The sequence below is a fragment of the Bacillus cereus group sp. MYBK216-1 genome, assembly GCF_051916495.1.
Lineage (GTDB): Bacteria > Bacillota > Bacilli > Bacillales > Bacillaceae_G > Bacillus_A > Bacillus_A thuringiensis_K.
Genome location: NZ_JBQAGT010000016.1, coordinates 1 through 57671, shown reverse-complemented (window position 1 = coordinate 57671; position 57671 = coordinate 1). Strand labels below are relative to the sequence as shown.

Genomic DNA, 57671 nt, shown 5'->3' with positions numbered 1-57671 from the left:
ATTTACAGATTTAGACGATCGATTTAAAGCTGCTGTAGCAAATGCAAAAACGAAAGAAATTTTAGTTTCCCATGCAGCCTATGGCTACTGGGAACAACGCTATGGTTTAAAACAAATTCCTATTGCTGGGATTTCAGCTTCTGATGAACCATCTCAAAAAAAGCTTGCTGAAATTACAAAAACAGTTAAAGAATACGGTCTAAAATACATTTTATTCGAAACGTTTTCTACTCCAAAAGTAGCATCAGTTATTCAGAAAGAAACTGGTACAAAAATTTTACGCTTAAATCACCTTGCTACTATTTCTGAAGACGATGCGAAGAATAATAAAGATTACTTCACTTTAATGGAAGAAAACGTGAATTCTTTAAAAGAAGCAACACAATCCGCATCAGTTGCAGAGAAGCTTTCTGAAAAGCAAGAGCAAACAACTGAAAGTCATACACATGAAAATGAACACGATCACAGTCATAATCATAGTCATGCTCATGACAAAGCAACAGAAAGAATTTATGAAGGATATTTTGAAGACAACCAAGTGAAGGATCGACCACTCTCCGATTGGAAAGGAGACTGGCAATCGGTATATCCATATTTACAAGATGGAACGCTTGATGAGGTATTTGCATACAAAGCGAAACATAAAGGTAAAATGTCAGCCAAAGAATATAAGGAGTATTATAATGAAGGATATCAAACAGATGTGAACCGTATCGTGATTCAAGGAGATACTGTAACATTCTACAAAAACAAAGAAGAATATTCTGGTAAGTATATCTATGATGGATACAAAATTTTGACATATGATGCAGGGAATAGAGGTGTAAGATACATATTTAAACTAGCAGAAAAAACAGAAGGAGTTCCTCAGTATATTCAATTTAGTGATCATGGTATTTATCCGAATAAAGCTGATCACTACCACTTGTATTGGGGTGACAATCGTGAAGCTTTATTGGATGAAGTCATACACTGGCCTACCTACTACCCATTGGATATGGATGGACATGATATTGCCCACGAGATGATGGAGCATTAAATTAGGAGCCACGATGATTATTTCTTTGACAAATATGTAAGATTCAAAGGTTATCAGTCTAGAATAGCATTGTTTAATACTCAAAAGTTAACTATAAAAAATACTCCTTTATAATAACGAGTGATTTATACATGCTCTTGGTAGATATTTTAGTAAATGTACTAAATCAAATAAATTGAGAAAAAGTAATCCTACACTTCGGTAAACGGGCTTGTAAAGATACGGTTGCAATAGAATTGTTTGTGGAAGTAGGGTGTTCACCTAACGTGAAATCAACTGAACTAAAAGCAGAAGAAATTCATTTAATTACTAATATAAACCATAAAATGAAATTAGCGGTAAATCGTTTATGCGTATAATGCATCTAATCCCTAAAAATTCATATTTTTGGGGAGTTTTCTTTAAATAAATTATATTCTTTCGAATTTACTTATTTTGTTTAACATTAGGTTAAATGGATATTATATAGATCTAAAAAATTTCAGTTTAGAGTTTCTTGTCCCAACTAAGTTCTCGAAATGAAAGTAGGAACTTATTTTATAGTGTACAATGCTAAATTATCTACTGATACATTTCATTTAGTACCCACTTTCCTGTCCATATATCGAGACAAGAAAATGGGTACTTTTTTAAACAAAGACACCAAAGTGGAAACTTTGTAAAAATAGCAAATACTAAATAGATGTGAAGTTAAAATCCAGTTCTATAGTAGTAACAAAAATATTCATGAAGGATTTACTTTCTTATCTCATTAGCAGGACATGAGAGTCTAAACTTCTTTTAATTTTTTCCATTCTTATGTTGATGGGGATAGGAAAGGATTCCACAAACACCGAACAAGCTTGACAACAAGAGATTACAAGTGTAATATTCAGTTGTGGATTACAAATGTAATACGAGGGGTGTAATTTTAAACAATGAATGAATTACCTAAAATTTCAGAAGCTGAGTTAGAAGTTATGAAAGTACTGTGGTCAAAATCTCCACAAACGGCAAATGAGGTGATTGAAGCGTTAGAGGTGAAAATGGATTGGAAACTAAAAACAATTCGAACGCTGATTAATCGATTAGTCCAAAAAGAAGCAGTTGCTTATCATCAATATAAAGGACGTATGTATGCTTATTATCCTTTGGTATCCCAAGATAGTTATTTACAAGTGGAAACGAAATCTTTACTTAAACGTTTCTATGGTGCAGCATTTAAACCTTTACTTGTAAATTTCTTAAAAGAAGAAAAGCTGTCTTCAGAAGATATTAACGAACTTAAACGTATTCTGGATGAGAAAACTGAGGAAAATCAGAGGAAGGATAGATTATAGTGATAGAAAAATTTATAAATATCTATCTACCTGCTTTTTTTGATTGGATGATTGAGACTTCCATTATGGCTAGTATATTAGTGGGCCTAATTTTGTGTATCAAGGTCTTGTTTAGAAATAAGTTAACTCCACGTTGGCAATATATGCTATGGATCATATTAATTATAAGACTTGTATTACCTTGGTCGCCAGATAGTTCCTATAGTATCTATTCTGTTCTTACTTACAAGAATGATGATGTATTTATTTCTAGCCAAAACCCTGTAGCTAGTATTCTTACAAAAGAACGTATGCAAGAATTGAAGAATATAGATAATACAAAGGAGCTCACAAAAGAAGATACTTATACCTCAAGTTCAACACAAACAACTCAGACAAATAAGACACAAACATACAATAATGAAAAGCAGGATGAAAAGACGGTTCCATTCTATACAATCTTTATATACATTTGGCTTACTGGAGTTATCCTTCTATGCTTTGCTACTTTTATAATGAACAGGCGTTTATTACTTTACATAAAAAAACAACCTGTTATTACAGATGAAAAGATTATCCAGATTTTTGAAAAGTGTAAGCACTCTATGTCTATTCAACGGAATATCCCTCTATTTGTATCTGGAAAGGTTTCCAGTCCAACAGTGTTCGGATTTATTCGTCCCAAGTTGTTATTGTCAACTGTACATATGGAAATATTAGATGAACAACAGTTACGATATATTTTTTATCATGAATTAGCTCACATCAAGCGAAGAGATGTTGGTGTGAACTGGCTTATGCATGGCTTACTCATTTTAAATTGGTTTAATCCAATTCTATGGTATGCCTACTCATGTATGCGGGAAGATCAAGAACTAGCATGCGATGCATTAGCTCTTACATGTATAGATTCAGAGGAACAAATTGCGTATGGACATACTATTATTAGTCTATTGGAACACTACTCAAGTTATTATCAAATACCAAGTATAGCAAATTTTAGTAAAAACAAGAGAGCGTTAAAAAGGAGAATTCTAATGATTAAAAAATTCCAAAAAAAATCATATCGTTGGTCTGCGATAGGGGCTGTGGCAGTGATTGCAGTATCATCTGTATCCTTATTAAACGCCCGTGCTGATCAGCCGACTAACCCTGAGAAACAACAATTAGAAGTGAAAAATAATATGAAAGAATTAAAAACACGAACGGATGCTCCTATACAGCGAATTGTAGAAAAAATGATTGGTACAAAAGAACAAGCAGAAGCAGAATTTTTTGTTTCCGAAGGAGACTATAATACTTTACTTACAGAGATTGGAGTGGCGAGGAATCTGTTTACGAAAGAAGAATTTGATCGATTCATTACATTGGAAACAGAAGCACATATTTTAGATAAAAAAGTAAGGCAAGTAGGAAGTCCTGAAAAGTTAGACCCAGAAGAGGAAAAAAAATATGAGAAAAACAGTGAAGAAATTGGACCATTTAGAGAGAAAATTCATTCGCATTTTAGATTAACTAAAAAGGAAGCACAGAAATATGTTGATTTTCCAATTAACACCCCAAGTTATGTGGTAAAAGGGTTTAAATTAACTGGAGAAGGTGTTAATACACCGATGACTACTGGAAAAATGAATCCCGATTTTATTTATGAATATCAAAATGAAAGTAAAGATAATGTATATATTGTGCACCAATCTGCAGTTACTGCTGAGGGAATAGAATTCTCGAATAAAAAAGCGGATTATAATGAAAAGGTAACAAATTATGAATTAGAAGGTACAAAAATAACCTTAGTTGAAAGTCTTGATACAGAGGAAACCTATAAAGTAATGCAAATGATTGTTCCTGCAAAAGGAAAGAATAGCGCTTTTCAAGTCTTTATTATTGCAGGTGATTTAAGTAAAGAAGAAACAGAGAAAGTTATGCTGTCCTTTCTAAAATAAAAATAGAGTCTCAGGATCCCGTTCTTGAGGCTATATTTTTTAGCTTAAACGAAACCTATAAGTGGGAAGAGAAATTAGTATAGTCTATATAATAAAAAAGTAAAATGATATTTAGTTTTGCTAGCTTGATTGAGGTGGATAAAAAATAACAATTTAAAACATAAATTGAATCTAGGTAGGTATATTGTATGGAGAACAGGAGGGAGTATAATTCAAAAAGAAGTAATGGAAGAATACTAGCAAATGGTGATGTATTTTACCGCTATCACCTGGATCTCAAGTAAAACCTCATCATTTAGATATAGTTTTACGTGCCCTTTTATAATAAATGCTATTTCTTCACCTTTATGTGCCACAGGCTCCATAGATGAAGCGGTTTGAGGTAGCTGATTGATTAAAGTCAATTCCAGTGATCCATCTAAATTAGGAGATAATAACTCATACGAAACATTACCGCTTTCAGGGAAAGTTATTTTTATCTTTGGTTAGCTCTTACAACTAATTCTTCTGTATTGGTATTTTCCAAGAAAAAATTTAATAAAAGAATATTTAATGCTACAGAAATTAACTTTAGTGTTTGTAAGGGTGGATTCGTGATCCATTGATCAATCTTACTTAACATGGAAAGCGTTGTATCAGCTATTTCAGCTAAATGTTTACTAGTTAATTCTGCACCTTTTCGAAATGCCATAATTTTTTGAACAACATTAATATTGTTCATATAAATAATCTCCATTAAATGAGTGGAGTATATTAAATTTAAATTAATTTTATTTACTTATACTTAATATAATGTTAATGTATATTTAATTAAAATAAATTAATATTAATTTTCAAACTGTCAACTGATGCGAAACCGTGGAAAAAAATCTACTTAGAAGTAAAGGGATTACTGTTATTGAATATACAACAGACTATAGTAAAGCGATAGAAAAAGAAGAATACAAGCTAATAATGTATTCTTAAGTTTTTAAAGGACGTGAAATGAACATGAAACCAGTTTTAAAATATATAATTATTTCCCTTGTTTTTTCAATAGTAGGGGTGTGTTGGGCGCTGTTTGACATCTTTATGTTAGATGCAGACTGGCTATTGATTTGGATAGGTGTATTAATGGCATATCTATCGTTGTATATTGTGATAGGTCTATATAGTAGAAAAACGTACGATTCAAAATTGGCTAAAGTGCTTCTAAAAACAATAATTACAACCTTTAGTTTTGGAGCATTAGGAATATCATTCGGAGTTGTACACGAGATATTAGGACCATTGAGTCTTACTTTAATGACATGGTATTGGTTTATAATGATATTTTTATATTTAATACCCATAATATTATTATCGATTTTAGTATTGGTAAGTAGTAAAAATCATAATTTCCCTGGGGTATATAGTATACTTATAATTCTAAATATACTTCTTACGTTATGGCCGTTATTATGGCCATTATTTATTAATTTTATGGGATCTGGTATGAATGCAAGTGCAGGATGGTAGCAGCACACAGATTATAAAAAGATTAAATGAAAAAGGTTATGAATTTGAAGCTTATAACCGAATAAAAAAAAGGATGAATAAGTTAAATGAATGGAATAAGAAATTAATATAGGGTTTAAATATTGGTAAGAGTGTGTTTAGCTAAATATATAACAACACGCTCTTTTAACTGGCTATTTTTTATTATTTAAATTTTTAAAAATAATATTGATTAAATGAAAAGAGAGTTTTGCTCTCTTTTTTTGCATTTCAGCAAAACCTTATTAAATGTGAAGTGAAAATTCATTTGGAATTTATATTAGTAACGAAAGATATTCAAGAAGTATCTACTTTCGTGTCTAAAAAGTATCCATTTTCATGTCTCAATAACGGGACATGAAAGTCTAAACTTTTTGAACATAGGACAAGAAACTCTAAACTACTTAGCCAATAATAATACAATAAAAAGAAAGTAAACTTTTACCCAAAAGTTTACTTTCTTTCAATCACTGTGTTTATAACATTTCTTCATATTTCGAATAAATATCCAAAAAGGATACATTCAAAACACTGTTATTTTGTTTGTTATGAACAATTGCTACTTTTACATAAAAAACAGTCGAACAGCTTAAGAATTATATTTACGTGTCCGATTAACTAAAATGATTTATCAAATCAAAAAAGAGAGTGAGGCAGATGAAAATAAAATTCATAGTTGGTAAGTTGAAAGTGTATTTCGAGATTAACAGAGCTACATTTAAATTAATAGACGAGTTAATAATGAGGTCGCGCCAACTAAACGCGAACTTCGTATGCTAAGGAATTTCTAAGTTAAAAACCTGGGTTTTACCGTACGTTAACAAATTTCCATAAACGACATTTAATGTTTGTTATGGGATTTTGTTTTTAGTAATGAGTTTAAGAACTGGTTTTTGGCCGTATTTCTTTCAGATATCATCCTTTATTTATTATATATAGTTTGGAAAAATTACCATTTACACACAATCAGTATTAGTGTATTATTCATCTAGTACACTAATACTGAGGAGGGAAGAAATGGAAATTGATTTTTCTCCTAATATCCCGATTTATATTCAGGTAATGGAATACATAAAAAAGGAAATTGTAACAGGTCGTTTAGCACCGGGTGATAAAATCCCAGCTGTACGTGAACTAGCCAGTGAATTACAAGTGAATCCCAATACGATTCAACGCACATTTCAAGAGCTAGAACGAGAAGGTATTGCTGTGACACGAAGAGGAACAGGGAGATTTGTAACGAGTGAAGGAGAAAAGATTACTGAACTACGCAAAGAAATGGCAACAGAGTTGCTTGATAATTTTATAAATGGAATGGACAATTTAGGATTTACGAAAGAAGAAATTCTTCCAATCCTCCATTCTTCATTAGAAAAGAAAAGGAAGGAAAACGAATGACAGAGTTATTAAAAATTGAAAATCTGTGGAAAAGATATAACTTAAAAACAGTGCTTCAAGATTTAAGTGCAACAATTTCTGAAGGGAAAATTATTGGTCTTGTTGGTGATAATGGTAGCGGAAAAACGACATTATTAAAAATGATTGCTGGTTTGCGTTATCCTTCTAAAGGAACTATCACAATTGAAGGTCAGAAGGTAGGAATAGAAACAAAGAAAACTGTTTCATTTATGCCTGATAGTCCTGTTTTTGACGAGTGGATGACGATAAAAGATGCTGTAGTTTTCTATCGGGATTTTTATAGTGACTTTGATTTTCATCAGGCAATGGACTTAATAGCTGAGTTTAAAATGCCATTAGAAGAGCATATAGTTGCTTTATCAAAAGGTGGAGTGGAAAAATTACAACTTATCTTAACTTTCTCCAGGAAAGCAAAGTTATATATATTAGATGAGCCATTGGGTGGAATTGATCTTGTTTCTAGAAAACATGTACTAGATTTAATTCTTAAATTTTACCGAGAAGATTGTACCATTCTCATTTCAACTCATTTAATAGAAGAAACCGAAAATATATTTGATGAAGTAATCTTTTTAAAAGACGGAACTATTATATTACATGAAAACGTAGAGGAAATTCGTTTTCATCACGGGAAAGCAGTACATGAATTGTTTAGGGAGGTGTTTGAGCAATGAACCCACTTTTTCTCTATTTATATAAGTGCAATAGAAAAAAAATAGCAGTCTTTTATTCTGGTTTTATTATTATTTCTTTACTTCTTTTATTTAGTACGATAGGACTCTCAAGGGTACTACCTCCGTTTATAAAGGATTTAGTATTACTCATATACCTAATAATAATTGGTATAGCTGCATTTTTACTTCTTCTAATAGCGCTGCCTTCTTTCAATAAAATATTAAAAAATTCTATGATTCGTTATACAGCCATCCCAACCCAAAAATATATATATACGAATTTATTATTTTTTACATTAATGTTTATTATTTTATTAGGTATAGGCTTAATTTTTTCATATTATTTTTCACAAAGTCTTTATGATGGAAAAGTAATTGGTTATAATCCGAGTCTTTATGGTGGGGAAGTAACCGGAGAATTTCGACAAGAATATCACAAGTTGTATAGTTACGGAATCTTCCAACACATATTTGCTTTTCTTTTATGGGGAATCGATTTCATGAGTATCCTTATTTCTTGTTATTTTATCATAGCCATTATAAGGCTGTTTCCAGTGAAGTCATGGATGAGTAAAATAATTTTATTCATCATTTTCGTTGCTATCTTTTCAACAATACAAACAATAGTAATGAATGTGTTAAGTAAATTAGAGAAGTATGCAGTTACTATTAAAAGTTCTGGGTTCATGGATAAGAATGATTTTTTTGATACATCATTTTACCCTATTGAAGATTTCACTATTTTGGGTCTATGTTTTACTTGCTTGTTAATAATTGTACTCGTAGCGATTACAGGTCGCATTATCAATAAGAAATTAGAGATATAAAAAATCACTTTATAAGTAAAAGATATTTTGGGAGGAAAGCATGAAAACATCTAATCCAATGTTAAAAAAAGACAAATTCCATGAAAAGAAGACAAGCGCTTCTACGATGACAATAGGTGGAACGATAGGAAAAACATTCATTTTGCTTATCTTACTTCTTGCAGCATCTGTCTATTCCTACGTACAGATGACACAAGAGACAATGAAAATACCCGTGTTAATTGGAATTATAATAGTTACTCTAATTGTCGCTTTTGTGGTTATATTCGTTCCGCGCATATCCCCAATTTGCGCACCGATTTACGCAATATTACAAGGGGTTTTATTAGGAAGTATTTCAGCATATTATACAATGCGCTTTGGTGATTCTATCGCTTTAACTGCCGTATTACTAACAATTTCGATTTTATTTTCCATGTTAGTGTTATACGCAACTCGAATAGTAAAAGTAACTAAAAAGTTTCGTGCGGTTGTAACGGTTGCAACACTTGGAATTTTTATTATGTATTTTATTGTTTTCTTATTGAGCATCTTAGGGGTGACTGTTCCATATATTCATCAAGGTGGGACAATTAGTATTATCATAAGTGCAATTGTAATTGTTGTTGCTGCATTAGATTTATTACTAGATTTTGATTCAATTGAACATGGTACTCATAGTGGAGCACCAAAGTATATGGAATGGTACAGCGCAGTAGGACTTATGATGACATTAGTATGGTTATATCTAGAGATCCTTCGTCTGGTTACTTACATTATGAAAAACAAAGACTAGAAAACATCCTGCATGGTTCAAACATGCAGGATGTTTTTGTATTTCGTAGTATCAATTAGGTCACGTTATGTAGAGAAAGAAAAATTTCATTTAGAGGGTACTTCAAAACTTTAGCTTGATGGATGTGGGTATGGATCCCTTTAATTCGCAAAAATAGGAAATGTACATTTTAATTTTATGATATTTTCCCTTTGTTGTATTCATTGCGAGTGACTAATATTTTAAAAGCGTAGAAAGATCTTATTTCTACGCTTCTTTTAATAAGTAGTAGATTTAGTGTTTTTTTAAATTTGTTATATAAGATTTTACAGCTTGCAATAAGAATTCTTCCTGTCTCATACCAGCTTCCGCTGCCATTTGAACTACTTTTTGCTTAAATTCATGATCTGCATGAAAAGTTAATGGCTCTACATTACTTTTAAAGTAAATACCTTCTACATGTGGAAGAATCGTGCCAGATTTCATATGAGAATGTAAGTACTTAATCTCTTCTTGAAACTGCAATGGATCTACTTGTAATACGAAAGGTTTAATTTCTAATTTGATAGTATCTGCTGAAATACTCAATCTCATATTTGTGATACCTAGCTCCTTATAAAATAAGTTTATTAGATTATAAGTAATGGAATTAAATAATTGAGGTTTTTTAAAGGAAAAAGATAAATACCCTCGTTTTGTAATTACCGCTTTTTTAATGAATGGTTCAAAGGTGTAATCATATTGTTTATAAGTGGATATAGGGAAAATATCCTCGTCTTCTGTAAGAATCTTACCGTCTGCTCCATTGATCTCTATTACCCTAGCTGTTTTTCCGTTATGTTGATGTGTTAATAATTGATATAAGTATATATCTTCATTTTGAATTTTCGTAATGAATGTTTTTCGCTCTTTTGTTTTGGTTTTTTCATAATCAAGCATAAAAATCTCTAGTTCTTCCTCATCGATAAGATATACTTGTTTTCCTCTTTTTTCTATCATTGTGGCGGGTAATTTTCCAGATTTGATGTATGTAAAGATAGTAGATGGTGCAACATTAAGAATTTCAGCTACTTCTTTTGTGCTAAGGCCTTTAACCTTATTTTGATTTTGTAAACGTTCAATATCCTCTAAATAGAAAATCTTACTACCGAATTGCTTCCAGTTATCTTTATATACACATTCTATTAATCCATCTTTTTCTTTTTTTAAAATTGTTTGTACCGTTACTCCTAATAAGTCAGCTGCCTCTTTGGTCGTTACAGTAGGTTTTGTAATGAACAATAAATCTTGTGTCATAAAAGGACACCTCCATAACTATCGTTTGTTAATATTTTAGGTATGTATATATCATATCAGAATCTGATTTATATTTAAAATAAGAAATAGATTTTATTAAATATAGTATTCATTGTTATGGTTTAGAAATATTTTTCATTCAATCTATATGTTAATGAATTGTTATAGTTGTTTTTATTATAAAATCACTATGAATTTTAATTATTTAATTGTTAAAAGATATCTATTTAATAATAAATTATAAAAAAATATAATTATAAGTAGATAGAGAAGAATATAACGTTCTTACAGAAAGAAAATGAATTATCATTTGTATAATTAATAGAAGTAAAATAAAATAATAATTATAGGTAATAAAGAGAATTGTATTCATAATCTTCTATAGGAGTGGTGAATTCGAAATATGAATAAAAAAAATGTAAAAGAAAATTTATTAATTATAAACAATCAAAGTGAGTATATGGATACATATGTAGAGAATATAAAAGATATCGTTCCATATCTATATAACAACAGTTATATAGATATGGTGGAAGATAAGATGGAGGTTGCAGAAAAAGAAGGAAAGGGTAAATATACGTATTTAAGTGACATAGAAGTCATTTATCATTTCGTACATTTACAAAAAGATATGGATGAGAAGAAGAATAGAAAAGAGGATACGAAAAAGAGTTATATCTCAGAAATCTTATCATTTTGTCAGTGCATGGTGCAGCATGCAGAAGAATTTGAATTGAATGGGGAAGAGGTACAGCAAAAGGACTCTTTATTGAAAACATTGCAACCTTGGCATATACGTAAATACAATTCTTGGTTGAAACGGGTAGAGAACGGTAGGAATGGTGAAACGTATGCAGTCGCGACACTTGCAAAGAAAACAGTGCTCATTCGTTCTTTTCTAAAACATCTACATGTATTTTCTTATATTGAAAAGCCTCTTCATGAAGAACTACAGCGCGCAAATGTGAATGAGCAGGATCGGCCAAATCGGGACCTATCCTATGATGAGGTTATGAAAATTTTAGGATTTTATAAAGAAAGAGGACATTTAGTAAACTATACAATTTTACTGGCTCTAGCAAGTACTGGTGCAAGAATTCAAGAATTGTGCACCGCGAGAGTGAAAGATTTACATTATGACGGAAAGTACTGGTTAAAAATCACTGGAAAAGGGGATAAAGTGCGTGAACTTTTTATTTCGGAACATTTATATCAATGTATTTGTGAAATGAGGCTGAGAAGAGGGTGCCAAACGGTATTGGATAAAGGGGATGAGAGTCCGGTATTTATAAATCAAAGAGGAAATACTTATAACTCTAAAACATTATCGAATCAAGTAACAGATATGATAAAAAAGACAAACTTAGAGTTTCTACTGTATCGTGAAAATCCAGTAACGGCGCATACATTCCGTCATGCTTTTGCAATTATGGCAGTAGAACAAGGTAATGCAGATTTATATCATTTAATGCAAACACTTGGCCATGAAAATATTCAAACGACTAAAATATATTTAGAAAAGCATATGAAGCGTAAAAACAACGTTGGATCCACTTTCGCTGATATGCTGGTTTAAATTTTATGTAGTTTATATGGGTATTTAATTATATATTTTTTACATAATTAAATGATGTATCTGTTTGGTTATTTGTTGTGAAGAAAAATATAATTGAGGAAATAAATAAAAATAACGAAATTCATTTTATACAGAAAAAACCAGGATGATTTTAAAAAGTTATCCTGGTTTTTTCTTAAATACACATAATTATTCATATTTCATAAAGTTAATTTGAGCTAATTATAAGTTAGTAGAATTTATATCTATTCCAATCTTGATAGTGTTAATAACATTATATAATTTGTAGAATTAGTTTATAGAGATTATGAAACTATTTTTCATTAGGTGTATCTAATTGATGATCGATTACAGTGCTGGACTTTTTATTCATAAGTATATAGATCCCACCTATGAATGATAAGATTACTGGATAGAAAATCGCCCAACCACTAAATGAATATACAAAAATACATATAACCAAAGATAGGAAGGCCATCCACCAACCTATATCTTGAACTTTTAATAACTTAAGAGCGGCTAGCATTGTAAAAATATACGAGGTAATAAAAATTACACTAGGGCCTTTTAGAAGCATCTCTAAATTTGGTCGTGCTATACCATAAAAAATTAAAATACAACTAAAAATTCCGCCTAAAGCTAGTAAAACTCTAGTTGGAGTTTGGAATTTAGAATGTAATTTAGCAAAGAAGGAAGGGAAATGTCCTTCTCTAGCTTGGGCATAAATCATTCTTGAAAAACCTGCAATGTTAGCATGTACAGCACTAAAAGAAATGAAAATTGCTAAAATAGTGGTTATATATGTACCTATTGGTCCCAATCCTTTTGATATTAGAATACTAAGGGAAGCTATCTGGTTCTTATCACCATATGAGTGAGTCCCTATTGTTACAAAAGATATTGCAATGTACATAATTGAGATGCAAATTGCCCCTAAAAATAGACTAATGGAAATATCTTTAGCAGGTCTTTTAAACTCTTCAGCTAATGGGGTTATCATCTCCCATCCTACAAATGAGAAAAAGATAATTACAGAAGAAGCTCCAACAGAAGACCATCCGTTTGGTACAAAAGGTGTAAAAGAACTTAATTTTACATAGGGGATAGAAACGACAACAGCCACAATTATTAGAAGTGAAATTACACAAATGACAAACACACTCACTTTTGATGATAACTCAATTCCTTTAATATGTAAGAGTAAAGAAGTAATCAAAATTACTGCCGCAATGCCTATAACTCCTGCATTACTTATTGGAAAAACATAGTCAATATATTGGGCACCTGTTAAAGCGATAATAGGTACTCCTATAGGAATAGATCCTAACATAATCCACCCTAGGATGGCACTCGTATTTGCATTAAATGCCATTTGAACATAAGCTGTAATTCCTCCTGCGCTAGGAATCATCTTAGCAAGACGCGCCAGAGTTGCGACAATGGGAAAAGCTAATATAGACATGATAACCCAAGATAAAAGCGAAGCTGGTCCAGCGCTATTTGCAGTAATTGAGGGTAATATAAGAATTCCACAACCCAACACAGCTCCTATGGTTAATGCAGTCCCTTGTACCCAAGTAATTGAACGTTTCAATGATTGTTGTGTCAAGATATTCAGCCTCTCTTTCGTTAATTGATATCAATTATATAAAGTTTTAAAAAAAGATAACATGCTATAATTTATGTATTAATTATAATTTTCTTAAAAAATTTAAGAATTATTAATTGTATTCTTAATTAATCAAGGGGAGATACATTAATGGATCAAACAGATTTAAAGATTCTTTCACATCTTCAGGAAAATGCACGTTTAAGTATGGTTGAAATAGGAAAGCTGGTAGGTTTGAGTTCCCCTTCTGTTACAGAGCGGGTCAGAAGACTAGAGGAACAGGGTGTCATTATAAGTTATCGTACAATTGTTAATCCGAAAGAATTAAAAAAACATATTACCGCGTTTGTTTTAATGGAACCAAGAGATTGCAACAAATATAAAAAATTTGCAATGGAACATCCAGATGTAGTCGAATGCCATCGTATTGCCGGTTTATATAGTTATTTAACAAAGGTAGTGACAGAATCAGTACATACACTCGAAAACTATATTAATTTGTGCTTAGAGTATGGAAAGCCTACAACCTTAATAGTGCTTTCTTCTCCAGTAGAACATAAATCACTTTTTACAGAGAGTGAAAAATCTTAATTACATATGAAAGATTATTCTAAATAAAAAGCGTAAATAAGCATTTACTCTAAAATGCACTAGTAGATAAAAATAAATAGCCGTGAAGTATTCATGAAAGGCATTAATATTAATTGCTATTATGAGGGATATACTGAATATGATATAGAGGATTTATAAATAAAAATGGGCTGAAATAGCCCTTTTTATTTTCATTTTGAAGAGGATTTTTCATATAAAAACAGCATAAAAAGGAGCCTACTAGGAATCCCCTTTTTATTTGGAACGTATCCTTTATGTTAAGGTTCATAAAAAAAAGTTCCTTTTTTCTGATAATTAATATTTATACTAATTATGTGATTAATATACGTAAGGGTTTTATATTTCATTAATGTATTCCTTTTCATCTGCATGAATTATTTATTGCAACAGGTTTCCCGTCCAAAATAAGATATCCAAACTAAGGGCAATATAAGTATTTTTATAATGATTTTCCAATATAATCAATGTGTTTATGAAAGAAACTCTGTGTTATTTTTGCTTTTTTACTAACTAATACAGCTTCAAACAAAGGACACAATTGCTACATACTAAGTGTAATTTATTACCCATTCAAAATTCTGTCTATTCAATCTTTCTAAAAATAAAAAAAGATTAAACTTATAAATATACAAGTTATAATGAGGGCGTCGAGACATAATTCAATACCTTTAGAGAAAATAACAAACCTCGTTTGGGTTTGAAAATTCTAAAGAACTTGCCAGTAATTTTTAAAGATTTGATATATTGATATGATTACTATACGGAGGGTAGTGAATCAGAAGGGAAGTTTATTCAACTCAATAAAGAAAGCGCTATCAAACAAATTTTATTTTAAATTGGTCATTCCAATAAATTAGATTCAACTGTAATTAAAAATAATAAATTATGGGGGTGTTTATATGAACATGAATGTAGCATCTATTAAAGAAAAAAAGATTGTTAAATATAAAAGTTGTTTTGATGTGATTGGGCCCATAATGATAGGTCCTTCAAGTTCACATACTGCAGGTGCTTTGGCTATCGGAACAGTTGCTAATAGATTATTTCAAGGTCTTCCAAAAAAAGTTGTAGTAAAGTATTATGAATCATTTGCTGAAACCCATAAAGGTCATGGAACTGATTTTGCAATTATTGCTGGTATATTAGGCTTTGCTGCCGATGACAGCAAAGTGCCAGATGCTATTAAAATAGCAGAGTCTAAGGGAATTGACATTACCTTTATTGAAAAATCGGGTAATAGTCCTGCCGGTCATCCAAATACGGCAGATGTATATGTAGAGGATGAAAGTCGAAGTATTAGAACGATGGGTATTTCGGTCGGTGGTGGGTTGATTGAAGTCAAACATGTTGAAATTGATGGTTTTAGCTTAGATCTGCAGGGGCCATTGCCAGTTGTTATTGCGATTTCGGAAAGAGCTGACTTTGAATTTGTTTTACGCAGGATCTTTAAACAATATGATGTGGAAATTAACAGCTTTCATAGTTTGGAAGATAAAACAAGATATTTATATGCATTCGCTTTGGATTCGATATTACCTGGTACTGTTCAGAAGGAATTAGGAGATTTAAGCAATATAGCTAACCTTATTATTCTTTAGTTACATTAAGGAGTGAAAAATATGTATATGTCCATAAAAGAGATTGTGGATGCAGCTAATAAAAGCCAAAAGCCAATTTATGAATTAGCAATCGAACAGGAAATCAAACAAACTAAAATTTCTTATGAAGAAGTTTGGAGTAAAATGGAACGAAATTTAACGACTATGCAACATGCAATAAATAAAAGTATTGAAGGCGACGGTGTATTTTCTCCAACTGGGTTAACCGGAGGGGATGCTGTAAAACTTAAAAACTATCGAGAAAATAGGAAAACTCTTTCTGGAGATTTGATGGTGTTAGGGATTCAAAGTGCTATCGGTGTTAATGAAGTAAATGCTGCATTAGGAGCTATTTGTGCAACTCCAACAGCAGGTGCGAGTGGGACGATTCCGGGAGTCCTATTTAGTATTAAAGATACGTTGCAGTTAAATCATGAAGATATGATTCATTTTCTATTCACTTCAGCGTTATTTGGAACGATAGTCGCAAACAACGCTTGTATTTCAGGAGCGTACGGAGGATGTCAAGCTGAAATAGGAAGTGCCTCAGCGATGGCGGCTGCAGCTGCGGTAGAAGCTGCGGGTGGAACCCCACAGCAATCTTCTGAAGCTTTTTCGACCGCATTACAAAATTTACTCGGTTTAGTTTGTGATCCGGTCGCTGGTTTGGTAGAAATTCCTTGTGTAAAGAGAAACGCCATTGGAGCGACAAATGCTTTAGCAGCAGCAGACATCGCATTAGCCGGGGTAAACAATATCATCAATGCTGACGAAGTTATTGAAGCAATGTATAGGGTTGGAAGACAGATGCCTCGTGAGTTAAGAGAGACAGGTTTAGGCGGAATTGCGGCTACACCTACAGGGATTGCCATTAAAAATAAAATCTTTGGGGAGAAATAATCAAATCAATAAACAACTATCGAGAATATTGTGAAATATTTAACAATATGTACTCTATTGTTCGCCTAAGGATGTCTGTATGTTGGGGGAATTATCAATAAAATATACTACTATATAATTAAAATATTTTGTAAGTGGTAACAAACCCTTGGGGTTGCAGCTTCGCTATTGATTAATTTAGAAGAGGGATATTCGTTGTGATGCACTATATAAGCAATTCATTTTTCAAGAACAGTCTATATTCCTATACCTTAAATAGAGAATTAAGAATAGGACACGAGGAGGAATTATTACATGAATGGGAATACTGCAAAAAACATAGAATTTCAAGCTGATAATACTGCAGTAAAAGATGAGAAATATCTAGACCCTAAAAAGTGGCATAAACAGGATACTACCTGGGCATTGAGCCTTTTTGGAACAGCAATTGGAGCAGGGGTACTCTTTTTACCGATTAATGCAGGTTCAGGTGGTTTATTATCATTGCTGTTAATTACCATACTTGCCTATCCTGTTATGTATTATTCACATAGGGCGCTTGCTAAAATGATTTACGCTTCGAACTCTGCCGATGAGGGGATTACAGGTACTATAAGAGAGTATTTTGGAAATAAGGCAAGTATTATTTTTAACATTGTATATTTCGTCTCCATTTATACGATTGTGCTGATGTACTCGGTCGCACTTACAAATACCGCTAGTAGTTTTATCGTGCATCAATTGCACATGCCGGAGCCTCCAAGGGCCATTTTATCACTTGTCTTAGTACTTGGTCTTATCGCTATACTAAATTTTGGTCAAGATATAACTGTAAAGATCATGAGCATGCTAGTGTATCCTTTTATAGCTTCTCTACTTTTTATCGCAATATCTTTGATTCCACAGTGGAATACGTCAATGCTTAGTTTTTCAAGTGTTTCTACTGCCTCAACAGGAACAGGATATTTAGGAACGATATGGATGATACTTCCAATCATCGTATTCTCGTTTAATCATTCACCTATGATTTCATCATTTGTTGTGAAGCAGAGAGCTAGTTATGGAATAGAAGCTACTGATGCCAAGTGTGCTCAAATACAAGAAGTTTGTTATATCATGACATTCGCTGTTGTTATGTTCTTTGTTTGGAGCAGTACTTTAAGTTTGACTCCAAATGATCTTATGGTGGCAAAAGAACAGAACTTGTCAATCCTATCATATCTTGCTAATGAGCTTAATTCGCCAGTAATCACTATTGCAGCTCCTATCATCGCGTTTGTGGCTATTACAAAGTCTTTCCTTGGCCATTATATAGGAGCGTATGAGGTAATGCGTGACATGATTATCAAGTCCGGTAAAAAACGTGGGAAAGATATAGGAGAAAAAACAGTTAAGACAATAATTCTTACTTTTGTCGTATTAACATGCTGGTATGTTGCTTATACAAATCCAAGTATTCTTGGAATCATTGACGCCCTTAGCGGTCCGCTAGTTGCTGCTATCTTATGTATATTACCAATGTATGCGATCCATAAAGTACCAGTACTTGCTAAATACAAAGGGAAAGCGAGCAATGTATTTGTCATTATTATAGGTATCCTTACTGTCTTAGCAAGTATTCAGTCATTATTCTAATCCACTGTTGTTAGTACTGATGCAAAAAACATGGGATATGAAAAAAATAAAAATTCTTATCGGAACTGAACTCTATATTGTTGAACTAAAGAGATCATGGTTTTGGACAAACTCCTCATCTTGGAGAGTTTGTCTTTTTAATTATATGCATAACTTTTATACTAGCTTAAACAGACTAGATTAATAGTAAATGAAAACTTCATACAAACCACACATTAACTCCACTACTAGCACAAACTACAGTTGTATACTTTAAGTATCATTTTTCAACAATAAACATTCGAACATACTAATATTATGTAATATGGAAGTTACACTACATTAGAAGAAAACAAATAAGGGAGAGCGTATACTATGACAAGATTTGCGAATCAGCATGTAGAGAACACGATTTTAGAAGAGGATGTAGAGCTTTTAAAACTTATGGCACACCCAATGCGTTTAAAACTGATCAATGAGCTTTCTAAACATAAAACACTAAATGTAACCCAAATGACCGAAATTTTAAACATTCCACAATCAACAGTTTCCCAACACTTATCTAAAATGAGAGGGAAGGTTCTAAGAGGAAATCGTCAGGGGTTAGAAATTTACTATAGCATCGAAAACCAAAAAGCTGAAGAAATTATGGGATTATTAGGACCAATACAATAAAATATTAAGTTTACCATTTAAAGATTTATTTATATAGAATACTAAGCCCTCCTTGTTGTGGAGGGTTTTTATTTATTAATTTTTTAAGTAATTATTACTTTAATCCAATGACATCAATATCTTAAATATGTCACGATTTAAAAGAAGCGGGAATATCAGCTGTTTTTCATAGCTTATCAAATGGCGAAGTTCCTAAGGGTGGAGTAATCACGGAAGAAGGTATATTAGACAATACCATCTATACAAGCACTATGTGCATGGAGTCTGGCGCATATTATTATCATACCTACGATTGTAGACAAATTAAAACCATTGATTTATTTGATGCAAACTAAATAGAATAGGTAAACTGTATAAAATACAAATTCAGGGTTCTTATGTGGTTTTAATCTGTTTTTAAATGAAAAATCAATAACTCATAAATATTACAACCTTCCAAAAATCAAAAAGGAAGCGTGATTAGCTTGTAGATTAAGTCTGTTTTAAAACTGATGTATACGGGGGACAATCCCATAAACATCAGTTTTAAAACATTAGATACTTTATTTATCAAGTTAATGCGAGTTACATCAGTATAGGAAACGTTGGAAATCTAAATCTTTGTTTATATGTTAATTACTTCAAACGTATCCCTTCGAATGCGTTTATAACCAAGTCATGTACATAGGATTCATCCAACTTTTCACCGGTTACTAGCAAGCGATAAAAAATTGGTCCGTAAATGAGATCGATGCTTAATTCAACATCGAGGTTTTCTTTTAATTCTCCTCTGTTAATTCCCTTCTCCAGAAGTTGCTTTGCTTGCAGTCGACGTGGTTGGAAATATCGAGCACGATATTCCTCTGCTAGTTTCGAATCAAATTGCCCTTCACCAACTAACTCATTGATAATAGTTCCTTCTCGACTGATCAAAAAACTGGCTAAGCTTGTAGCGTGAGTTAAAATATCATTCAATGCTGAACCTGTGTCGGGTACAGGCAATCTGGCAGCAGCAGCAGAAAGAAAACCATCCATTACCACAGCAGCCTTATTTGGCCACCATTTATAAATCGTAGCTTTGCTGACTTTAGCACGGTCTGCAATTTTATCGACTGTGACTGCTTTAAAGCCACTTTCCAATAATAACTCATAGGACGCAGAAAGTATGGCCTTTTGGGTTTCAATATTACGTGGTCGACCTCGTTTACCTTGCACATTAATCATTCCTTTCAAAACATAAACTATACGTTTAGTATACTTAATATGGACAAAAAACAAAATAGCCTATTTACAAAACTGAACGTTTAGTATATATTTTAGTTAATTAATAAACTGAACGTTCAGTTTATTAATTAACTAACTAACTAACTAACTAACTAACTAACATCTTGTAATGGTATGGATATATTTAGATTCCAAAAATCACAAATTAAATTGCTAAAAAACATTTAGAAAAGGGGGATAAAAAAGAGATGAAATGGGATCTTTTAATAGCAGAATGGAAAGTAGTTTAGACTTAATTTATTACAATAAAAAATGGCATCGCAGTAGTAGTTACCAAGGCGATTTAGTAATTTTGAAATAAAAGTATGGGAGGAAATTGTTATGTCTAATTTTAAAAATAAAGCAATTGATAAGGATATTTCATCAGGTTTAATCATTCTTTTAGCAACTGCATGTGGTATTATTGTGGCTAATCTTTATTATGCACAGCCTTTAATTGGGGTAATTAGTAATGAAATTGGACTTTCTAATAGTAGCGCTGGATTAATTGTAACGCTAACTCAAATTGGATATGTTGTTGGCTTACTATTTCTTGTACCTTTGGGGGATATTGTTGAGAATAAAAAATTGATACTTATGTTGTTATTTTTAAGTGCATTTGCACTCATTGCCATGGTTTTTGTAAAAAGCGCAATCTTGTTGTTAATTACTTCATTCTTTATCGGACTGGGGTCAGTCGCAGCGCAAGTGCTCGTACCTCTTGTATCATATCTTTCATCGGAGAATGCACGTGGTCGCGTAGTTGGCAATGTCATGAGTGGTCTGTTATTAGGTATTATGCTTGCGCGACCGATATCTAGTCTAGTAGCCGATATGTGGGGATGGAATGCAATATTTGCTTTATCTGCTACTGTAATTATTGTTTTGGCATTTGTATTATCGAAAGTACTCCCTACCAGGAAACCAAAGGGAAAAACAAATTATATAGCCTTACTTAATTCAATGTGGCAACTGCTACGAACTACTCCAATTTTACGCCGTCGTGCCATTTATCATGCTTGTGTATTTGGGGCTTTCAGCTTATTCTGGACCACTGTTCCATTATTATTATCTAGTCCTGCTTTTCACTTTTCTCAGACTGCTATAGCATTATATGCACTTGTCGGAATTACAGGTGCAATAGCCGCTCCAATAGGTGGTCGTCTAGCTGATCTTGGCTGGACACGACCCGCCACTGGGATAGCTCTCACTGTTGTTATTATTTCTTTATTACTACCACTTTTTATTCAAAGTAGCTCGCCCTTTGGAATAGGTGTTTTAGTATTTGCTGCAATTCTGTTAGACATGGGAGTATCTGCAAACCTTGTGCTTAGCCAACGTTTAATTTTCTCGTTGAGTCCAGAAATTCGTAGTCGATTAAACGGGCTATTTATGGCTATGTTCTTTTTAGGAGGTGCTGTTGGATCCTTTATTGGAGGATGGGCATATGCCTTAGGGGGATGGAATCTAACATTATGGATAGGAATCGCTTTTCCGACCATAGCCTTGCTTTATTTTGCTAGTGAGAAATAGTTCTATAATCAAATTTAAACTGCCTGGAATCGTTTGAATGCTTGTTCATTGGTATGTCTGAGTTTTATAGAATAATTGTGGTTAATTTGAAGTTTTTACATCAGAACCAGATTTTTTGTCTCTATTGCTAAAAGAGCAAAATAGGATCACCTAGAGGTGCCGTAAAAATAGCTAGGAAGCCTTTCGTACGATTAGTAAAATAGTTGTTTTTAAAATTATGAAAGGTACTAAATATATATTTGATATGGCTATAGACTAGGGCTTCGGCTCTAGTTTGTTTTTTGTTTGAAACAAATTACTAATTAATATATATAATGTGCTTATAGGCTTGAAAGCGAGTGGATAGAATGGCATTCAGCAAGGCACAAAACGAAACCACAAAAACTATAAAAAACGCAATCCAGAACAAGCAAAATACCACAATTAAAAAACTATGGCTAGAAGCTTAATTAAGAATCTAGCTACAAAAGAAGAAAAAGAATTAATTGCAAAAAAAGAGGAGAATGGTTGTGTTAGAAAATAAATTAGATATCAAAAATCAGTTGGAATTGAATCGAGTGGAAGAACGACTATCAAAAATGAAAATCAAAAATTTATATGATTCAGGAGAGATAAACCACATAGAAGTTGGTACATTCAAGGGTCTTTCTGACATGCATAAATACCTATTGGAGGATATTTATTTCTTTGCTGGAAAGGTTCGAAAGGTCAACATAGCGAAGGGGAATTTTCGCTTTGCCCCTGTTATGTACTTAAACCATTCATTAGAGCATATTAGCACTATGCCACAAACAACCTTTGATGAAATTGTTGAAAAGTATGTTGAAATGAATATTGCCCACCCCTTTAGAGAAGGAAACGGTAGAGCGACTAGAATATGGCTAGATTTAATCTTTAAAAATGAACTTCATCAGGTGGCCGACTGGAATAAAATTGATAAAGAAGATTATTTATTGGCAATGGAACGCAGCCCAATTATAGATATTGAAATTAAGCATTTACTCCAAAATGCACTAGTAGATGAAATAAATAGTCGTGAAATATTCATGAAAGGAATTAATATTAGTTACTATTATGAGGGATATACCGAATATGATATAGAGAATTTATAAAACAAAAAGGGCTGAGATAGCCCTTTTTGTTTTACACTTTGACAAGTATTTTTTATAAAAAATACTTGTCAAAGTGTAAAATTATAAGAAAGGATGGCGGTTTTGTACGTCTATTTCTGTATCCAATGAATTACAACTATTTGCATAAGAAATACAAAGCTTTTTATCGTTAAATATCTGACGAAATCTTGCCAGAGAGTTTGATTTCTTACGACGAACCCGTAAATTTCAAACAAAAGATATACCCAGTTCATGGGTAAGGATGAAAAAAAGAAAGAAATTCAAGTGATAAAATATGAAATAATACATATTATAATTATTTATTAAGATAAAATGTTATATTTTTGGGTGGAATATATAAATGGAGGAAATGTAATGAACAAGAATTTAAAATTTACTCAAATGATGATCGGGATTAGCACGATGGCATTATCATTTGGAAGTATTCAAACACAGGTATCAGCAGAAGAAACAGCATCCTATAATATCTTACAGATGAAACCAATGGGGACAGAAACTTCAAAAGATGAAATTGTACATGCTACAACAGCGGACGAAACATTGACTTTTGAAGAGCGTTTAAAAGTAGGCGATTTTTCACAACGTCCTACTCTAGTTATGAAACGTGATGAAAGTCAATTAAAGCAAAGCTACACTCTGGCAGAACTGAATAAAATGCCTAATAGCGAACTCATTGATACATTATCAAAAATTTCTTGGAATCAAATTACGGATTTATTTCAATTCAATCAAGATACGAAAGCATTTTATCAGAATAAAGAACGCATGAACGTTATCATTAATGAATTAGGACAACGAGGAAAGACGTTTACGAAAGAAAACTCAAAGGGCATTGAAACATTTGTTGAAGTATTACGTTCTGCTTTTTATGTGGGATATTATAATAATGAATTAAGTTACTTAAAAGAGAGAAGCTTCCATGACAAATGTTTACCAGCATTGAAAGCGATTGCGAAAAATCCAAACTTTACATTAGGTACAGCTGAGCAAGATAGAGTAGTAGCTGCGTATGGAAAATTAATTGGTAATGCCTCTAGTGATACTGAAACAGTACAGTATGCGGTAAATGTTTTAAAACAATATAATGATAATCTTTCAACGTATGTAAGCAATTATGCGAAAGGACAAGCCGTATATGAAATTGTAAAAGGAATTGATTATGATATACAGTCTTATTTGCAGGATACGAATAAGCAACCTAATGAAACAATGTGGTATGGAAAGATTGATAACTTTATAAATGAGGTTAATAGAATTGCTCTCGTGGGGAATATAACAAATGAAAATAGTTGGCTAATTAATAATGGCATTTATTATGCAGGTCGTTTAGGGAAATTTCATAGTAATCCATACAAAGGATTGGAAGTTATTACACAAGCGATGAGCTTGTATCCTCGTCTAAGTGGACCTTATTTTGTAGCAGTAGAACAAATTAAAACAAACTATGGTGGAAAAGATTATAGTGGAAATGCAGTAGATCTACAGAAAGTACGTGAAGAAGGGAAACGACAATACTTACCTAAAACATATACATTTGATGACGGATCAATTGTCTTCAAAACAGGAGATAAAGTAACAGAAGAAAAAATTAAGAGATTATATTGGGCAGCCAAAGAAGTAAAAGCACAATATCACCGTGTAATTGGTAATGATAAAGCACTAGAACCGGGTAACGCTGATGATGTACTAACAATAGTAATTTATAATAATCCAGATGAATATCAATTAAATAGACAATTATATGGATATGAAACAAACAACGGTGGAATTTATATTGAAGAGAAGGGGACCTTCTTTACATATGAGCGTACGCCAAAGCAGAGTATTTATAGTTTAGAAGAGTTATTCCGTCATGAATTTACTCATTATTTACAAGGAAGATATGAGGTTCCTGGTTTATTTGGAAGCGGAGAAATGTATCAAAATGAACGATTAACTTGGTTCCAAGAAGGGAATGCAGAATTTTTTGCAGGATCTACACGTACAGATAATGTTGTTCCGCGTAAAAGTATGATAAGTGGCTTATCATCTGATCCAGCAAGCCGTTATACAGCAAAGCAAACTTTGTTCTCAAAATATGGATCATGGGACTTTTATAAGTATTCCTTTGCACTACAGTCATATTTGTATAATCATCAATTTGAAACATTTGAGAAGCTTCAAGATTTAATCCGTGCAAACGATGTGAAAAATTATGACTCATATCGTGAATCATTGAGCAACAATACACAATTGAATGCAGAATATCAAGCGTATATGCAGCAGTTGATTGATAATCAAGATAAATATAATGTACCGCAAGTAACAAATGATTATTTAATTCAACACGCACCAAAGCCGCTAGCTGAAGTGAAAAACGAAATTGTGGATGTAGCAAATATAAAAGATGCAAAAATTACAAAATATGAGTCGCAATTCTTTAATACATTTACTGTGGAAGGCAAGTACACAGGTGGTACATCAAAAGGTGAGTCTGAAGATTGGAAAACGATGAGTAAACAAGTAAATCGAACTTTGGAGCAGTTATCCCAAAAAGGTTGGAGTGGTTATAAAACAGTTACAGCCTATTTCGTAAACTATCGTGTGAATGCAGCTAACCAGTTTGAATATGATATTGTTTTTCATGGTGTTGCAACAGAGGAAAAGGAAAAAACAAATACTATAGTAAATATGAATGGACCATACAGCGGGATAGTAAATGAAGAAATTCAATTCCATAGCGATGGTACAGAAAGTGAAAACGGAAAAATTATTTCTTATCTATGGAACTTTGGAGATGGTACAACAAGTACAGAAGCCAATCCTACCCATGTATATGGAGAAAAAGGAACATATACTGTGGAACTAACAGTGAAAGATAGTAGAGGAAAAGAAAGTAAAGAAAAAACAAAAGTTACTGTAAAACAAGATCCGCAAACAGGTGGATCTCTTGAAGAGGAGAAGGTACTCCCATTTAATACGCTTGTAAAAGGAAATCTGGTTACTCCTGATCAAACAGATGTTTATACGTTTAATGTTACAGATCCAAAAGAAGTAGATATTTCTGTGGTAAATGAACAAAATATTGGGATGACATGGGTACTTTATCATGAATCAGACATACAAAATTATGTAGCTTGTGGTGAAGATGAAGGAAATACTATAAAGGGGAAATTCGTAGCGAAACCAGGCAAATATTATTTGAATGTTTATAAATTCGATGATAAAAATGGTGAATATTCATTATTTGTAAAATAAATTCATATCCGATATGTATAAATGCTTATCAAAAAACAGTTACTGTAATTCAAAAGGACAGTTAAATGAAATAAGACCGTTCCTAATTATAGGAACGGTTATAAACTTATCATGTGCTGGAGGTCAATCCGAATGGCATGGAATACCTTCTCTAAACAGTATAGACATGAAAATTAACGAGTATACGTAATGATGGCAAACAACAAAACGAAACGGTTACGCTATATAAAAGCGTAACCGTTTCGTTTTGTGACAGTGGCTCATTTATTACATGATATCCTATGGCATGTATTTTGTATTTCATTCTCCTACACACTACTAATTTGTGAAGTATAAGTAAAATTTATGTAAAAAAATAAAATGAAAAATTCTAAAAAAAAGATAAATATTTTCAGATGTTTTTATGCATATTAAAAACTAGGAGGTGAGACACAATGGCAAACAATAATAGTGGAAGCCGTAACGAATTATTAGTTCGTGGTGCTGAAAGTGCAATCGATCAAATGAAATATGAAATCGCACAAGAGTTTGGTGTGCAACTTGGTGCAGACGCAACAGCTCGTTCAAATGGATCTGTTGGTGGTGAAATCACAAAACGTCTAGTAGCAATGGCTGAACAACAACTTGGCGGTGGATTCACTCGCTAATTTTATAGTAAATGGATGAAAAGGAGAGATTATATATCTCTCCTTTTTTATTGGAAAATATCTGGGCAGAGTCTCTTCAGGAGATTTAAGTAAAAGGTCAAACTCCTTTTCTAGATAGCATGAGCTAACCTAATAGTTAGAAATTCATCATTTTGGAACATACTTAATGATAAAAAGCAGTTAGCAAAAGCTAACTGCCATAAGAACATTACATCTATGAATTTAAGGAGTACACATGGTATGCACAAAAGTTTCAAATTTATGTAACTAAAATTAAAATAGAGCAGTTAGTTGTAGCAACTGCTCTATTTAATACAACCTGGGTAAGAAGCAGGTTGTAATGTTTATTATAGATGAAATATTAGTTTTTATTCAGACGTTGAATTATCTTAATTTATTACGACTGTGTCTTGGTCTATAACATCACTATCAAACATGTTTGTTGCACAAACTCCATTAAAAGCATTCACAATGAACCAACATTGGAGGCACTCGGACCATAATACCCTTTCGTATTTTCTTTTGGAGAAACATTATAAAAATCCCCTATATTTATTAAATTATGTATTTTGAACAAGAATTTTAGGTATAACAGATGGCATAGTATTCACCTGCTTCGTAAGTGAGTATTAAAAGTAATATTTTTGAAAAAGATGATTAGGTGTATTTTTAGTAATTACAGTAAAAAGAGCAGCTAGCAAAAGCTAACTACTCGGTAACCAATTTGTTCTAAAACAGGTTAGTTATATTTTGGACAAATTATTAAAAAGTATACAACATAGAAGAAAACATAAAAGAGCAGTAATCTATGTTAACCGCTATAATGAACACCAAAACAAGGGAAGAATATTTATTTTTTAACTCTTAAATAAACTACTATTAAGTAATTACAATATTTAAAAGTAAAAAATGACTTTTGTTAATTACAAAAATCATTTTTTATACCAATTATATTTATTAATTGTTTATTACATTTAATAATATAAATAATTTTATTAAAATAAACGGGGCAAGGAAAATTAACCCAACTGTTGCACATGTTGAAGAGTAAATCCAAAGGGAGAAGTGTAGAAAAAAGAATGACAACAAATTCTCAAAAATCATTATTACGTAGGGGGGAATCTGTAGATAAGATTATAATGTTAACTTGAAATTTTTTTCATCATTAACGTATTATTCTCAAAATGATATAAATCCTCCAAATTAAAGGAGAAATCAAATATGAAATCATCGATAGATAGTATTCAAGAAAGTAAAAGATTAAAAAATCAACAAAAGGATGAGAAAGCAACATGGAAATCAATGTCTATGTTTCTAGTTCCCTTGCTTTTAAGTAACATATTACAATCAGTTGGACAATTATTTGGTATGGTGGTAGTAGGGCGATGGCTTGGTGTGAAGGAATTAGCTGCCATTTCAGCATTTTTCCCATTATTCTTTTTACTTGTTTCGTTTGTAATTGGGATTGGATCAGGTAGTTCGATTTTAATTGGTCAGGCATTTGGTGCCCGTAATGAAGAGCGTTTAAAAGCCATTGTTGGTACGACGTTAACATTTACCTTTATAATAGGAATTATTTTGGCAATAGTGGGAAATGTATTTGCTCTGAACATTATGCGTCTTATGGGTACGCCAGAAAATATAATTGATATGAGTGTGCATTATGCACGTATTTTATTTATTTCTATGCCAGTTTTATTTCTATATTTCTCTTATACAACGTTTATTAGGGGTACAGGAGATTCTAAGACACCGTTTTATTTCTTAATTGTTAGTACATTCTTAAATATAATTCTATTACCTATTCTAATTTTTGGTTGGCTAGGAGCACCCAAACTTGGTGTATATGGAGCTGCTTCTGCTTCTGTTATCTCAACCATTGTAACATTTATTGTTATGCTTATTTACTTAAAGAAGAAGAATCATCCACTGCAATTAGATGAGACCGTACGGAAATATCTTCGTATGGATTGGGAATTGTTAAAACTATTATTACGCCTTGGAATTCCAGCGAGTATTAATATGATTCTTGTTTCATTATCTGAGATTGCGGTAATCGCATTTGTGAATCGTTTCGGTTCTGATGCGACTGCTGCATATGGGGTTGTAAACCAGGTTGCAAGTTATGTTCAGATGCCTGCAGTCAGTCTCGGAATAACAGTATCCATTTTCGCTGCGCAATCCATTGGTGCAAAGCAATTTAATCGATTACAGGAAGTTATTCGTGCTGGAATCGTTATGAACTATATAATTGGTGGTATATTAATTGCTTTTATTTACTTGTTTTCAAGAGAAATCTTATCGTTATTCTTAACGAGCTCGAATACAATCGAAATTGCACATAGTTTGGTGATGATTACACTTTGGAGTTATTTAATTTTCGGCCATGCTCAAATTATTGGTGCGACAATGCGAGCAAGTGGAACTGTATTATGGCCCACTATTATCGGTGTTGTATCGATATGGCTTGTAGAAGTCCCAGTTGCTTATTACCTTTCTTATCATACAAATCTTGGTATAAAAGGAATATGGATTGGATATCCAGCTGCATTTATTGTAAGTTTACTTTTGCAATATGGATATTATAAATTTTCATGGAAAAAGAAACGAATTTCACGACTTGTTAGTTAGGATAGAAGGTGAAAAGATATTCCCTTATAAGTTGTCAATTTTAGGGGGATGGTTACGACATCATCAAGCTAATAAAACCAAGTTACCCTCAAACGGGGTATCTTGGTTTTATATTGTAAATTCAATATCACTCATTTATAAATTTAGTTAGTAACCAGAGTCTTCAGAAGTAAGATTATCTATCATTTTATAATCGTATTTTTGCAATGGTTTTTCAGCAGGCCCTTCAAGTACTTCTCCTGTATACGAGAATCGTGAACCATGGCATGGACAATCCCAAGAACGTTCACCATTGTTCCATTCAACTTCGCATCCGATATGAGTACAAGTTGTATCTACAATATGAAGTTTACCTTCTGCATCTTTGTAAGCTCCTTTTCTATGGCCATCAATATCAATGACGGCTCCTTCATCGTTAGATAAATCATGAATACATTTTTGAGGAATCTCTAACTTTCCTTTAATTAAGTGACCAACAACATTGGCATTTTCGACTAAGAAATTCTTTAAACTAGGATTCATGTGGAAACGAGAGGGAGTATATAATTCCCGATATTTGCTTTTTTCCTTTAATATGATGTCTCGGAATAAAAGAGCAGCTGCAGTCCCATTAGTCATACCCCATTTTCTGTATCCAGTAGCAATTAATATATTTCTCTGATCGGAGGTGATTTCTCCGATATAAGGAATTTTGTCTAGTGTAATTAAATCTTGAGCTGACCAACGGTATGTAATATTTTCAAGCCCAAAAACTTGTTGCCCGAATATTTCCAAGGCTTCATAATGTTTTAGTGTTTCTCCGCCTTGTCCCGTTTTATGACTTTCTCCAGAGATAAGAATAAATTTTTCTCCATTGATTGTTGTAGAACGGAGAGAGCGTGTCGGTTCATCTACACTAATATACATACCTCCTGGATAATCTGTTTTTGTTCTAGCAGCAATTATATAGGAGCGATCTGCATGCATTCTTGTAGAGTAAAGTCCTGCGCCTTCATAAAAAGGGAAATGGGAACAAGAGAGAATATACTTTCCTGTAATTTGAGCTCCTCCACGGGTAAGAACCACAGGTTGCTCGCCAGTTTTTATATTTACTGCTGTGGTATTTTCAAAGATGTATCCACCTTTTTCTGTAATTATATTTGAAAGATGGGCTAAATATTTAAGGGGATGGAATTGTGCTTGATTTCTCATAACAAGTGCATTGTGTATTTTTAAGTTAATAGGAAGTTTGTTTACAAGTTCGCCTTCAATACGAAGATCTTTATAAGCTTCTGCTTCTTTTTCTAACTTAAATGCGTATTCTTCTGTTGTGGAATACAGATAAGCATCTTGTTGAGTGAAATCGCAATCAATGTGATGTTTATTAATTGTGGCTTGAATGAAATTTAAAGCATCTATGTTTGCTTCGTAATACAATCTTGCGGTAGTTTTTCCGGCATATCTTATAAGCTCGTCATAAATCATATCATGTTGAGCAGTAATTTTAGCTGTCGTATGTCCAGTCGTTCCATTTAATAATTTGTCTGCCTCTATAACAGCAACTTTTAGGCCTTCATTTACTAAAAGATAGGCAGAAGTAATGCCAGTAATTCCTCCTCCTACAATAATAACATCGACCTGCATGTCATTTTCTAAGGAAGGGTATTCTGGTAAATGAATACTGCTCGTCCAATAAGATTCGGCGTTATGGGTTAATATTCCACTGTAATTCTCATTATTCGTCACTATAAATCCTCCATCCAATGTTTTATAGTTTTATTATTTCCACTTATTGGAGAGGTAAACTTTGAGCTTAGAAAATAGCAAATTGTGGCTGTGTAGTATATTCAATTAAGACATAATTTTATTTGAACATTGTTTTTACTTTTAAATAAAGTTTATTCAAATGATACTAATAACTTTGATAAATAATCATAGAAAAGAGCGTGTTTTGAAAAAGGTAAATCAAAACACGCTCTTAATATTTTCAGTTGGTTTATTCTTTTATAAAAAGTTTAATCATTTCCTATCTGCATTACTATACTACTAGACTCTTTTCTTGAATATGTCTAATAGTCAATGTGCAGAATTCAAGTGCTTATAAGGAATACTTAGCTAACTGTTCACCCCAAGATGATAATTCAGTTTCAATAAATCCTGCTTTTTTATATACAAATTTAGCTGTAAGGTTTTCAGGATCATATCCAATCATTATTATAGAAATGTTTGCGTTATTATTTCTTCTTATCTCATCAATTACTAGATGTATAGCTTGTTTACCTATACCTTGCCCTTGAAACTTTTCATCAATCATAAGTCTATAAATCCAATAATTATTATCATCAGGATCTATCCCAAACATAGTAAATCCTATCATTTTTTCATCAAAATAAATACCGTTTGCATAGAAATTATCTAGAAATTGAACTTCTGCGATAGAATAAAGGTTGGATGCAATAAATGTTTGTTGTTCTTCTGTAACAGAAAGTGTAATTGCTTCTTCCCAATTACTTTTGTCAATAGCCTTTAAATAAATTTTCTTCAATCTGATACTCTCCTTCCAATATTGAGGAGGAACCACGTAGTTTATGGGCTAGTGATACGTTATCCTCTTATTTTTTTGCTCAATGAAATAGAAATATTTTCTCATTGACAACGCCTCCTTAAAGGTACAAATTAAAACACATTATTATAATCAATATAATTATATTCTTTCCGCTATAAATTATTTTCCTGTTGAAAAAATCCTATTTTTCTATCTAATTTATCCAAGGTATATGATACCAAATATCGGGAGAATCTCTTTGCAAACAATAATATTTCACCTTGAATAAAGAATGACGTTTTTTGTTTTGGAGAAGAATATGATTTTTAACTTGATAGCAGTGTGTCTGTACACTATTGTCATCAACCTATTATTCTATGATTTTTGTTTTTATTTACTTATATTTTCATTGTTACTGAACTCTACTTCAGTAAAAGTTTGTTTATACCCTAGATTGCCTCGTGTGAAAATAAGAATAAGTAAAGCGACAAATCCCAATCCTATCACTACAAACATATCCGTATTCTTTAAAACAGGGTTGGTGGAATGAGTTTGTGCTAAACTAAACGTATTTACACTCGCATGAATTAGCATGACAATAAATAAGTTACCGTGATTGCAGTTATAGACCCAAGTAAGAATAATTGAGATCGGCAAACATAGTAAAATAAAAATTGGTAAATGAATATATAGAAGAGAAAGGTCAGAACCCGGGCCACCCCTTTGTGCAGCCGTTAAGAAATGTGGAAGATGCCAAAAAGTCCACAAAACACTAAGTAGTAATGTAGCTTTTAACGGTCCAAATTTCGATTGTAATCGAGGCAGAGCGAAACCACGCCATCCGATTTCTTCGGGTAGAGGCCCACCGAGAAAGAAAATTGCTACAAAAGAGAAGAGATAGGTTATAAAAAATTCAAAATTAAGGTCACGGAAAGTAGGTATCTCTCCATTTACTATAACCATCCCCAGAAACATTGCAGCTGGGATAACGATGAGAGTAAACAAGTACCAATTCAAACCGACCTTAGTAGTTAGAATACTTTTTCTAACTTTTTTCCATGACTCTTTGCCTTCAAGAGTTCGCAACATGATACACGCTGCTAACATAGGGCCTGCAAATGCATTGGCAAAAAAGAAAATATCAAATGCCTTTGTTTTAGGGAAAATACCCCATTGAGATAAGATAAATGGAATTAATACAATCCATGAGAATAAATATGCCATTACAAAAAATGAAGTTAACGGATAGGATTCCAAATATCCCCTCAGACCTGTTGATGAGTTTTTTGATTTTGTTAAATACTTCAACACAATCACCTCTTTATTTATAAAATACCTTATATGTGCTAATTCTACATATTTTCATACAGAACCTTTTTGACGTAATAGAGTTGAGTTTTTTGTAAGAAAGGAGCGATAAATTACCAAAGAAATATAGAAATTTCTATAACAGTTTCCTTCATTTCCTTGTCTATCTTGAATGCATCTGGGGGAACATCCCATGCCTATCAAATTAAGAACATTGACAAGATGAAATTTGTCTATTAGAACTAAAATATTCTTAATGCAGAGGTAGACTCTTACAAATGTGGTTATTAGTGCTTCACCAACACGATTCGTTGAAGCCTCAATATAGAGGCATACTAGATTACGATGTTTTTCCGTAACAAATGTAGTTAAAAGTTTTTAGGTTTAGAGAGAGTTATAGAGGGTATACATACATTATAAAGAGTTGATTGGAGATAAACTTTATAGTGAATTAGTCTATAAAACTTACATTCTTACTTTAAATAAAAGGGGGGAGTATATATGAGTAAAAGGTTAATGAATAAGAGGATTCTATTTATTTTGTAAACGAGGGGCGTGTGAAAAATGAAAAATATGAAACGTAAGCTAGGAACCTTTGCGCTTACAATGACTGGGATTGGTTCGATTTTAGGATCTGGCTGGTTATTTGGTGCATGGAAGGCCGCCAAAATATCCGGGGGGGCCGCTATCTTTTCTTGGGTCTTAGGAATGATTGTAATATTATTTATTGCCTTACCATATAGCGAGTTAGGAGCCATGATTCCAGAGGCTGGCGGAATGGTAAAATATACCCAATATTCACATGGAGATTTCGTAGGATTTATTGCTGCATGGGCTAATTGGATAGCCATCGTCTCAGTTATTCCGGTTGAAGCTATAGCCTCAATACAATATATGAGCTCGTGGCCTTGGGAGTGGGCAAGTTGGGCCAAAGATTTAGTGGATAATGGAATGCTGACTTCAAAAGGTCTTGCAGCTGCTTCTTTACTTATAATCATATATTTCTTTTTAAATTATTGGACAGTTAGTCTATTTGCAAAAGTGAATTCATTAATTACTATATTTAAAATTATAATTCCTGGTCTTACAATTGGTGCATTGCTATTTGTTGGATTTCATGGAGAGAACTTTACTAGTCATCAGGACTTTCATGTATCTAATTGGTCAAATGTATTAACTGCTATGGCAACATCTGGTGTTATTTTTGCATTCAATGGTTTTCAAAGCCCAATTAATATGGCTGGTGAAGCAAAGAACCCAGGGAAATCTATTCCTCGGGCAGTTGTAGGATCCATTTTAATTGCAACTGTAATATATGTATTATTACAAATTGCTTTTATCGGTGCTGTAAATCCCGATATGATAATTAATGGATGGTCGAATTTAAATTTCAATTCACCATTTGCTGATTTAGCGATAGCACTAAATATTAATTGGTTAGTTATTGTATTATATTTAGATGCTTTTGTATCTCCTTCTGGTACAGGTACTACTTATATGGCAACCACATCACGCATGCTATACGGAATGGAGAAGAATGGATATTTTCCTAAAGTTTTTGGGAAATTACATCCTATATATGGTGTGCCTAGATTTGCCATGATGTTTAATTTAATGATTTGTTTTGTTTTTTTATTTTTATTTAAAGGATGGGGTGTTTTAGCTGAAGTTATTTCAGTAGCTACATTAATTTCATATGTTACTGGACCTATAACAGTAATGACTCTGAGAAAAACAGCGCCTAATTTTCATCGTCCTTTCTATATAAAAGGATTAAATATTATTGCACCTTTAGGGTTCATTTTTGCATCATTAACATTATATTGGGCAAGATGGCCATTAACAGGAGAAGTAATGTTTATTATACTTATGGGCTTACCTATATATTTTTATTATCAATTAAAAACAAAATGGGTTGGATTTAAAAAGAATTTTTTAGCTGGATTATGGATTGTCGGGTATTTATTATTTATGATTTGTATATCGTACACTGGAAGTGAAAGATTTGGTGGGTTAAATATTATAACTTATGGATGGGATATGGTACTTATTTCAATTGTTTCATTTCTATTTTATAGATGGGCTATAAATAGCGGATTTAAAACAAAAGATTTAAAAGTAGCTCAGAAAATTAATGGGGGAATTAGTTAAATAATATACATAAATTAGAAAAATGGATTTATAAGGGTTACCGTATAATATTTTTGAATATCCCCAAAACGGGGTCCCGTCAGGAAAATGCAGATTTACAACGTTAAGCTTATTTTCCTGACGATTCCTCTGTTTTTAACAACGTTAAGAAAGTTTTAGTGGTCTTAAAGCATCTAATGAGATCGCTTTCTCCGAATTAAAATGATATTCTCCTAGTAAATTAATATGTTCCCAACCTAGAGGCGACATATGGCGCAATAATTCTTCATTAAAACTACCAGCCTGTTTTTGATATTCAACTACTTTTGTTAGATGTAAGGTATTCCAGATACTGATGACATTAATGATTATATTTAAGGCACTAGCCCTTTGCAGTTGATGCTTCCCTAAGCTTACCCTGCTTTCAGAAGAAAATAGCTCTTGCCAATCCATTCATGGCTAGATTTAGCTGAAGATAATCCATACAGCCAATTCTTAATTACGGTTATGGGTGGTATTAACCAATTAGAGCGAGATTTTATCCGTATGAGTCAACGTGAAGGGATTGAACTGGCTAAGAAAGAAGGGAAGTTTAAAGGTCGGTTAAAGAAATATCATAAAAATCACGCGGGAATAAATTATGCAGTAAAGCTATATAAAAAAGGAGGAATGACCGTAAATTACATTTGTAAAATTACAAATGTGTCCAGAGCTTCGTTATACAGAAAGTTAACAGAAATGAACAATTAACTAATCTTTATTCTGCTAAAGGGGATTTTTCGAATGGTTAACGAAATCATTATTATATGGAAGTTTATTTAAAGATAAAGAGGACTTGAGGAGCTTCATATGACTGCAGAAATATAATTGTCACCACTTCCATATCTGGAGGCAATGGATAGGCGGGTACTTGCCAACCGAACACACGCAATTGTCGAGATAAATCATAAAGATTCCAGTTTGATGTGTAGCCATCTTTCAGTCGCCAAGCGAAAACAGGAATATCCGACCCATCGGACAAAAGTTCAAACGATTCGATCTTCTGAATGGCCTTGCTTAGAAAAAGAGCGACTTTCTGAGAAGTCTTTTGGACATCATAGTACCCACTTTTCCCTAAACGTAAGTAATTGTAATATTGCAGGAGAACTTGTGCACCGGGACGAGAGAAATTCAGGGCAAAAGTCGGCATATTTCCGCCCAAATAGGAAACGCGAAAGATTAGATCCTCAGGGAGATCTTCAGCTTCCCGCCAAATTATCCAATCTAATCCAGGATAGACTAATCCATATTTATGTCCGGATACATTGATGGACTTCACCCTTGGTAATTGAAAATCCCAGACTAAATCTGGTTGAAGAAACGGTGCTATAAATCCTCCCGAAGCTGCATCCACATGCATGGGAATGTCAAGATCAGTCTTCGCCTGTAAATCATCCAACGCTTTCGAAATTGCGGCAACCGGTTCGTAAAGACCGGTATAAGTTTCACCAAGAATCGGTACTACACCAATCATATTTTCATCCACGGCTGCGAGGATCCCCTGAGGATCCAATTGAGGATGTTCAGGGCTAACCTTCACATAGCGTGGTTCAACCTCCCAATAATTCGCGAATTTTTCCCAAACGACCTGAACAGCAGAACTAAACACAATATTGGGACGATCTACCGGCTTCCCTTCGCTTTTACGTGCATTTTGCCAGCGTCGCTTTAAGGCAAGCCCACCGAGCATACATGCTTCTGACGATCCAGTTGAAACGCCCATAGTCGTAAGGGGGCTGGGCGAATGCCAGAGGTTGGCTAAGATACGGACACACCGCTCCTCAATTTCAGCTGTCTGTGGGTATTCGTCCTTGTCAATCATGTTCTTGTCGAATGATTTTGCATATGATTGCTCTGCGGCAGGCTCCATCCATGTGCTAACGAATGTTGCAAGATTCAGGCGGGTGTTGCCATCAAGAGCAATTTCATCATGGACGATTTGATACGATGTTTCGGGTAACATGTCTTCATCAGACATATGAAAGCGTGGAACGACGGATTCTCCTTCATGGGCAAACAGAGGATTTACAGAAAATTCGTGAGGCAGCTCTTTTTGCATGTGAAGTGGTAGAGATTGTGAATTATCTGGCATAATCTCTTTTTTTGTATGTATCGTTTTGAACTTCTGCTTTTCGATCCTGTGGCATACAAGTCCCCCTTAATTAAATTTTTAACAAACATATTATTTACAAAAAATCATTTGTTAAACCAAGGGGACATAAAGCTTCAAGCACTTTTCTATCAATCTTTATTTCAAAGCTACACGGAACCCTATGGTTATAATTCAAAGGAGTGGACAGTCGATTCATTCCTTACTGAAACTTTTCAAGCACTTTCTGGTCAATGAGGACATGTAACGTTCCTTGATTCAGATTGCCGCGATCCTGGTCTGGAGGGAAGGACTGTCCATTTCCAGACTACTGTGGTTCGCCAGCTCAAACGCAGATTTCGGGATGATTCCGATGCCGAGGTTGGCTTTCTGACAAGTCTCGTGGATCAGCTTGGTAGAATCAGCGGTAAATGACCAGAGGTTGCTCGTGCAGCTCTTCGAATTATTGTTTTATGCTTTATTCAAGTTGTTGAAAGTAAATTTTCACTGTTTATAAATCGGAATGTTCTTTCTATTATTTCTACAATTGTTATCTATTTATATATAAGGTTATAAGGAATATATTGGCAATGTAAGTGAAAACAATAGATGGAAGGGGATGTTTTTTATGTTTAAAAAAGCAGCACTAGGGATTTCAACGTTAGCAATCACAGCGTTCGTCGGATTAGGAATGGCAACAGAGGCTTCTGCTGGACCAGCAGCACCTCTTACTTCACTAAACGTCGTACAAGTAGAGTCTGAACTGGGCAGGGTAGAAACAATTGACCAGAACAGCTTTAGCACATTACGTAATCACGGAGGAAAATACTTATATATTACCACGAAAGAAATGGGATATGGCCAAAATCCATTTGCTAAAATGAATGGCTCTAATGTAAAAAGTATTGGATCCACTATAATTGGCGGAAGACCGATCGTTGGCTGGTATTATAAATGGGATGCTTCTGGGCATCAACAGGGAACGTTTGAGTACCAAAAGACATCTATAAATGCACCATTTAATACAATGCGTACATCAATTTATATCTAATAGTTTTGAAAGCGTTCGTACATTTAAATAGTCAAAGAAAAGGCACTCCTAGGAGTGCCTTTTCTTTGACTTGAACCATGTTCCTATATATATTCCCCATCCCATAAAAACCCTTCCTATAAAACAGGATCCTAGACACCAATAGACTTCATTTGAAAAATAGTTTACATATGTATGGGTGGTAACAGTAACGCTACATCATGAATATAAGATGCGTTACGCCTTCTGTTCTAACAACCTACTTTATAGAAAGTGCCTTTCTCATATATTTTACCACATGTAACATTGAGTTTATTAAGTATTTAGTTAATATGTACAATTACATAGTAAATACCGTTTAAATAGGAGACTAAGAAAAATGCAAAATAAGTGATTCTAAACATATTCCAGATAATCTCTAATTTTTTATTAATTATTTGTTTGGCGCTCGATAATAGAAGGAAGTACTGCTTGTATTCTATTTAACAAATCTAAGACATTCACATCACACATTTATTTCTATTCACTAGGAGGTTGAATTAATTAGAAAGAAGCATATGCAATAAATAATTCTGTTTTATATAACATCCAACCACTTAAAAATCCAGTAATAAAAAAGGAGGGAGAAGGTATCTTTTATTGAAGTTTGTTTATAATAGCTCTTTAACTTGTTAGGGGGAATCATAAAGGAGATTAGTAATCTCTTTGATCATTTTTATTTTCCTTATAGTAATAGACTTATTGTATTAGAAAATTCAAATTTTGAAAGGAGTATCAATAAATATGAGTAAGAAAAAAGATTCGTGCTTATCAACTTAAGGATAGAAATTAAATGGGTTTTTGTTTAAATAAACTAAACAAAGGGGTGTTCTTTATGTGTACTAGTTTGACATTACAGACAAAAAACGGTCAACATCTTTTTGCAAGAACGATGGATTTTACATTAGATTTCAATCAAGAAGTAATAATAGTTCCTCGAAGTTATCGATGGAACAATATAACTGGTGAAACCATCGAAACGAAACAAGCAGTTATCGGGATGGGGATTAACTATCAAGGAAGGGTCATTCTGGCAGATGGAGTAAATGAAGCAGGTATGACTTGTGCAACGCTCTATTTCCCAGGCTTCGCAGCTTATAATGAAAGTATAGATGACAATAAAACGAATCTGGCTCCATTTGATTTTGTGGCTTGGAGTCTCACGCAGTTCAATTCTATTAAAGAGTTAAGAAAGTCTGTTGATAGTATTTCTTTTTTGGATGTACCATTACCTATTTTAGGACTTACTCCGCCGCTACATTGGATTATAGCGGATAAATGGGGAGAATGTATTGTACTAGAGCCGACAACTGAGGGGCTAAAAGTGTATGACAATCCGTTAGGGGTAATGACCAATAGTCCAGAGTTTAACTGGCATCTACAAAATTTAAGACAATATATTGGTCTTAGATCACAGCCCTATGAGCCTACACAATGGGGGGATTTATCATTGAGTGCTTTTGGACAAGGTTCAGGTTCGATGGGAATCCCTGGGGATTTCACTCCACCATCAAGGTTTGTTCGGGCGGCGTATAGCAAACAAAATATTCATGGGATAGATAATGAAGAGGAAGGGGTATCGGCCATTTTTCATATCTTATCAAATTGTGAGCTTCCAAAAGGTGGAGTGATAACGGAAGAAGGTACATTAGATAATACCATTTATACAAGCGCAATGTGTATGGAGTCTGGTATATATTATTATCATACCTATGATTGTAGACAAATTATAGCCATACATCTATTTCATGAAAATTTAGATACAGATGAAATTAAAACTTATCCATTCCAGCGTAAACAAAAGATATATTATCAAAACTAATGAGATTTGGAATAACATTAAAGAGGCAAACTTAATTAAGTTTGCTTTTTATAATAGGCCATACGACTCATGCTATAACTTTTAATCACTTTAAGCGAAGGGTACGTGATTGAGATGAATAATACATATAATGAAAAGACACATACTTCCATTAAACAATTATTGAACAAATTTTCACCCAACGCCCCTGGCTTTGCATATATTGCTAGTTTTGATAGTGGAGTAACGTATAAAGGTGCAGTTGGCTTAGCTTCTATAGAGGAAAATCTACCGATAACCACAAAGAGCGTTTTTAATATCGCCTCAGTTTCTAAACAATTTACAGCGTTTTCTATATTACTCTTAGAACAAGAGGGAAGATTGAGTTTAGATGATTCGATTGTAAAGTATGTCCCTTCTATTGGAACATATGCTGAACCAGTAACATTGAGACACCTAATTCATCACACTGGTGGACTAGTTGATTATATGGAATTGGCTGTATTAGCAAATATTAAATTTACAGATACATTAACTGTGGAAGAATCGTTAGAGCACCTTAAAAATCATCAAATTGCAAGGTTCCCAGTTGGCACAAAATTTGAGTATAGCAATACAGGATATTTTTTATTATCAAAAGTGGTAGAGAAGGTAAGTGGCAAGTCTCTACGTCAATTTACAAAGGAGCGTATTTTTGATCCTTTACATATGAGAGACACAACAATTGTAGATTGCTACCCAACAACTATACCAATTATTAGTGGGTATTCGAAGAATGAGCAAGGAAAATATAAAATCTATGAAAGCCCTTGGGAACATACAGGTGATGGGGCAGTTCATACAAATGTTGAAGATCTTGTAAGATGGGGAGAAAATTTAACTACAGGCACCGTTGGTGGAAAAGAACTTGTTAAAAGAATGAGCGAAATAGGTCCGAAAATTTCTCCAACTGGGGAGACGATTATTGACAATGAAGATTATGCTTTTGGGCTAAGGCTTGCAGAAGGTTTTAACCGTCGATACTTGGAACATTCAGGTAGCTGGGCAGGTTATCGTTCACACTTCATGCGGTTTCCAAAAGAATATTTGACTGTTGTAGTACTAAGTAACTATGATGGATTTGACTCTAAAAAATATGCTAATGAAATAGCAGAAATTGTTTTAGAAAAGTAAAAAATAGGGCGTAGAAGACAGTATCTAGATTTGGTTAACCTCACGTTGTTTTAGGTGTAATTGATTTTGAGAACGGAAGGCAAGCATATATTTATGCCTGCCTTTTTTCGTATTAAAACGAACATAAATATTAATATTTATACAGTTAAAAAAATAATTAGAAATTCTTTAAATATAGATTAATTAATGAGGTCGAATTTTAAAATTTTTTAAATTAATATATAAAAATTATATATTATGATTATCAAACTCAATTTTATTAAAAATTGAAATGTTAATTAATATTCCTATTGCTATTAAATTGACCATTAAAGAACTTCCACCAAAACTTACAAATGGAAATGGGGTACCTGTAAGAGGAAATAGTCCTGTAATACCACCTAAATTTACAACAGATTGCATACCGATCATACATCCTATACCAATTGCTATAAAACTGCCAAATGGATCTACACATAATTGTGCAATTTTTAAGGAGCGAAGTACTATAGTCAAAACTCCAGCCAATATAATAAATACACCAATAAATCCTAGTTCTTCAGAAACTATTGCCATTATAAAATCTGTATGTGGTTCCGGAAGATAACCTGTTTTTTGTATGCTATTTCCAAATCCACGACCAGTGATTCCTCCGGAGCCAATGGCAATAAAAGAATTTACAAGCTGGTATCCATTTCCTTGCGCATCAAGAAATGGATTGAAAATCGTAGTAATACGTGTCTTTTGAACTTCTGACAAACTATATTGAATCAAGAAATATAAAATAGGTAACCACAAAATAGAACTGATGATAGTTCTTTTGATTAGTAGATTAATATTTATTCCTGAGCATAGAAATATGCTAAAACCTATACCTAATATTAAAAGTGCAGATCCTAAATTTGGTTGTTTAAAGATAAGAAAAAAAATTGTAGCTAAAAAAAATAAAAGTTTTCCGATACCACTCCAGTTATTTTTAGCTTGTTCTTGTCGTAATGCAAAAAAGCGGGCTGTTACAAGTATTGTTCCTAATTTAAGAAATTCAGCTGGCTGTATTCCAAAGATCCATGATTGAGCGTTATTTACCACTTTTCCTTTCCATAAAACCATAATTAATAAAAAAATCCCCCCAACCATAATACAGATTGAGACTATTCGTTTTTTCCATATTTCATATGGGAGTAAAGCACAAACTATTAATCCTATTGTACCTAAAAGTAGCTTTGTTAATTGAGAATCAACAAAATGTCTACTGTTATAACCGTAATGTTGGACAGCAACAATGGAGCTTGCACTATACATCATGATAATACCTAAAGTACATGTTATGAATAGAGAAAGGAGCAATAGATAATCGAGTTTTAATATTTTTTTCATTTTAATATCCTCCTGATTTAAAACAAAACATAATATTACATTTGCTAATGAATAGAATCTTGTTCTCGTCAATTACTAAATATGACTTGTGTTTAGGAAGATTCTATCGCTTACTCCCTGTTTTTTTACGCAAAAATCCCCCTAGTATGTAACTAGAGGGATTTAAAATGGCATGACTAAATAAGGCTTTTCTCCCCCTAGTAGAGCTTTGGCACTATACAACGTAAAGTAATGAAAATTCATTACTTAGCTATCTTAAGAAGAGCCTTAATCCGACAATTCCTGTTCTACCCATTGGCGTCTTTCGACATTTTTGGGCAATAGCCTGTGTTTGCATAGGAGCCTCACCTAACAGGTTAAGCAACATAAATTTTATGTATTTGTTTCGTGTAGCAAGCATAAATATATTTTTTTTGCTTGTCAAGCAACCGTATTGCTAATTTTATATGATTTATAGCTTTATAGCCCTTTGAGAAATAATATGAGAAAATGTATGTAATCATTTCGTATAAATACATATTTTCGACTTGTAGTGTAAAGTATGATTAAGTAGTTTAATCATATAAATTTGATAAACAGTAAAGAAGATTTTAATCATAAAAGAAGATTTTTTAAAAAATGTTTTTTTGAAGTAAAGAATAACCAATCATTCATCCTCTGTTATAAAGTTGGAATTTGATTGAAAACAATAAGTTTCATATGTTTTATAACGTTTCTTCGAATTAAATCTATTTAAATTCTATGTTTTTTAAGGAGAATTTTAAATTTATAATAAAATATAATTTCATTTTCTATAAAAGATTTTTTATGAATGGATTTGAAAGTCAGTTGACAAATATTAAATTCTGGTTTAAATTTTGAAGTAATTCAATAAACTTTGTTAGGTGAGGCTCCTGTATAGAGAAACGCTGCTGCCCAAAAATGTCGAGAGACGCCAATGGGTCAACAGGAACGGTCGGATTAAGGCCCTTCTTAATGTAGCTGGTTATAAAAACCTATGCTATACAGTGCTAAAACTCAACGAGGGAGTGGTATACGATTTGATAGAAAGGCACCTCTGTGATTTTGGCAGAGCTGTCTTAATAATCATTTATTTGTATTGTAAAAAACCTTTACTCCTTTTTGAGTAAAGGTTTTTCTGTTTAATGTTATTTGTTTTATCTTGTCTATATTCAAAAAGGAGGTAATTCTAAATAATGAATTGATTGCAATGTAACTATTATTGCTCTAATAAAAAATTTAAGACAGATAAAATAAAACAAAACCACTCATGAAACTCTAGAGTCTCCCTTAGCAATATGAGGAGGAGTTAACATGAAGAAATTATTAAATGAATTACTTGTAACCAAAAATAATTTGGATGCAGAGAAAGTTTTACGTCATCCGTCGTATGATATTGCGCAAGAAGTAAAACAGTTTTCAATTGAAGATCAAATCATATTACTAAATACGATTCCTGTATTAAAAAGCTCTAAAATTCTTCAATATATGAGTGCAGAAGAAAAATATAATATCTTAATTCGCTTATCTGAAAACAAAGCTAAAAAGTTACTAAATTTACAACCGATTGATGAATTAGTAGATTTACTGCTAGCGGTTCATCCGGAAAAACAGGCTAAATTAATGGCGTATTTAGATAAAATCACAAAACATAACGTAAAAAAATTGATGACTTTCAAACCTGAAACGGCAGGAAGTCTTGTCACAAGTGATTTTGTTGCAGTTAGAGGAAATTGGTCAGTAAAAATGACATTGAAGTATATTAGGGAACATTCTGAAAATGTAGAATCAATATCTTATAGTTATGTTCTTGATAGTCATGGTTATCTTGAGGGGATCGTTTCCATACATGAGTTATTATTAGCAGCAGATGACGAGATATTATCTACTATCATGATTCAAGAGGTAATTTCAGTACAAGCTGAAGTTGACCAGCAAGAAGTTGTAAAAAAGCTTCTGAATTATAATTTAGCAGCAATACCTGTAACAACAGCAAATAATAAAATGATTGGTATTATAACATTTGATGACGTAATGAATGTTATGGAAGCAGAAGCTACAGAAGATATTCAAAAGTTAGGCGGAAGTGAACCATTGAATCAATCTTACTTTGAAGCTAGCACTTGGAGTATTTTCTTAAAACGTCTACCATGGTTATTACTTCTTTTTGTTGCTGAAGCATATACAGGTACAGTATTAAAGTATTTTGAAGACGAAATTGAAACTGTAGTTGCTCTTGCTTTCTTTGTTCCGTTATTAGTAGGTACTGGTGGGAATACAGGAACACAGGTTGTAGCAACAATCACTCGTGCAATCGGTATTGGAGAGGTCAAATTTAAAGACATTTTCCGTGTAATGAAAAAGGAATTTGCAATAGGGATGCTTCTCGGACTTGCACTTGGAATAGCTGGGCTCACTCGTGCTTATATGTTAGGAGTTGGAACAGAAGTTGCACAAGTTGTAGCAATTACTTTATTATTTATTGTTATTTGGGCCTCTCTTGTAGCTGCTGTTTTACCTTTAATTCTAAGAAAATTAAAACTAGATCCTGCAGTTGTTTCAGGTCCATTTATTACAACATTTGTTGACGGAACAGGATTAGTAATTTATTTCATGGTTGCAAAAACGTTATTAAATTTATAAATATACACTGAAAAAAATGAAATTCGGAATAAGTATTTTGCCCTAATTGCTAAAATATAGCTGGGAATTCAGGCATGAGGAAATCAAACAATTTTGTCTTTAGATAAATAATATTTTAATGGATTTATTGAATGTAATGAATGCTGGAGGATAAAACTATGAAACATCTCAGAAAAATCTTCAAACGAATTTTGCTTCTATTGTCTATTTTCATGCTTATTGGCATAGGAATATTATTTGGTACTAGCTATGGCCGAGAGCTTCGCATAACAATGGCTGGGAGTATACTAACTTCTCAGCATCCACAATATGCGAAATATACATTCCTATCCCAAAAGGAACTAGATAAATTGCAAGATAGAATTAATCATCCGAAATGGTCAAATAGTGATGAGCATATTTATAAAAAAATAGCAGGAAAAAGATTAGAAGAATTTAAAAATCAACCATTAGAAATTGATGTAGAAACAATTAAAAGTAACAAAGATAGTCGCTTTCTTTTTGAAGGAAAATTAGTTACTATTAGCAATCCCTTCAATGTTAAACTTGTTAGCCATCAAGGAACACAGGGCGCTAACAGAGGAGAAAAAATTAGCGTAATGGCAAAGCGTAATCATGCACTTGTTGCTGTGAATGCAAGTGGATTTGCTGATGAAACAGGAAGGGGTGGAGGAAATGTTGCAACTGGAATAGTGATAGAAAATGGGGAGACTATTGATACGAATATGGATAGAAATACCCCTACAATTATTACGGGTTTAACAAAGTTTGGGCAAATGATAACAGGAAATTATTCTACCCAACAACTTTTGGATAAACAAGTCGTTTCAGCGGCAGGATTTATGCCACAGTTAATTGTAAATGGAGAAAAAATGATTACAGAAGGAGACGGTGGTTGGGGTTCTGCACCACGAAGTATTATGGCTCAAAAAGAAGATGGCACAATAATGTTTCTGGTAATAGACGGTAGGCAAACACATAGCATAGGGGCCACGCTAAAAGAGTGTCAAGATATCCTGTATGAAAAAGGAGCAGTAAATGCAATGGCTATGGATGGAGGTTCTTCTGCTACGCTATATTTAGGAGGCAAGGTTATAAACTCACCTTCTACATTATCTCATGAAGATCGTTATTTACCAAATGCTTGGGTGGTAACAGCAAATACGAAACAAAAAATAAGGATGATAATAGATGGGAAAAACATAGACACTAAAACAACAGATGAATTTGAAGTGAATATTTCAACTGATTTATGAATTTCTAAGAGAATGAAGGTTTAATTAAAGTTTAAAAATTAATATCCAAAGAGATTTTAAATTAATACTTTTATCATTTAACACGTATTAATAAAATGCTTATAGAGACACTCAACCATATGGGAAATCTTCAAAAAGTTAAAAGAAGTATAATTGATGTATACTACTTACATTCATATTTTTTTATATGTTTTTAATTTATTGGTATTTGCTACAGGTATATAAAATGGACAACCTGTAAAAGTAATCGTTGTAATCAGATGAGTAAAAATTAATACGCAGAATAAAGTAGTGGTCATACCTGAAAATCATTTGATAAATAATGAAGAACATGTCGCTTTATATGTAAGCCCTAATATAATTAAAATGAAGCATATTACAAAAGAAATGGAATTTAAAAAAGGCTTAGAAGAAATCAAAGGTGAAAAATTGAGAGATTAGCTTATAGTATATAGAAATCGCTTAACAAAACCGTTTGAAAACAGTTAAATTCTTTTTAAACGCCTTAACAACTTAAAATAGACTTTTAAGTTGTTTTGTATGTTTTGATATTGTTTTGGTATTTAAAGATCGATACAAACGAATCTGAGAGACTGTTTTTTCGGGGTAACTAGATAAAATAAAGAATTTAATATAAAAAGCGGTGCTAATTTATAAATATGGTGGGATAAAAATATTATTTCAGATGAATATGAAAGAAGAGAGGAATGATAGAAATATAAATTGTTTAATCAAATTATTTAATAAAAAAAATTAAATAACTAGCTATATGATAAATGGTATTATTATTTTAAGAAGACGGTTTCAAAAGAACCGTCTTCTTTTTGTTTCTTTATAAAAAGATACAGATTAATTAATGCCCATTTTTATGTTTTATAAATGTAATAGATTTATTTTAAACAGCCTTTTTAGTAGTAGCTATTTTAAAGGTATTACTTCTCATGCTATAAAATTGTAGGCCTAATGAAATAATCATAGAAATTATCGCAAAGTAGATTAGAGCCATAGTCCCCATTCCAAGAGAAATTACTACTCCACCTAATGTGGCACCTACGGAACTTCCTAGATAGTTAATCGAACTATTGAGGGCCACAGCTGCACTTCCGTGCTTAGGTTGATAGGATAATAAAATATGTTGCTGTGGTGCTCCTGATGCCCATCCCATTGCTCCCCATATGAAAAATGGTAAATATTTTATAATTGTTAGATTAATCATTATCGGAATACATACAACTGAGACAGTTAAAATAATTAAAATAAGAGCCATTAAAGTTTTTGGTTTTTTGAAGTAATCAATTAAATATCCAATTGTTATACTTCCAAATAATCCACCCAATCCCCAAGCCCATAAATAAATTGTTAAATCACTTGTGCTATCAAGATCTTGTAATAATGGAGATAGATAGGTATATAAACCTAAACTTGAAATACTTGCAAAGAATGTTATTAAAACAGTGATAGTAACTCTTTTATCTAAAAACATTGCAAGTCTTTCTTTCATAGCAGGTGGTGCAGTGACTGGAACATGTGGTAGAAACTTAAGAATACTAATAGCAGCAATTAAACTAAGTATTACCACAAACCACATTGCTGATTGCCAATCAAACTTGTCTGCGATATAAAGACCTATCGGAACACCTAATACAGTTCCCATACTCATGCCACCGATTGTTAAGCCAAGTGCGCGTCCTTTCTTTTCTACAGGTACTAACATAGTTGAGCCTGCAACAGCTAAAGGAGAAAATAATCCAGCACCAACACCAGCAATCGCCCTTGATATTAAGAATATCGAAAAGTTTGGAGATACTGCGGTTAATGCATTTGCAAGTCCAAATACAATTATTGAAGTCAATAGAACTTTTTTTATAGGTTTCCCTGCTAAGAGAGAGGCAAACAGTGGAGCGGATATTGCATAGCATAATGTAAATATACTTACCGCTTGCCCAACTTGGGATGCACTTTTTTGATAGGTATCACTAATTCCAGGAACCAGTCCAGCAATAATATAAGCATCGAATCCCAAGGCAAACATACCAATAGCTAAAAAGATAACTTTTTTCATAGTTCTGCCACCTTTACATTGTCAAGATTATAATAAATTATCAATCTTATACACTCTAGTTGCTAGTTTTATACAGATAGAGAATGATTATTGAATCAATATATAACTCTATAATGATGTTATTTACAATTATAATAATTGAGTTATATATAATTATTGAATAATGCCATAGTAATTAAAAAATCTGCAGATTAAATTAAGGTAAAATAACATTTGATAATCATTACTCGTCTAGCTTAAGTAGGTTAATATTAGTATACTTAATGAATGGGATTAAATAAAATGAATAATATTAATGCAAGGGATGAAAAAAACTCATGAGTATTATTAAGTATGAAATTTTTGAATCAGTTATTACAACGGGGAGTTTTACAAAAGCTGCCGAAAAATTAAACATGACGCAATCTGCAGTAAGCCATGCAATTTCTAGCTTAGAAAAGGAATTAGGAACGTCTTTATTCCTGAGAACTGGTCGGACGATTACTTTAACTCCTCAAGGCACTAAAGCTTATGAGTATATTGGTCAGATATTAAATATAAACCGTAAATTAATAGAGACTAATTTTAATGAACAATTATTGCCTAAAACACTGAGGATTGGAGCCTTTACAAGTGTAAAAAAACATATATTACCTCCAATTATGAAAGAATTTAATAAATTGTATCCGTTTATAGAAATTATAATATTTGAGGGGACTTATGATGAAATACAAGAATGGGTTATTAATAAAGTAATTGACCTGGGATTTACAATTAACGGGGAATTCGGATGTGAATCCGTCCCATTTTGGGAAGACGAGTTAGTTATAGCAACACCAAATAACTTAAAGTTAATTCCTGATGATTGCTCTTTAAAGGATTTCTTTGATCAAAATAATATTATTATGCCAGCAGCGCCATACAGAAATCAAGTTGAGAAATTTTTGAATCAGCACAGTATAGAGCCTAAGGTTCATTCGTATATAAGTGACTGCAATACAATTGTGAAAATGATTGATCTAGGAATAGGTATTTCTATAGGACCAAAGCTTTTCTTAAAATCATTTGATGATATAAAGATATATGAATTACCGGATCGGCATTATAGAAATATATACATATCTTATAAACATTCTACAGAATTAACACAAGCAGAAGGACATTATGTTCAGGAATTTATAAAAATAGCAAGGAACTTATTTTAAGTTCCTTGCTATTTTTTATCCTAATCGTCCAAATCCGCTATTTTCGTTGAGCAAGACTCTTTTCTCAGAACTGTTATATTTAACTCTATAAAAGCTCGATTTCTTAGAATCAATTTCATTAAGTAATTCCTGTAAGCGAACTGCATCTTTTAGATTTGGAAAACCAAAAGAAGGTTCTTTTTCCAGCATAACAAAATCAGTAACATCTTTGACTACATTTATAATTCGCTCTATTTTTCTATCCCCATTATATTCATGTTCAAGGGAATTAAAGTATAACAGTTCTTCAGATTGTGTGCTAGTTTCTGTCCAAATTTTTACTGAATCTTCATACCAGTTTGGTGTGTCATAAGAGAGTTGTGCAAAAATTAATTGATTATTAGCATCTTGAAAAACAAAATCTAATTCTCTTCTTCTGAATAAGTTTACAAAACTACTATATCCTGTTACTACAGCACCATTTATTTCACCCATAACAGAAACGCTATCTGAAATTTCATTTCCAGAGATTGAATAATCAGACTTTACCCCTTGAATATGTCTTAATTGTAATGGTGAATTACCGTTGATCCATTGAACAAGATCTAAAGAGTGTATAATTTCACTGATAACTCCTGTTGTAGGTCGATAGTCATTAATTCTATTTTTTTCCCATAAGAAGTTGGCACGTACTAATTTTAAATTATTTTCATTCACATATGCTTTTAATAATCGAGCGGCTTGTGAATATCTTGCAACCATATTTAAACAAAAGCCTGATGTGTATTTTAATAGTTTCTCTGCATTTTCTAACTTGAAATTTGGATCAACAAAAGGCTTTTCACATATTACAAATCCATTGAAATTTTGAATTGAAAATAATACTTCTCCATGATTTTCGTCGTTAACGGATATTACTAAAATATCTGGCTTAAATACTTCCAAGGCAGATTCGATAGTCGGATAATACACTAAATCAATATCTTTTTGAGATCTTGAAGTATAAGCAATATCAATATCATTATTGTAGAGAGGTGAGATGTTCTGGAAAGCTTCTAAAAACATTTGCCCTGAAAAACCCATTCCAATAATTAAAACTTTCATTTTGGTACGCTCCTATTCTATTGTTTTAAATAATAACTGTTCCCCAGTTTGGAGATAACCTCTTTTTCTATTGAACTCTTCGGCCATTTTACTAGATTGGACAACAATTTTTTGAACATTATTTTCTCTAAACCAATTATGAAAAGCATCCATCATTGCTTCTGCAATTCCTAGACCACGTCTATCTTTGCTTACTACAAGAGATTGTCCCCAACCAACTCGTCCGTTAAGTGCACCTACCATAGGAGCGCGTGAATCAATTATTCCAATAACACATGAACATATTTTTTCATCTTCATCATATTGACCGACCTGAATCAGTACATCCTCATTTGAAATATTCTCTTTAATCCAATCGCGATAAGCATTTTGCCAGGCCAAATTATCTTCTTCACTTTTTGCTGCATAATGTGTGTCACCACTAGATAATAAAATCTTTCTTAATTCCACTAATTCTTCAGTGTCTTGAATAGTAGCTTTACGAATCAATAATTTTTCTTGCATAATCAAAATTCCTCCTAAAGTTCTTTGTGTGATGAATGTGTATTTTTAGGGGGTGAAATAACCAGACTAAAGACATCATATTTATCTCTTAATTAAAATATAATGATAAATTATTTTCATAATCATAAAATTAATTTGAGAATGTATAGTTGATCTTTAACTATTAATTTTAATAACCTAAAAATACCTTTTTTGTAAAATTAGTTTTCACGAGCCAAATATTATCACGACTTAAATATTATATCAATATTAATTTTCTAACTCTTTAGAAATAAATTAAAAAAACAAAAAAATCATTTTCTTGTTAGATAAGTGGCTGTAAACACTCTATTTATAAGCTTTTCACTATTTCTAATTGAACTAAAGCTTAAAATTTAATATAAATATATATATATATAGGAAGAGTAAAAATATAATTTACCGAAAAAATTTTATTTTTAAAATTTTTGTTTGTTTTTTTTGTGTATTATGCCTATAATGAGAGAGCACCACAAATTTATTAACATTTTTTTACATTACCCCCTTAAATTGATAGTTAGAGAACTTATAATTGGAGGCACTATATGTATACAAAAATATTAAATGAAAAACTAGTAGAACTGAAAAAAAGTGGGCAATATCGTGAGTTTGTTACATTAAATCGAATTCGTGGGCAATATCCTTTAGCTAAATTAAATGGATCAGAAGATAGTCAGCCTGTAGTTGTTTGGTGCAGTAATGATTACTTAGGAATGTCACAACATCCAGTTGTTGTTGAAGCCATGCATAACGCAATTAATTTATATGGTGCGGGATCAGGTGGTTCTAGAAATATTGGTGGTACACATTATCAATATGAGGAATTGGAGTCATCATTAGCTGAATGGCATGGTAAAGAATCTGCACTTGTATTCCCGACAGGATATGGGTCAAATGATGCAACACTTCAGTGTTTACTACGTTTATTTGAAGATTGTATTGTTTTTTCCGATGAACTTAATCATGCATCTATAATTAATGGGATACGTAGTACGAAGGTAGAGCGTACAATATTTAAGCATAATAATACAGAACATTTAGAGCAATTACTTGCATCACAACCATATAGCCGACCAAAAGTAATTGTTTTTGAGTCAGTTTATTCTATGGATGGTGACATTGCACCAATTGAAGAAATTGTTAAACTTGCTAAGAAGTATAACGCTTTAACATTCCTTGATGAAGTTCATGCAATTGGTATGTATGGACCTAGAGGAGCAGGGATAGCTGCTGATCTAGGTATTGCGGATTCAGTTGATATTATTCAAGGGACTATGGCTAAGGGAATTGGTGTTATCGGAGGATATATTACAGGTTCGGGACCAATGATTGATGCAATCCGATCTTTTGCCTCAGGTTTTATATTTACGACTTCACTACCACCAGCTATAGTAGCGGCATGTTATACAAGTGTTGAGCACTTAAAGGTTTCTAAAGTAGAAAGAGATGGTTTACATAAAAAAACAGAAATGTTGAGAAATTCTTTTGAAAGAGCAGGAATTCCAATTATGAATTCAAGCGAGACGCATATATTACCAGTTTTAATTGGTGATGCAACAAAGTGTAAAGCTGCTGCACGTCAGTTACTTGAGAAACATAATGTTTATTTACAACCAATTAATTCACCAACTGTACCAATTGGGACCGAGAGATTTAGGGTAAATATTACTCCAAATCACACTGAAGAACAAATTATACAATTAACAAATGCATTGACTGAGGTATTTATTGCATTCGATATACCTTTCTTGAAGGAAGAACAAGTAATAGTATAATATTTATATATATAATTATTTTAATTATAAATCAAATGATATTTTAGAATATTAAAATTACATGTAGTTTACTACTTAAAATACCCCATATTTATATGGGGTATTTTAAGTGAGGGGGGAGTTAATTATGGAGAGTTGTCCTATGTTCGATCTTGTAAAAACTAATAATTTATCACCTGAAATTTTAGGAACTGAAATGGGTAAGTTAGCTAGAGAGTTATTTATTTTAAGACCAGAACAAGTGAATATTTCAGTCTATGGAAGCTTTAAAAACGTTACAAATAAATATGAATTGCAAATAGGTTTTTTGAAAGGGATATTTAATCTTACAGAAAAAAGTATATTGGAACAAGCTCCTTTTAGGATTGGTAATAGCACTGGAATTAAATTTGTAGAAGAATTTGCAAAAACACCTTATTCTTATACTGCAAAAATTTCTTTATTTAATGAAAAAGAAAGTATAGAAGTTGTTACATATAAAAATGATATAGGAAAAATACTTATTTCAGAAATTAATGGTTTTAATTTTAACATATCAGAAAATAATCCAACTATTTTGGTGAGGAATAAAAATAGTTGTAAATTTCTCGCTTTTATAACATCCTTATGCAGTGATTATGAAATTAATATTATAAAAATTCAAAGTTCATCTCAAAAGATAAATAATATTATGATCATTGAATTAGATAAGTTACCATCGCTTAAAGTAATTGAGAGGGTTAATAATAATCCTTATGTATATAAGACTATAATTATAAATTGAACTTACTCACAAAATATTCCTTAAATAACAAATAAGCTATCCTTCCTATGATTCTAATGAAGAAATTCAATTCCATAGCGATAGTACAGAAAGTGAAAATGGAAAAATTATTTTTTATCTATGGAATTTTAGAGAGGGTAAAACAAGTACAGAAGCCAATCCTACACATGTATATGGAGAAAAAGAATATACAATGTAGAACTAAAAGTTAAAGATAGTAGAGGAAAAGAAAGTAAAGAACAAATAAAAGTTACTGTAAAAAGATCCGTAAACAGATGGATCGCTTGAAGAAGAGAAGATACTCCGGTTTAATAAGCTTGTAAAAGGAAGTATGATTAATCCTGATCAAACAGATGTTTATAAGTTTGATGTTACAGTTCCAAAAGAAATGGATATCTCCGTGGTAAATAAACAAAATAATGGAATGACATGGGTATCTTATCATGAATTAGGCATGCAAAATTGCGTAGCTTGTGGTGAAGATGAAGGAAATACTATAAAGCGAAATATTATTTGAATATGTATAAATTTAATGATAAAAATGGTGGATATTCATTATTAGTAAAATAAATTTATTTTCAACATGTATATTACAGTTTTTTTGCAGGGGGGCTGTCACTATAGGTTCCTCCTATTTTTTTATTTATACATTAGAATCATCTTAATAAAAAACAAATATCCACTTTAATAAATCTAATATTCAATGTGGAGAATCCAAGTGCTCATAAAGAATACTTAGCTTAACTGTTCACCCAAAGAAGATAATTTTGTTTCAATAAATCCTGTCTTTTTATATACAAATTTAGCTGTAAGATTTTCAGGAGCATATCCAATCATGATTAAAGGGATGCTTGTATAGTTATCTTGTTTTATCTCATCAATAACCAGTTATATAGCCTGTTTACCTATATCTTTCTCTTGAAATTTTTCATCAATCATAAGTATATAAATCCAATAATTATTATCAGCAGGATCTATCCTAAATATAGTAAATCCTATCATTTTTTTATCAAGATAAATACCTTTTGCATAGAAATTATCTAGAAATTGAACTTCTGCGATAGAATAGAGATTGGATGCAATAAATGTTTGCTGTTCTTCTTTAACAGACAGTCTAATTGCTTCTTCCCAATTACTTTTGTCAATAGGCTTTAAATAAATTTTCTTCAATTTGATACTCTCCTTCTAGTATTGAAGAGGAACCACTTAGTTTATGGGCTAGTGAAACGTTATCCTCTTGTTTTTTGCCCAATCAAATAAAAATATTTTCTCATCGACTTCGCCTCCTTAAAGGTGCAATTTAAAATACGTTATTATATATTTTCCCTCTATAGTTTATTAAGGTGCTATATTCATACGCAACCTCATTGTTAACTGAATAACCTTTATTCAATTAAAGGGCTCCTTAACAGAATAGTTTATTGTCATCCAACGGCCCCTTAATCGATTTTTCAATTCCAGAAGATGTTATAAATAGAAAAAAATCTTGATGTAATTTAAGTTATATGAAAAGCTATATATTTAAAATAGGAGGGGTAATACCGTTAAGGAGATCCCAAGTACTTAATCCAAAAGAATATTCGAAATCCGGGTAATTAACTAGGGTAGTAAAGCGCCCACCCCAAGTTAGACCAAGTTGTTCCCCTATATATCCCATTTGCTTAAATTTTTTGATGTTATTCCAGGGTATAGAATTATTTTCATAAGGTGCTGCATCAAAGGCTAATCCCCAATTGTGATATCAAGGAGAAAGTGTAAAAATGATACAGAGTTTATTGAAAAGGTATGGTTTTTACACAGGGGAAATAGATGGATTTTTTGGACTTGAAACTGAAAAATCAGTAAAGGAATTTCAAAAAATTAAAAGTTTTACTGTAACAGGAGTAGTGCGTAAAGAACTATGGAGATTACTTGAAGAATTACAATATACTGCAGGTACCACAAGGGATTTGGAATATAACCCCATACCAGTACAGACAAATACAGATGCAAATATTAAAACATACACAACTTCTCAACATACAAACCAATTGTTTATTAATCCTTTCTCTACACCTTCTATGACAAATTCCTCCATATCTCATTACCCACAATCATTCTATAATCAAAATGGATACTTTCCTAATTATTAATCATTGAAAGTAATAAAAATATAAAGGAGTGATTGCAATGAATTGTTATAGAGACAGGGCGAATAGTTTTGATTGATTATCTCTCTTATCCATGGGATACAGGAAAGCAGTTATGCTATCAACCAAATATATTTTTGAATAATCAACAATTTTTTTATGATACACGGATACTTATCGCGCATCAAGTGGCAAGTTAATTGTGTCTGTTTATGAAATGAATACAGATAAATCAATCAAAGGTGCAAAGGTATTCGTTCGTAAGCAAGATGAGGGTAGTCAAATTATTACCACACTTCAAACAAATGATATTGGTTTAACAAGTGTCATTTCTTTATCTGCTCTCCCTAAAGAATCTGCTTCAGATCCTTCGGGCCCTAAACCTTATTCAGAATATATCCTTACAATTGAAGCACCTAATTATGGTGTGAAAATAGTTAGAGGTGTACAAATTTTTGCGGGAACTACAGCAAAACAAAGAGTAGAAATGATTCCTATAAATCGAACAGGAGAGCTGCAATCAATAGAAATTATTGATGTACCTCAGCATAAATTAACTAAACAGCATTTAGAAAGACAACTTCAGCAGTACTCTATGTATTCTACAGATATTCCTTTACATGCACATAATCTACAAATACCGCAATATATTATAGTTCATGATGGGAATTCTTATGAAAATGCTCCAAGATATAAAGTGGATTTTAAGGAGTATATAAAAAATGTTAGCGCTTCGGAATTATACCCGAATTGGCCGAAAGAAGCTTTAAAGGCTAATATCATTTGTATAACTTCATTTGTATTGAATCGTATATATAAAGAACATTAAATTTCTTCTTTAGTAGGGGAGATTTTTAAGTTATCTGCTATATTAGTTTGAATAAAAAATAAAAAGAGGCACATTGGTATTATCCCCTATAGGTAGACAGTAAAAAAAGAGTCCATCTGATATGATGGACTCAATACTGTTTTATCTGGAGGGGATTTTTTTATGGCAAGAAAAGGACAATCATT

39 protein-coding genes, 14 pseudogenes and 2 riboswitches (1 of these 55 running past the window's edge) are annotated in these 57671 nt (G+C 32.4%); of the genes and pseudogenes, 37 read left to right on the top strand and 16 right to left on the bottom strand.

Annotated elements, in window-relative coordinates:
- The 5 genes and pseudogenes from ACTFRH_RS28265 to ACTFRH_RS28245 form a co-directional block, all read left to right on the top strand.
- Positions 1–382: pseudogene (locus ACTFRH_RS28265) on the top strand (metal ABC transporter substrate-binding protein) (its annotated part extends 563 nt beyond the left edge of the window); the annotation flags it as partial.
- A 27-nt stretch (positions 383–409) separates the two neighbouring features.
- A pseudogene (locus tag ACTFRH_RS28260) lies at positions 410–1039 on the top strand (ZinT family metal-binding protein); the annotation flags it as partial.
- A 236-nt stretch (positions 1040–1275) separates the two neighbouring features.
- The gene (locus ACTFRH_RS28255) at positions 1276–1398 is read left to right on the top strand and encodes a hypothetical protein (protein WP_440049337.1); all 123 of its coding nucleotides are present in this window, start codon (positions 1276–1278) and stop codon (positions 1396–1398) included.
- Positions 1399–1956: 558 nt separating this feature from the next.
- Positions 1957–2358: a BlaI/MecI/CopY family transcriptional regulator gene (locus ACTFRH_RS28250; protein WP_001004321.1), complete on the top strand. Its 402-nt coding sequence runs from the start codon at positions 1957–1959 to the stop codon at positions 2356–2358.
- Positions 2358–4280, top strand: a complete 1923-nt coding sequence (locus tag ACTFRH_RS28245) for a M56 family metallopeptidase (protein ID WP_000570336.1) — start codon at positions 2358–2360, stop codon at positions 4278–4280. Before ACTFRH_RS28250 ends, ACTFRH_RS28245 begins: the two co-directional genes overlap by 1 nt.
- A gap of 252 nt (positions 4281–4532) precedes the next feature.
- Here the strand turns inward: ACTFRH_RS28245 and ACTFRH_RS28240 are convergent.
- Positions 4533–5001 (bottom strand): annotated as a pseudogene (locus tag ACTFRH_RS28240) (MerR family transcriptional regulator); the annotation flags it as partial.
- Between the two features lie 269 nt (positions 5002–5270).
- Here ACTFRH_RS28240 and ACTFRH_RS28235 point away from each other — a divergent pair.
- The 5 genes from ACTFRH_RS28235 (at position 5271) to ACTFRH_RS28215 (ending at position 9490) form a co-directional block, all read left to right on the top strand.
- A complete protein-coding gene (locus ACTFRH_RS28235) occupies positions 5271–5777 on the top strand; it encodes a DUF3902 family protein (protein WP_000805762.1) in 507 nt (168 codons plus the stop codon).
- A 1035-nt stretch (positions 5778–6812) separates the two neighbouring features.
- A complete protein-coding gene (locus ACTFRH_RS28230) occupies positions 6813–7193 on the top strand; it encodes a GntR family transcriptional regulator (protein ID WP_000401820.1) in 381 nt (126 codons plus the stop codon).
- Positions 7190–7888: an ABC transporter ATP-binding protein gene (locus ACTFRH_RS28225; protein WP_000137760.1), complete on the top strand. Its 699-nt coding sequence runs from the start codon at positions 7190–7192 to the stop codon at positions 7886–7888. The genes ACTFRH_RS28230 and ACTFRH_RS28225 overlap by 4 nt, the downstream gene beginning before the upstream one ends.
- Entirely contained in the window at positions 7885–8715 is an 831-nt protein-coding gene (locus ACTFRH_RS28220; protein WP_001068583.1) for a hypothetical protein, read from the top strand. Before ACTFRH_RS28225 ends, ACTFRH_RS28220 begins: the two co-directional genes overlap by 4 nt.
- Positions 8716–8755: 40 nt before the next feature.
- On the top strand, positions 8756–9490 hold the full coding sequence (locus tag ACTFRH_RS28215; RefSeq protein WP_000858315.1) for a Bax inhibitor-1/YccA family protein: 735 nt from the start codon (positions 8756–8758) through the stop codon (positions 9488–9490).
- A 273-nt stretch (positions 9491–9763) separates the two neighbouring features.
- Here the strand turns inward: ACTFRH_RS28215 and ACTFRH_RS28210 are convergent, their stop codons facing one another.
- On the bottom strand, positions 9764–10765 hold the full coding sequence (locus tag ACTFRH_RS28210) for a helix-turn-helix domain-containing protein (RefSeq protein WP_000189830.1): 1002 nt from the start codon (positions 10763–10765) through the stop codon (positions 9764–9766).
- Between the two features lie 403 nt (positions 10766–11168).
- Between ACTFRH_RS28210 and ACTFRH_RS28205 the strand changes: the two genes are divergently transcribed.
- Positions 11169–12341, top strand: coding sequence for a tyrosine-type recombinase/integrase (locus tag ACTFRH_RS28205; protein ID WP_001035904.1), 1173 nt, complete (start codon positions 11169–11171; stop codon positions 12339–12341).
- Between the two features lie 313 nt (positions 12342–12654).
- Here the strand turns inward: ACTFRH_RS28205 and ACTFRH_RS28200 are convergent, their stop codons facing one another.
- Positions 12655–13950, bottom strand: a complete 1296-nt coding sequence (locus ACTFRH_RS28200) for an APC family permease (protein ID WP_000193987.1) — start codon at positions 13948–13950, stop codon at positions 12655–12657.
- A gap of 150 nt (positions 13951–14100) precedes the next feature.
- Here ACTFRH_RS28200 and ACTFRH_RS28195 point away from each other — a divergent pair, with 150 nt between their 5' ends.
- From ACTFRH_RS28195 to ACTFRH_RS28165, 7 genes and pseudogenes are all read left to right on the top strand, one after another.
- Entirely contained in the window at positions 14101–14541 is a 441-nt protein-coding gene (locus ACTFRH_RS28195) for an Lrp/AsnC family transcriptional regulator (protein ID WP_000372881.1), read from the top strand.
- 53 nt (positions 14542–14594) lie between these two features.
- A pseudogene (locus ACTFRH_RS28190) lies at positions 14595–14700 on the top strand (protein adenylyltransferase Fic); the annotation flags it as partial.
- Between the two features lie 761 nt (positions 14701–15461).
- Complete coding sequence (sdaAB, locus tag ACTFRH_RS28185) at positions 15462–16160, top strand: L-serine ammonia-lyase, iron-sulfur-dependent subunit beta (protein WP_001057004.1); 699 nt, start codon at positions 15462–15464, stop codon at positions 16158–16160.
- Positions 16161–16181: 21 nt separating this feature from the next.
- Positions 16182–17060: an L-serine ammonia-lyase, iron-sulfur-dependent, subunit alpha gene (gene sdaAA, locus ACTFRH_RS28180; RefSeq protein WP_000281941.1), complete on the top strand. Its 879-nt coding sequence runs from the start codon at positions 16182–16184 to the stop codon at positions 17058–17060.
- A gap of 294 nt (positions 17061–17354) precedes the next feature.
- Complete coding sequence (locus ACTFRH_RS28175; protein ID WP_001014197.1) at positions 17355–18674, top strand: aromatic amino acid transport family protein; 1320 nt, start codon at positions 17355–17357, stop codon at positions 18672–18674.
- Positions 18675–19028: 354 nt separating this feature from the next.
- On the top strand, positions 19029–19328 hold the full coding sequence (locus ACTFRH_RS28170; RefSeq protein ID WP_000196515.1) for an ArsR/SmtB family transcription factor: 300 nt from the start codon (positions 19029–19031) through the stop codon (positions 19326–19328).
- Between the two features lie 134 nt (positions 19329–19462).
- Positions 19463–19660: pseudogene (locus ACTFRH_RS28165) on the top strand (linear amide C-N hydrolase); the annotation flags it as partial.
- 283 nt (positions 19661–19943) lie between these two features.
- On the opposite strand, the gene ACTFRH_RS28160 reads toward ACTFRH_RS28165, so the two are convergent.
- The gene (locus ACTFRH_RS28160) at positions 19944–20531 is read right to left on the bottom strand and encodes a TetR/AcrR family transcriptional regulator (protein WP_003303864.1); all 588 of its coding nucleotides are present in this window, start codon (positions 20529–20531) and stop codon (positions 19944–19946) included.
- 381 nt (positions 20532–20912) lie between these two features.
- On the opposite strand from ACTFRH_RS28160, the gene ACTFRH_RS28155 reads away from it, so the two are divergent.
- From ACTFRH_RS28155 to ACTFRH_RS28140, 4 genes are all read left to right on the top strand, one after another.
- Entirely contained in the window at positions 20913–22103 is a 1191-nt protein-coding gene (locus ACTFRH_RS28155) for an MFS transporter (protein ID WP_000064487.1), read from the top strand.
- 503 nt (positions 22104–22606) lie between these two features.
- Entirely contained in the window at positions 22607–23215 is a 609-nt protein-coding gene (fic, locus tag ACTFRH_RS28150) for a protein adenylyltransferase Fic (protein ID WP_003303862.1), read from the top strand.
- Between the two features lie 375 nt (positions 23216–23590).
- Positions 23591–26473: a collagenase ColA gene (gene colA / locus ACTFRH_RS28145; protein ID WP_001038991.1), complete on the top strand. Its 2883-nt coding sequence runs from the start codon at positions 23591–23593 to the stop codon at positions 26471–26473.
- Positions 26474–26907: 434 nt separating this feature from the next.
- Positions 26908–27120: an alpha/beta-type small acid-soluble spore protein gene (locus tag ACTFRH_RS28140; RefSeq protein WP_000002845.1), complete on the top strand. Its 213-nt coding sequence runs from the start codon at positions 26908–26910 to the stop codon at positions 27118–27120.
- Between the two features lie 389 nt (positions 27121–27509).
- On the opposite strand, the pseudogene ACTFRH_RS28135 reads toward ACTFRH_RS28140, so the two are convergent.
- Positions 27510–27722: pseudogene (locus ACTFRH_RS28135) on the bottom strand (spore germination protein).
- A gap of 700 nt (positions 27723–28422) precedes the next feature.
- On the opposite strand from ACTFRH_RS28135, the gene ACTFRH_RS28130 reads away from it, so the two are divergent.
- The gene (locus ACTFRH_RS28130) at positions 28423–29751 is read left to right on the top strand and encodes an MATE family efflux transporter (protein ID WP_420042256.1); all 1329 of its coding nucleotides are present in this window, start codon (positions 28423–28425) and stop codon (positions 29749–29751) included.
- 147 nt (positions 29752–29898) lie between these two features.
- Here the strand turns inward: ACTFRH_RS28130 and ACTFRH_RS28125 are convergent, their stop codons facing one another.
- The 3 genes from ACTFRH_RS28125 to ACTFRH_RS28115 form a co-directional block, all read right to left on the bottom strand.
- Positions 29899–31476, bottom strand: coding sequence for an FAD-dependent oxidoreductase (locus tag ACTFRH_RS28125; RefSeq protein ID WP_000183686.1), 1578 nt, complete (start codon positions 31474–31476; stop codon positions 29899–29901).
- Positions 31477–31828: 352 nt separating this feature from the next.
- Positions 31829–32275 carry a GNAT family N-acetyltransferase gene (locus ACTFRH_RS28120; RefSeq protein ID WP_000725625.1) on the bottom strand — a complete coding sequence of 149 codons (447 nt, stop codon included), beginning with the start codon at positions 32273–32275 and terminating at the stop codon, positions 31829–31831.
- A 390-nt stretch (positions 32276–32665) separates the two neighbouring features.
- Complete coding sequence (locus tag ACTFRH_RS28115; protein ID WP_000876424.1) at positions 32666–33583, bottom strand: CPBP family intramembrane glutamic endopeptidase; 918 nt, start codon at positions 33581–33583, stop codon at positions 32666–32668.
- A 564-nt stretch (positions 33584–34147) separates the two neighbouring features.
- Here ACTFRH_RS28115 and ACTFRH_RS28110 point away from each other — a divergent pair.
- The gene (locus ACTFRH_RS28110) at positions 34148–35734 is read left to right on the top strand and encodes an APC family permease (RefSeq protein WP_000794168.1); all 1587 of its coding nucleotides are present in this window, start codon (positions 34148–34150) and stop codon (positions 35732–35734) included.
- 144 nt (positions 35735–35878) lie between these two features.
- Here ACTFRH_RS28110 and ACTFRH_RS28105 read toward each other — a convergent pair.
- Positions 35879–36173 (bottom strand): annotated as a pseudogene (locus ACTFRH_RS28105) (Tn3 family transposase); the annotation flags it as partial.
- Here ACTFRH_RS28105 and ACTFRH_RS28100 point away from each other — a divergent pair.
- Positions 36167–36463 (top strand): annotated as a pseudogene (locus tag ACTFRH_RS28100) (helix-turn-helix domain-containing protein); the annotation flags it as partial. The pseudogenes ACTFRH_RS28105 and ACTFRH_RS28100 overlap by 7 nt on opposite strands.
- 112 nt (positions 36464–36575) lie before the next feature.
- On the opposite strand, the pseudogene ACTFRH_RS28095 reads toward ACTFRH_RS28100, so the two are convergent.
- Positions 36576–37899: pseudogene (locus ACTFRH_RS28095) on the bottom strand (glutamate decarboxylase); the annotation flags it as partial.
- A gap of 570 nt (positions 37900–38469) precedes the next feature.
- On the opposite strand from ACTFRH_RS28095, the gene ACTFRH_RS28090 reads away from it, so the two are divergent.
- The 3 genes from ACTFRH_RS28090 (at position 38470) to ACTFRH_RS28080 (ending at position 41884) form a co-directional block, all read left to right on the top strand.
- Entirely contained in the window at positions 38470–38892 is a 423-nt protein-coding gene (locus ACTFRH_RS28090) for a DUF4879 domain-containing protein (protein WP_000472926.1), read from the top strand.
- A gap of 853 nt (positions 38893–39745) precedes the next feature.
- The gene (gene bsh / locus ACTFRH_RS28085) at positions 39746–40732 is read left to right on the top strand and encodes a choloylglycine hydrolase (protein ID WP_000337606.1); all 987 of its coding nucleotides are present in this window, start codon (positions 39746–39748) and stop codon (positions 40730–40732) included.
- 114 nt (positions 40733–40846) lie between these two features.
- Complete coding sequence (locus ACTFRH_RS28080; RefSeq protein ID WP_001066670.1) at positions 40847–41884, top strand: serine hydrolase domain-containing protein; 1038 nt, start codon at positions 40847–40849, stop codon at positions 41882–41884.
- A 228-nt stretch (positions 41885–42112) separates the two neighbouring features.
- Here ACTFRH_RS28080 and ACTFRH_RS28075 read toward each other — a convergent pair whose 3' ends face one another.
- Positions 42113–43240, bottom strand: a complete 1128-nt coding sequence (locus tag ACTFRH_RS28075; protein ID WP_000722125.1) for an FtsW/RodA/SpoVE family cell cycle protein — start codon at positions 43238–43240, stop codon at positions 42113–42115.
- A gap of 186 nt (positions 43241–43426) precedes the next feature.
- Positions 43427–43603: riboswitch (M-box (ykoK) riboswitch) on the bottom strand.
- Between the two features lie 506 nt (positions 43604–44109).
- A riboswitch (M-box (ykoK) riboswitch) is annotated at positions 44110–44275 on the top strand.
- Between the two features lie 279 nt (positions 44276–44554).
- Here ACTFRH_RS28075 and mgtE point away from each other — a divergent pair.
- From mgtE to ACTFRH_RS28060, 3 genes are all read left to right on the top strand, one after another.
- On the top strand, positions 44555–45883 hold the full coding sequence (gene mgtE / locus ACTFRH_RS28070; RefSeq protein WP_000735187.1) for a magnesium transporter: 1329 nt from the start codon (positions 44555–44557) through the stop codon (positions 45881–45883).
- 158 nt (positions 45884–46041) lie between these two features.
- The gene (locus tag ACTFRH_RS28065) at positions 46042–47139 is read left to right on the top strand and encodes a phosphodiester glycosidase family protein (RefSeq protein ID WP_000681833.1); all 1098 of its coding nucleotides are present in this window, start codon (positions 46042–46044) and stop codon (positions 47137–47139) included.
- Positions 47140–47430: 291 nt separating this feature from the next.
- Complete coding sequence (locus tag ACTFRH_RS28060; RefSeq protein ID WP_154071904.1) at positions 47431–47580, top strand: hypothetical protein; 150 nt, start codon at positions 47431–47433, stop codon at positions 47578–47580.
- Between the two features lie 454 nt (positions 47581–48034).
- On the opposite strand, the gene ACTFRH_RS28055 is transcribed toward ACTFRH_RS28060, so the two are convergent.
- Positions 48035–49201, bottom strand: a complete 1167-nt coding sequence (locus tag ACTFRH_RS28055) for an MFS transporter (RefSeq protein WP_000755603.1) — start codon at positions 49199–49201, stop codon at positions 48035–48037.
- Between the two features lie 317 nt (positions 49202–49518).
- Between ACTFRH_RS28055 and ACTFRH_RS28050 the strand changes: the two genes are divergently transcribed.
- A complete protein-coding gene (locus ACTFRH_RS28050) occupies positions 49519–50385 on the top strand; it encodes a LysR substrate-binding domain-containing protein (protein ID WP_440048879.1) in 867 nt (288 codons plus the stop codon).
- Between the two features lie 15 nt (positions 50386–50400).
- On the opposite strand, the gene ACTFRH_RS28045 is transcribed toward ACTFRH_RS28050, so the two are convergent.
- Positions 50401–51468, bottom strand: a complete 1068-nt coding sequence (locus tag ACTFRH_RS28045; RefSeq protein ID WP_000866048.1) for a Gfo/Idh/MocA family oxidoreductase — start codon at positions 51466–51468, stop codon at positions 50401–50403.
- A 12-nt stretch (positions 51469–51480) separates the two neighbouring features.
- Positions 51481–51972 (bottom strand): GNAT family N-acetyltransferase, encoded by a 492-nt coding sequence (locus ACTFRH_RS28040; protein ID WP_001156574.1) that lies wholly within the window; start codon positions 51970–51972, stop codon positions 51481–51483.
- A 563-nt stretch (positions 51973–52535) separates the two neighbouring features.
- Between ACTFRH_RS28040 and hemA the strand changes: the two genes are divergently transcribed.
- The 3 genes and pseudogenes from hemA to ACTFRH_RS28025 form a co-directional block, all read left to right on the top strand.
- Positions 52536–53765: a 5-aminolevulinate synthase gene (gene hemA / locus ACTFRH_RS28035; protein ID WP_000288160.1), complete on the top strand. Its 1230-nt coding sequence runs from the start codon at positions 52536–52538 to the stop codon at positions 53763–53765.
- A 127-nt stretch (positions 53766–53892) separates the two neighbouring features.
- Positions 53893–54528 carry a hypothetical protein gene (locus ACTFRH_RS28030; RefSeq protein WP_000443211.1) on the top strand — a complete coding sequence of 212 codons (636 nt, stop codon included), beginning with the start codon at positions 53893–53895 and terminating at the stop codon, positions 54526–54528.
- 55 nt (positions 54529–54583) lie between these two features.
- Positions 54584–55098: pseudogene (locus tag ACTFRH_RS28025) on the top strand (PKD domain-containing protein); the annotation flags it as partial.
- Between the two features lie 152 nt (positions 55099–55250).
- Here the strand turns inward: ACTFRH_RS28025 and ACTFRH_RS28020 are convergent.
- Together ACTFRH_RS28020 and ACTFRH_RS28015 are read right to left on the bottom strand one after the other, a co-directional pair.
- Positions 55251–55698 (bottom strand): annotated as a pseudogene (locus tag ACTFRH_RS28020) (GNAT family N-acetyltransferase).
- 343 nt (positions 55699–56041) lie between these two features.
- Positions 56042–56269: pseudogene (locus ACTFRH_RS28015) on the bottom strand (M15 family metallopeptidase); the annotation flags it as partial.
- A 1-nt stretch (position 56270) separates the two neighbouring features.
- Between ACTFRH_RS28015 and ACTFRH_RS28010 the strand changes: the two are divergent.
- Positions 56271–56660 (top strand): annotated as a pseudogene (locus ACTFRH_RS28010) (peptidoglycan-binding domain-containing protein); the annotation flags it as partial.
- 68 nt (positions 56661–56728) lie between these two features.
- Positions 56729–57483 (top strand): annotated as a pseudogene (locus ACTFRH_RS28005) (SpoIID/LytB domain-containing protein); the annotation flags it as partial.
- Positions 57484–57671: the final 188 nt, after the last annotated feature.

Bases quoted from the DNA above. Each gene is read 5' to 3' on its own strand.
- ACTFRH_RS28250 (WP_001004321.1), top strand. From the start codon at position 1,957: ATGAATGAATTACCTAAAATTTCAGAAGCTGAGTTAGAAGTTATGAAA.
- ACTFRH_RS28235 (WP_000805762.1), top strand. From the start codon at position 5,271: ATGAAACCAGTTTTAAAATATATAATTATTTCCCTTGTTTTTTCAATA.
- ACTFRH_RS28230 (WP_000401820.1), top strand. From the start codon at position 6,813: ATGGAAATTGATTTTTCTCCTAATATCCCGATTTATATTCAGGTAATG.
- ACTFRH_RS28225 (WP_000137760.1), top strand. From the start codon at position 7,190: ATGACAGAGTTATTAAAAATTGAAAATCTGTGGAAAAGATATAACTTA.
- ACTFRH_RS28220 (WP_001068583.1), top strand. From the start codon at position 7,885: ATGAACCCACTTTTTCTCTATTTATATAAGTGCAATAGAAAAAAAATA.
- ACTFRH_RS28215 (WP_000858315.1), top strand. From the start codon at position 8,756: ATGAAAACATCTAATCCAATGTTAAAAAAAGACAAATTCCATGAAAAG.
- ACTFRH_RS28210 (WP_000189830.1), bottom strand. From the start codon at position 10,765: ATGACACAAGATTTATTGTTCATTACAAAACCTACTGTAACGACCAAA.
- ACTFRH_RS28205 (WP_001035904.1), top strand. From the start codon at position 11,169: ATGAATAAAAAAAATGTAAAAGAAAATTTATTAATTATAAACAATCAA.
- ACTFRH_RS28195 (WP_000372881.1), top strand. From the start codon at position 14,101: ATGGATCAAACAGATTTAAAGATTCTTTCACATCTTCAGGAAAATGCA.
- sdaAB (WP_001057004.1), top strand. From the start codon at position 15,462: ATGAACATGAATGTAGCATCTATTAAAGAAAAAAAGATTGTTAAATAT.
- sdaAA (WP_000281941.1), top strand. From the start codon at position 16,182: ATGTATATGTCCATAAAAGAGATTGTGGATGCAGCTAATAAAAGCCAA.
- ACTFRH_RS28175 (WP_001014197.1), top strand. From the start codon at position 17,355: ATGAATGGGAATACTGCAAAAAACATAGAATTTCAAGCTGATAATACT.
- ACTFRH_RS28170 (WP_000196515.1), top strand. From the start codon at position 19,029: ATGACAAGATTTGCGAATCAGCATGTAGAGAACACGATTTTAGAAGAG.
- ACTFRH_RS28160 (WP_003303864.1), bottom strand. From the start codon at position 20,531: ATGATTAATGTGCAAGGTAAACGAGGTCGACCACGTAATATTGAAACC.
- ACTFRH_RS28155 (WP_000064487.1), top strand. From the start codon at position 20,913: ATGTCTAATTTTAAAAATAAAGCAATTGATAAGGATATTTCATCAGGT.
- fic (WP_003303862.1), top strand. From the start codon at position 22,607: ATGGTTGTGTTAGAAAATAAATTAGATATCAAAAATCAGTTGGAATTG.
- colA (WP_001038991.1), top strand. From the start codon at position 23,591: ATGAACAAGAATTTAAAATTTACTCAAATGATGATCGGGATTAGCACG.
- ACTFRH_RS28140 (WP_000002845.1), top strand. From the start codon at position 26,908: ATGGCAAACAATAATAGTGGAAGCCGTAACGAATTATTAGTTCGTGGT.
- ACTFRH_RS28130 (WP_420042256.1), top strand. From the start codon at position 28,423: ATGTCTATGTTTCTAGTTCCCTTGCTTTTAAGTAACATATTACAATCA.
- ACTFRH_RS28110 (WP_000794168.1), top strand. From the start codon at position 34,148: ATGAAAAATATGAAACGTAAGCTAGGAACCTTTGCGCTTACAATGACT.
- ACTFRH_RS28090 (WP_000472926.1), top strand. From the start codon at position 38,470: ATGTTTAAAAAAGCAGCACTAGGGATTTCAACGTTAGCAATCACAGCG.
- bsh (WP_000337606.1), top strand. From the start codon at position 39,746: ATGTGTACTAGTTTGACATTACAGACAAAAAACGGTCAACATCTTTTT.
- ACTFRH_RS28080 (WP_001066670.1), top strand. From the start codon at position 40,847: ATGAATAATACATATAATGAAAAGACACATACTTCCATTAAACAATTA.
- ACTFRH_RS28075 (WP_000722125.1), bottom strand. From the start codon at position 43,240: ATGAAAAAAATATTAAAACTCGATTATCTATTGCTCCTTTCTCTATTC.
- mgtE (WP_000735187.1), top strand. From the start codon at position 44,555: ATGAAGAAATTATTAAATGAATTACTTGTAACCAAAAATAATTTGGAT.
- ACTFRH_RS28065 (WP_000681833.1), top strand. From the start codon at position 46,042: ATGAAACATCTCAGAAAAATCTTCAAACGAATTTTGCTTCTATTGTCT.
- ACTFRH_RS28055 (WP_000755603.1), bottom strand. From the start codon at position 49,201: ATGAAAAAAGTTATCTTTTTAGCTATTGGTATGTTTGCCTTGGGATTC.
- ACTFRH_RS28050 (WP_440048879.1), top strand. From the start codon at position 49,519: ATGAGTATTATTAAGTATGAAATTTTTGAATCAGTTATTACAACGGGG.
- ACTFRH_RS28045 (WP_000866048.1), bottom strand. From the start codon at position 51,468: ATGAAAGTTTTAATTATTGGAATGGGTTTTTCAGGGCAAATGTTTTTA.
- ACTFRH_RS28040 (WP_001156574.1), bottom strand. From the start codon at position 51,972: ATGCAAGAAAAATTATTGATTCGTAAAGCTACTATTCAAGACACTGAA.
- hemA (WP_000288160.1), top strand. From the start codon at position 52,536: ATGTATACAAAAATATTAAATGAAAAACTAGTAGAACTGAAAAAAAGT.
- ACTFRH_RS28030 (WP_000443211.1), top strand. From the start codon at position 53,893: ATGGAGAGTTGTCCTATGTTCGATCTTGTAAAAACTAATAATTTATCA.